A 56034-nucleotide genomic window follows, 5' to 3' on the forward strand; every position below is an offset into this window, starting at 1 on the left:
TCGCCTTCCTCGCGGAGGTCAGGTCATGACCCGCGTCCTCGTTGTCGACGATGAGCCCCAGATCGTCCGGGCGCTGACCATCAATCTGCGCGCCCGGCGCTACGACGTGGACGCCGCGCCCGACGGTGCCTCGGCGCTGCGGCTGGCCGGCGACCGGCACCCCGACCTCGTGGTCCTCGACCTCGGCCTGCCCGACATGGCGGGCACCGACGTGATCCGGGGCCTGCGCGGCTGGACCGGCGTTCCCATCATCGTGCTCTCCGGCCGCGTGGAGAGCCACGACAAGGTCGGCGCGCTCGACGCCGGCGCCGACGACTACGTCACCAAGCCCTTCAGCATCGACGAATTGCTGGCCCGCATCCGAGCCGTCACCCGCCGTGCCCACGCCCCCGGCGATGCCCTGCCCACCGTCACCATCGGCGCCACCACCGTCGACCTGGGCGCCCGCCGGGTCACCCGCGGCCCCGGCGAGGTGCGTTTGACGCCCACCGAGTGGCAGCTGCTCGAACACCTGCTGCGCCACCCCGGCAAGCTGCTCAGCCAGCGCACCCTCCTGCACGACGTCTGGGGCCCGCAATACTCGACGGAGACCAACTATCTGCGCCAGTACATGGCCCGCCTGCGCCGCAAACTCGAGGACGACCCCTCACGCCCGGCGCACCTGATCACCGAGCCGGGCATGGGCTACCGCTTCCGGCCGTGAAGGCCATGGAGGCCGTGAAGGCCATGGAGGCCGTGAAGGCCGTGAAGGCCATGACGGTTACGCACCGGGCGATCGAAGTGACACGCGGAACTCGCGCGGTGGCATCCCGACGACGCGCCGGAAGGCGGTGCTGAAGGCACTCTCGGACTGGTAGCCGATGGCCGTGGCGATGGCGGCGAGGGAGTCCTCGGTGCGCAGGGCCGCCCGGGCGAGCTGCATGCGCCACTCGATGAGGTAGTCCAGGGGAGGTCGCCCCACCCGGGCCCGGAAGGTCGCGGCGAAGGCCGACCTCGACATCGTCGCGATCCGGGCCAGCTCCTCGAGCGTCCAGCGGCGACCCGGGTCGGCGTGGACCGCGCGCAACGCCGCCCCGATCCCGTCGTCGGCCACCGAGGCCAGCCAGCCCAGGGGCTCCGGGGACGAGCCGGCGTGCGACCTCAGCATCTGCACCAGCAGGATGTGGGCCAGATGCTCGAGAACCAGCGACCGGCCGACCTTGTGCGTCCCCATCTCGTGGACGAGCAGGGTGGCGATGGTCCAGAGCAGCTTCTCGCCGGCCTCGCCCGCCCGGACGATCATGGCCGGAGGAAGCGAGGAGAACAGCGCCGACCCGTCGGAGTCCTGGAACTCGAAGTCGACGCTGCACATGTACGCCGTCTGTGTGGGCCCGCCCGCGTCCGACAGGCCCGCGCGCGCCGCTTCGACCGAGCTCCCGAGGCCGTAGGGCGGCGGATTCCCGAGCAGATAGAAGTCGCCTTCGGTCAGGAGGAGCGGCTCCAGCCCGTCGATGCACAGCCAGGACTCGCCTTCCACCACCACGCCGAGCTTGACGTGCGGGAAGGGCGAGAACCGGACTCCCCACGGCGCCGCCGCGCGCAGGGGGACGGGAGCGACCGTCCGCGGCCGGGCCAGCGCCAGCACGTCCCGGATCGGGTCCTGCCCATCGAGGGCGATCCCGGCGCTGGACGATCCGTAAACACCGGTGGACTCCACGTTATGGAATATACGCGCGGCGGGAGAAACGATGGATGCCGGGCGGCGGACGCCGCGGATCAACGCGAGGAGTCATGAAAGTCATGCGATACCGATTTCTCGGGAGATCAGGGCTGCGGGTGTCGGAGCTGTCGCTGGGGACCGGCAACTTCGGCCTGGGCTGGGGGCACGGCGCGGACGCGGCCGAGTCCAAGGCGATGTACGACACCTATCGGGAGGCGGGCGGCAACTTCATCGACACCGCGTCCAACTATCAGGCCGGCGACGCCGAGCAATATCTGGCGGACATCATCGCCTCGGACCGTGAGGACATCGTCCTGTCGACGAAGTACACCATGGGGTCCGACGCGGCCAGCGGTCTGCAGTTCACCGGGAACGGCCGGAAGGCGATGGTCCAGTCGCTGGAGCTGAGCCTGCGCCGGCTGCGTACCGACCGGGTGGACGTCTTCTGGGCCCACGTGGCCGACGAGTCCACCCCCGTCGAGGAGATCCTGCGGACCTTCGACGACCTCACGGCCGCCGGCAAGATCCTGTACGCCGGACTGTGCAACTTCCCGGCCTGGCGAGTGGCGACGGCAGTCACCCTGGCGGAGCAACGGGGCTGGGCTGCTCCCGTGGCCATCCAGTCCGAGTACAGCCTGGTCGAGCGCAGTGCCGACCGGGAGTTGCTGCCCATGGCCGACGCCTTCGGCCTGGGCGTGCTCGGGTTCACGCCGCTCGGTGGTGGTCTCTTGACGGGCAAGTACCGGCGCGGGGAGACGGGACGCGCCCAGAGTTCGATCAGCCAGTTCCTGCACCGGGAGGAGGACGCCGGCAAGGCGAAGATCCTGGACGCCGCCGAGAGCGTCGCCCGGGATCTCGGCACGACTCCCGACCGGGTGGCCGTCAAGTGGTCGATGGCGAAGGGCGTGATTCCTATCATCGGGCCGCGGAGCGTGGATCAGCTCATGTCGACCCTCGCGGCCGGCGCTCTAAACATCCCGGCGGATCAGCTGGAACGGCTGGACGAGGCGAGCGCGCTCCGGCTGGGCTATCCGCACGGGCTGTGGGCGCCCTTCGAACGGGCGGAGCGCAGGCCCTGAGATCTTCGACGGATATCACTTTACGTCGATCTTACCGGTGACCCGGCACGGTCCTTCCCAGATCCAGACCAGGGAGGACAGTCGACAGTGGGTTCGTACAGAAAATGGGGGTGGGGTCTCGGCATCGCGACCGTCACCGCCGTGAGCGCCTTCGGGATCGCGTCATGGCAGGCGAACGCGGCGCCGGGCGACCCCAGTCCGGGAGTCGGCGGCATGCTGCCGAAGGTGTCGGATCCCGATCCGGTGCCCGAGGCGGCCGCCGGGACCGGCAGCGACGCGCTGACCTCGACCGAGGTGGACAAGGCGCGCGCTGCCGCGCTCACCCCGCAGCTCGCCGCCGACGCGCGCGGCGTGACCGGCGAGGCCGGCCCGGAGTATCTGTCAGCCGATCTGGGGCTCGACGGCAGTGGCCGGGAGGCGGAGCTCTACTTCTACGACTACAAGACCGACAAGCTCGTCAAGCAGGTCGTCGACGCGAGCACGGGCAAGCTCGTGCACAGCTACTCCGCCACGGGCATGCAGCCGCCGGCCTCGCCGCGGGAGGCGACGGTCGCGCTGGATCTGCTGCTGGCCGATCCGCTCAGCGCCGGCTTCAAGGCCGCGTACGCCGACGCCACCGGCCAGGCCTTCGCGGGCAAGGAGGGGCTGAACGTCACCGCGCACATCTACAAGGCCAAGCCCGCCGACACCGGGGCGAGCCAGTGCGGCAAGAAGCGCTGCGTTCAGCTCATCGTGCAGACCGGCGACGGTCAGTTCATCAACGTGACCGACGTCGTTGTCGACCTGTCCGGGCGCAAGGTCGCCCGCCTTTCATGAACGAGGGCCGCATGAAGTTCCGTACGATCGCCGCCACTCTGCTGGCCACCGGGTCGCTGGCCCTGGTCGCGCCCGGCCGGGCCGAGGCCGCGCCGGAGCCGTCGCCCTGCGGTGCGGCCGCCACGGTCAAGGAGACGCTGCCCAACGGCACGACGTGGCAGCTCTGCTGGCGCATCAACGACCGGGCCGGCCTGGTCCTGAACAACGTCTTCCTCTCCTCGCCGCGCCAGCCCGAGCCCGTGCAGGTGCTCAACTCCATCCGGCTCGCGCAGCTCAACGTGCCCTACGACTCCGGTGACACCGAGTACAACGACCTCACCGAGTACGGCCTGGGCAGCTACAACATGGAGACGCTCACGGGCGAGGACTGCAAGGGCGGCTCCGCGCGTACGGGCTCCGACGGCGGCGCCGACCCGCAACAGCGCGAGCTGCTCTGCGTCAGCGCGGAGCCGGCGGGCCTGGCCAACCGCCTGCACGACTACGAGTACGACGAGGAGACGGGCGAGGGCACCGAGAAGGTCTACTCGCGTCAGGGTCACGAGCTCGTGCTCCGGGCGATCAGCAAGGTCGGCTGGTACGAGTACGTGACCGAGTACCGCCTCGGCGACACCGGCCAGATCTCGGCCCGCCTCGGCGCGACCGGCGACCTGGCCCCCGGCGAGTACTCGCAGGCGGACCGGGGCTGGCCGATCGGCAAGGAGGCCCGCGACTACGCGACCATGCACTATCACAGCGCGTTCTGGCGGGTCGACTTCAACATCGGTGGCAAGGGCGGCGAGACCGTCGAGCAGTACGACACCAAGCTCGACGGCGAGGGCGCGATGACCGCCAAGCTCACCACGACCAGGAAGACCATCGCCAAGGAGGGCAGCTTCAACAAGGCCGACCGCCGCTGGTGGCGCGTCGCCAGCCCCACGAGTACGAACGCCGACGGGCACAAGCGCTCGTACGAGCTGATCACCGGGGCCGACGACCCGTACGAGGGGCACCCGGAGACGCAGCCGGACGTCACCTTCACGCAGGCGAACCTGTGCGAGAAGTGGGCGTCGGACAACATCTCGGACCCCGAGTGCCCGCTGGGCATCAAGACGATCCTCGACTTCGCCGCCGACAAGCAGAAGATGACCGACCCGGTGATGTGGGTGCGGGTGGGCTTCCACCACGTGCCGCGGGACGAGGACCAGAGCCCGATGCCGATGCACTGGCAGGGCTTCGATCTGGCGCCGCGCGACTTCACGGCGATCAACCCGATCGCGCCGGACGGGCGGGAGAACGTCAACGGGAACCCGTACCCGGAGGAGGAGCCCTCGACTCCTTCTGAGCCGCCGGCTTCGTCGGCCGCGCGGAACTGAGCCTTGTTCCGTCGTCTCGCCGCCGCGCTGGTCCTTGCTGTGACCGGCGTGGCGGTGTTCTTCGGGGTGAGTCGCGCCGATGAGCCTGTTCCGCGCGACAAACCGGCCCCGCAAGCGGCCGCCGTCACCGTGGCGGTGCCTTCCGGCGCTGACGTGCACTACGCGCAGATGATGGCGGACCATCACGGGCAGGCCGTCCGGATGAGCCGGGCGCTGCTCGCCAAGCCGGGCGTCCCGGAGCGGATCGCGGCGATCGCCGACTTCATCGCGCACGACCAGCAGCGCGAGATCGACGAGTCGAACGCGTGGCTGGCGGCGTGGAACGCGCCTCCGGCCCGGGCGGGTGGCGCCATGCCCGGCATGCTGACCGAGGCGCAGCTGATGTCGCTCGACCGTGCGAAAACCGGTGCGGCCCCGGGACTGTTCCTGCGGCTGATGATCGAGCATCACGAGGGGGCCATCGTCATGTCCCGCGAGCTGCTGGCGGGCGGCGGGACCAATGTTTACGTCCACGGGCTGGCCAAGCATGTGATCAATGAGCAGTCCGCGGAGATCGACGCGATGCGCGCGCTGCTGTAGACAGGAATTGGAACGAGCCGCCCCGGCACCGGTCACTTCCGGCGGTCGGGGCGGCCCGGGCTCAGCTGACTGACGCCGAGAAGGAGTTGACGGCCAGTCCGGCCCCGCCGATCCAGGGCTCGAAGCCGGCCTGGATGCTGGTGAGGTACCACGAGTTCGTGATGGCGCCCCGGTTGCGCACGTCGTTGACGAAGTCCAGGACGCTGAAGCTCCAGCTGGAGATGGGCGCCGGGGCCACGTACGAGATGACCTGGTTGGCGCCGTTGCTGCCGCGCCAGACCTGCCAGGTCCGGCCGCCGACGGTCGCGTTGCCCACGACCGAGCCGATGGGCTGGATGCTGCCCTGGCGGTTGAACCAGATCATGATCTCCTGCTGGTTGACGCCGTTGGTCCGGGGCGTCGGGTCCAGCCAGATGTCGAACGCGGCGTCATAGGTCGCCCCGCCCACGTACGTGTAACTGACGCTGCTCGTGGCGCTGCGGATGTCGCTCACCCGTCGCGGCAGCACCGATCCCGGCGAGCAGTTGCCGTAGTGGCAGCCGTAGTAGACGGCCGGGTAGGAGACGGGGGCGCCGCTGGTGTTGCCCGTGCCCTGCTGGCTGACGATGCTGAAGCCGGTGCTCGTCACATTGATGCACTGCTCGGCGGAGGTGCCCCACCGGTTGTTCATCACCGTGTAGCGGCCGCCGATGGTCGTGCTGCCGTACTGGTCGCAGATGCGGGTGTCCGCCTGCGCTTCTCCGGCCACGGCCACGGCTCCGACGCTAGCGGCGAAGACCAGGCAGGCGGCGAGGAATCTCTTCATCAGGCTCTCCTCGAGGGGGGTTGGGAGCGCTCCCACAAGGCTAGGCCAAAGACATCGAAGTTTGAAGATGTTTCGGCAACATTTCCGGGCGGTCAGGTCAGCAGGCCCGGCGTCGGGTTCGTGACCTGCTGAAAGATGACGGAGGTGCGGAAGCCGGTGACCTCGCGGCGCTTGCTCAGCCGGTCGGTGAGCAGCGCGTGCAGGGCGTCGAGGTCGGGTACGCCGACGTGCAGCAGGAAGTCGTCGCCGCCGGCCAGGACGAAGACGCTGAGCACCTCGGGCATCTGGGCCGCCGCGGCCTTGAAGGCGTCGATGACGGTCCGGCTCAGCGGACGGACCTGCACGGAGACGAGGGCCTGCACGCCGCGGTTGAGGGCGGCGGGGTCGATGTCGGCGTGGTAGCCCCGGATCACGCCGCGGCGGGTCAGGGCGCGCACCCGTTCGAGACAGGTGGACGGGGAGACGCCGACCAGACGGGCGAGCTCACGGTTGGACAACCGTGCATCTGACTGGAGCTGGGCGACAATGCGCGCGTCGAGTTCGTCCACGGGCCTATGATGCCAGCGATTTCGATCAAACGTTCGGTGGTGGCCGCCAAGATCCGCACATCTGCCTACCGTCGCGGGATGACGGAGCATCGTTTGGGGATCTGGCAGGGCACGGCCACCGTGCTCGGCGGCGTACTGGGGCCGGGCATGCTGGTGCTGCCCCACCTGGCGGCGCGGGCGGCGGGCCCGGGCTCGGTGCTGGCGTGGGCGGGGCTGATCCTGGTCAGCGTCCCCGTCGCGTTCACGTTCGCGCTGCTCGGGCTGCGGCATCCCGACGGCGGCGGGGTGGCGCACTTCGCCGGGACGGCGCTGGGCCGCCGGGCGTACGCCATCGTGGGCTGGTGGTTCTTCGCGGCCGTGCCGGTCGGCATCCTCGCCGGGGCGCTGGCCGGTGGCCTCTATGCGGCGGAGGCGTTCGGCGGGGGCGGCCGGATGGCCCTGGTGATCGCGGGCGCGCTGCTGGTGGCGGCGTTCGCGGCGAACGCGGCGGGGCTGCGGACCAGCGGGCGCATGCAGGTCGTGATGGTGGCCCTGCTGGTCGTGGTGCTGACCGCCGCCATCGCCGTGAGCCTGCCGGAGGTCCGCGCCGAGCGGTTCGAGCCGTTCCTGCCGCACGGGTTCGCCGGGGTCGGCAGCGCCGTCGGCGTGCTGGTCTTCGCATTCGTGGGCTGGGAGGCCGCCAGCCACCTGTCGGCGGACTTCGCGGGCCGGCGCCTGCTGACAGCGACCGGCCTCACGCTGGCGGCGATCACCGTGATCTATCTCGGGGTGGCGATCACGGTCGTCGGCTCCGGCGCGGCGGCGTCGCCCGTGCCGCTGACCGCCATGCTGGCCGGGATCGGCCCGGCCGCCGAGCCGCTGACCGGGGCGGCGGCGCTCGTGCTGACGTTCGGCGCGGTCAACACCTATGTCGCGGGCGCCACGCGGCTCGGGCGGGGGCTGCTGCCGCGCCGGGTCTCCTCGCCGCAGCGCGGCCTGCTCGTGCTGGGGGCGGCGACGGCGGCCGCCGGTGTGGCCGCGCTGGTAGGGCACGTCGGGCTGGATGCCCTGCTGCGCACCACGTCCGCCTGCCTGGCCGCCGTCACCTTCGTCGGCACGCTGGCCGCCGTACGGCTGCTGCCGGCGGGCCGGATGCGGGCGGTCGCGCTGCTCGGAACCACGCTCACCGGGTCGATGGTGCTGCTCAGCGGCGTCTACCTGGTCGCGCCCGCCCTCATCGCCGGCCTCGTTCTCGCCACAAGCCGGATCAGGCCTCAGCGGGCGCTGACGAACGCGGCGATGCCCATGTCGGCGGTCACGGCGACGGCGGCGGAGTCGGCCACCCGGTTCAGCGCCTCGACCGCCTCGAACTGAGCCGCCGGCGCGACCACCGTCCGCCGGGGCCGCTTGCCCTCCGGCGCCTCGACCAGCCGCACGACAGCCTCGGCGACCACGGCCGGGTCGCCGGGGTTCGCCTGCTGGGGACTGGTGATCGCCGCCATGAAGCCGCCCAGGGCCTCGCCGTAGGCGCCCATCCGCTCCTGGTCGGCCGGCAGCGTGGCGTTGGCGCCGATGTTGGTCGGATAGGGGGCCGCGTCGAGGATGACGGACTCCACCCCGTGCGGGGCCAGCTCGTCGTGCCACGCCTCGGTGAGGCTCGCCAGCGCCGCCTTGCTCGCCGCGTAGAGACCGCTGAACGGCACAGTCACCCGGCTCGACAGGGAGCCGATCTGCAGGAGCAGCCCGGCGCCCTGCCGGCGCAGGTGGGGCAGGGCGGCCCGGTTGACCCGCAGCGCCCCGAACACGTTGAGGTCGAACTGGCGCTGCGCCTCCTCCGCGGTGAAGGGCTCGACCGGCCCCACGAAGATGCCGCCGGCGTTGTTGACGACGACGTCGAGGCGCCCCGCCGCGCCGATCACCTCGGTCACCGCCCGGTCCGCGGAGGCCTGATCGGTGACGTCGATCTCGACCACGCGCAGGTCGGCGCCCTCGAGCGCGGCCAGCTCGGCGGCGGCGCGCTGGTTGCGGCCGCGTACGTCCCGCAGGCCCGCGAAAACCCGGTGCCCGCGCCGGGCCAGCGCCTCGGCCGTCAACCGGCCGAAGCCCGTGCTCGCCCCGGTGACCAGCACCACGCGTTGGTCGCTCATCGTTTCCTCTCCCGGTCCTCAAAACGGGGTGGCACCCCGATTTCCGTCTCCACGGTAACCGGAGTGCCACCCCGTTTGTCAACCGGGCTCTTGTCAACCGGCGGTGCAGGCGACGCGGTTGAGCTTGACCGGGCTTTTGTCAAGCGGCGGTGCAGGCGACGCCGTTGAGCTTGACCGTGGCCGGGGCGGTGGCGGGGCCGGTGGCCGTGAAGCCGACGGTCACCGCCGAGCCGGGCGCCAGGGCGGTGCCGGTCGCCGTGACGGTGGTGCCGGACTGGGCGACGGTGGCGTTCCAGCCGTTCGACAGCGTCACGCCGCTGGGCCAGGTCCAGGTGGCCGCGGCCGGGCTCACCGCGGCCGAGCCGGTGTTGGTCACGGTCAGGGTGCCCTGGAAGCCGCCGTTCCAGGCGTTGTCCTGCCGGTACGCCGTCGTGCACGCGCCCGCCGGGGGAGTGCCCGGATCGGTGCCGCCGCCCGAGCCCACCGGCGGGATCAGGTAGGGCTGGATGATGGCCTGCTTCGCGGTGTTGACCGTGGTCCAGTCGTCGTTGGCGATGCCGCCGGTGTCGCCGGAGTTGGGGTTCCACGACCAGTAAGTGAACGACATCCCGGTCGCCCCGGTGCCCGTGTAGGCGAGCAGGCTCTGCAACCACACCCGGTCGACGTCGTTCTGCAACGTGGTGCCGAACTCACCGATCATGATGGGCGCGATGTTCTGCTTGTAGAGGTAACCCCAGTACCGGTCCCAGATGGCGGGCATGTTCGCCGGGTACGCCGGATCGTCGAACCAGGCCTGGTGGTAGACCGAGGTGGCGTACTCGTGGGGGGAGTAGACGAGCCGGTTCGCCACGCTGAGGCGTACGGGGAACTGTCCTGCCTGGGAAAGGTTGCCGCCCCACCACCCGCAGTCCTCGTCGTTGCTGGGGTCGTTGTCCCAGACGTTGGAGAGGCCCCCGCTCGGGCAGCTGACGCCCTCGACGAAGATGAGCCAGTTGGGCTGGACCGCGAGAATGGCGTTGCCGGCGCGCTCGGCCGCCAGCCGCCAGTCGCGGGCGGTGTCGCCGCAGCCCCAGCACGATCCCGTGGCGGCCGGGTTGGTGCCCTCGGCGTGCGGCTCGTTGTGCAGGTCGGCGCCGATCACGGTGGGATTGCCGGCATAGCGGCGCGCCAGCGCCTGCCAGTTGGCGATCCAGGTCGATTCCGGTACGCCCGCCGTGTACCACAACGCCGTCTGCCCGGCCGCCGTCGGGCGGTGCCGGTCCAGGATGATCCGCATGCCCTTGCTTCCGGCGTACGCGACCACCTTGTCGAGAATCTGCAACGGCGACAGCCCCACGAGGTCCGGGTTGACGTAGTCGTTGACGCCGGTCGCGGTCGCCCCCGCCTTGAGCGCGTCGTCGGAGAAGGGCACCCGCAGCGTGTTGTAGCCGAGCCGCGCCATCGTGTCCAGCTGCGACCGCCACGGGTTGTTCGCCCACAGCCCGTGGAACGTCTTGTTGTCGGTCTCCATGCCGAACCAGTTGATGCCGGTCAGCCGCACGGTGGCGCCGGTGCTGTCGAGGATCTGATTGCCGCTGGTGTGCAGGTAGCCGGTGCCGGTGCCGACGGCGGGGGCCGCGGCCGCGGGCGTCGCGCCGACGGCGGCGAGCAGGCAGCCGGCGGCGGTCACGAGGGCGGCGGTGGCGGCCGCCAAGGTTGATCGGAAGCGCGGATAAGACACGGGACGACTCCGTTCGTCGATGTGTCAGGGACGTTACGGGAGCGCTCCCACGCATTCAAGAACGTAAATAGCTTCCTGCTCGAGCAGCCCTCAGCGGGCGGGCCAGACCGCCAGGTCGCCGCCGGGGAGGCTCACGACCAGCAGGCCGCCCGGCCCGGTCGCGGTCCAGGATGATCCGCTCAGGACTGTAGGCCAGCGTGGCCGGGCCGGCGATGCTCACGTGGCCCCCGTCGCCGAGCAGCAGGCCGAACGCGAAGTCCACCTCGACGCGCGTGACGGTGAGCCCCGAGAACGGCAACGTCCAGCGGTCCTCCGAGGCTTCAGCCACGCCGCTGCGCCTTCTTCCAGACAGCCTGCTGCACCAGAAGCGTGAGAACCCCGGCCAGCACGATCGCCGCCGCGTTGATGAGCAGCTGGAGGGCCGAGCCCAACGCTTCCTCGCGTACCCCGTAGGCCAGGGCGACCGCCGCGTTGGCTGCCGCCGGGATCGTGGTGACCGAGATGAGGACGCCGACCAGGGTGCCCGCCTTGGCCGACGTCAGCGACAGGATGCCCGCGACCCCGCCCAGGAAGCCGATGACCCAGGACAGGGCGTCCGGGCGCCAGATGAAGTCGGTCAGGGGACGGTCGTCGAGCAGCATCGACTTGTCGACCAGGCCGGCCGCGGTCAGCAGCCAGACGGCGGCGACGGTCAGGAGCATGCCGATCGGGAAGCCGGCGCCGAGGGCGAGCGCGGAGCGGCGTACCAGCTGGGCTTTGCGTTGCACGAGGCCGACGCAGAGCGCGGCGAGCGGGCCGAACTCGGGGCCGACGACCATCGAGCCGACGATGAGGATGGGCTGGTCGAGGAGCACGCCGACGGCCGCGATGATCATGGCGACGGTCATGAAGGCCAGGAAGGAGGCCGACAGCGCGGTCTCCTCGCCGGTCTGGTGCTCGATCTCGTGCCAGACGACGGCGTCGACGCCCAGGCCGGGGACGCGCTTCTCGGCCCGGTCGGCGGCGGCGGACATGGTGGTGTCGACGCGTTCCATGACGATGGCGCCGTCACGGTCGAGGCCGAGCCCGCGCAGCTGGTCGAGGACGGCGCTGGCCCCCTCGCGGACCACGTCGAACTCGATCAGGTCGCCCGGCGGGGACAGGGCCGCGCCGGGCAGCACGACGACATGCGTGACGGCGTCGTCGGCCTTCAGCAGCTCCAGGACCCGCGCGGACACCGGGGCGGGCGCGATCGCCCGGACGTGCAGCATGGCCGCACAATACCTACCGGGGGTCGTCGAAGCCCTCGTCGGCGCGCTCGCGGCGGAGGTGGGCCTCGGCGCGCCGGGCGAGCTGCCCCTTCTCGGCGGCCAGCCCGGCGTACATGGCCTTCACCTGCTTGTAGGGGCGGCCCGGCGGCAGCAGCGGCACGGCCGGGTCGACCTCCGCCTCGATGAGCACCGGCCGGTCGGCGCGGAGGGCCTCGTCCCAGGCGGCGTCCAGCTCCTCCGGCGACGTGACGCGCAAGCCGCGCAGGCCGAGGAGCTCGGCATACTTGGCGTACGGGACATCGGGCAGCTGTTGCGACGTCGCGAAGCGCGGCTCGCCCTCCGCCTCGCGCTGCTCCCAGCTGACCTCGGCCAGGTCACGGTTGTCGAGCACGCACACCACGAACCGCGGATCCGCCCAGTCGCGCCATCGGGCCGCCACGGTCACCAGCTCCGCCAGCCCGGTCATCTGCATCGCGCCGTCGCCGGTCAGCACGATCTGCGGGCGGTCCGGGGCGGCGAGCTTGGCGGCGATCCCGTACGGCAGCCCGCAGCCCATCGACGCGAGCGTGCTCGACAGGTGGGCGGGGACGCCGGCCGGCAGGCGCAGATGCCGGGCGTACCAGTAGACGACCGACCCGACGTCGACCGCGACCTGCGCGTCGGCGCTCAGCCGCCCGCTCAGCGAGCGCACCACGTGCTGTGGGTTCAAGGGCTCGGCCGGCGCGGCGGCGCGGCGGGTGGAGACCTCTTCCCAGGTACGCACCCAGCCCTCCACCTGCTCCCGCCACGCGCTGTTGTCCCGGGGCTTCACCGCGCCCAGCAGCGCCCGCACAGTCTCCGTGGCGTCGCCGACCAGCGGCACCTCCACGGGATAGCGGATGCCCAGCTGGCGCCCGTCGATGTCGATCTGCACCGCCCGGGCCTGCCCCGGCACCGGATAGAACTCCGTCCACGGGTCGTTGGTGCCCACGAGCAGCAGGGTGTCGCAGTTCTGCAGCAGCTGGTTGCTCGCCGTGGTTCCCAGGTGCCCCATGACGCCGGTGTGGAACGGCAGGCCCTCGTCGAGCACGGGCTTGCCGAGCAGCGAGGCGGTCACCCCGGCCCCGAGCCGGTCGGCCAGCTCGGCGATCTCGCCCGCCGCCCCGTACGCCCCCTGGCCCACCATGATCGCGACCCGCTCGCCCGCCTCGAGCACCTCCGCGGCCGCGCGCACGTCCGCGTCGTGCGGCACCACCCGCGCCCGCCGCAGCCCCGGGCTGGTCACCATGACGCCGTGCTCCTGGGCCGTGGGGTCCGGGGCCGGCATCGTCTGCACGTCGTGCGGCAGGATCAGGCACGTGGGGCTGCGGGTGGCGAGCGCCGTCCGAAAGGCCCGGTCGATCAGCATCGGCAGCTGCTCCGCGGTGTGCGCCGTCTGCACGAACTGCGCGCACACGTCGCCGAAGAGCCGCCCGAGATCGATCTCCTGCTGATAGGCGCTGCCCAGCACGGTCGACGCCTGCTGCCCGACGATCGCCACGACCGGCTTGGAGTCGAGCTTGGCGTCGTAGAGCCCGTTGAGCAGGTGCACCGCGCCCGGGCCCTGGGTCGACAGGCACACCCCGGCGTCCCCGGTGTACTTGGCGTGGGCGACGGCCATGAACGCGGCCGCCTCCTCGTGCCGCGCCTGCACGAACGCCGGCTTCCCGGCCCGCCGCAACGCGCCCATCACCCCGTCGATGCCGTCGCCGGAGTAGCCGAAGACCCGCGGCACACCCCACTCGGCCAGCCGCTCGACCAGCAGATCGGAAACCGTACGCTCACCCATGGCCGTCGCTTGCCCGGTGGCGACCGCCTCAAACGACGCGGCCCGGCGGGGCCTGCCGCCGTCGTGAGGTGAAGCGGAACCCGGGTATGCGGGCCCGATGAGACTGGACTTCCTTCGCCCTCTTTTCGACCAGCCGGGCCCCTGGGTGTCGGTCTACCTCGACGCCACGCGGGCCGGGGAGAACGCCGGCCACGAGGTGGAGCTGCGCTGGCGGGCCCTGCGGCAGAGCCTGATCGACCAGGGCGCCGACGAGGCCACGGTCGAGGCCGTGGCGGAGGCGATCGGCTCGCATCCGTACCGGCCGGGCCGCTACGGGCTCGCGGTCTTCGCCCGGGCCGGGGCGGTCGCCCGGCTGGAGACGCTGTCCGCGCCGCCGCCGTCCGACGTGGCGCACGTCGGCGCGCTGCCGCACGCCATGCCGCTGGTGGTGCAGCGCGGGGAGGAGGTCCCGTACGTGCGGGTGCTCGCCGACCGGACCGGCGGTGACCTGGACGCGATCGCCGCCGGCGGGGTGCCGCGGCACCGGCAGGTGACCGGCGGCGAGACGTTCCCTCTGCGCAAGGTGCACGCGGGCGGCTGGTCGGACCGGCGCTACGACCAGGCGGCCGAGGAGACGTGGAAACGCAACGCCGGCGCCGTGGCCACCGCGGCGGCCGAGCTGGCCGAGAGCATCGACGCCGAGGTCATCGTGGTGGGCGGTGACGTGCGGGCGGTGGAGAAGTTCGAGGGCGAGCTGCCCGGGCGCTGGCGGAGCCGGCTGGTGCGCACCGACGCGGGTTCGCGGCACGCCGGCGCCGACGAGGGCGCGCTCGACGACGTGACCGTGCAGGCGATCGCCGAGACGGCCGACCGGCACGTCCAGGAGGCGATCGACCGCTACCGGACGCAGCGCGGCGACGGCACGGCCGGCGCCGGGCTCACCGACGTGGCGACCCGGTTGCAGCGCGGCCAGGTCGACACCGTGCTGCTCGCCGACGATCCGTCCTCGACGGACACGCTGTGGATCGACCCGGACGACGTCACGCTGGTCTCCGTCGACGACCACGTGCTGCGCGAGGCGGGGGTGCGCGACCCCCGGAAGGTACGCGCGGACGCCGCTCTCCTGCGCACGATCGCCGGCACCGGCGCCTCCCTCGTCCTGGTCGCCCCGGACGAGGTCGAGTTGGAGCACGGGATCGGCGCCGTGCTGCGCTACGCCGACGCCGGCTCCGCGTAGACGACCACGTTGTGGCTGTAGACGCCGTTGTGGAAGGTGCCGCCACAGGTGACCAGGGCCAGCCGGGGCGCGCCGCCCGCGGCGAAGAGGTCCGCGGGGAGCCGCTCTTTGGCGTAGCTGCGCCGGGCGACGGTCCGATAGGTGACCACGCGGTCGCCGGCGCGCACCTGAACGGTCGCGCCCAGGGGCAGGGTTTCCAGGCGGAAAAGGGCACCCGGCCCGTCCGCGGCCGTGTCGACGTGGCCGGCGACGACCACGGTGCCGCGCGGGGAGCCGGGGGTGGCCGAGCCGATCCACCAGCCGAGCCGGGCCGGGTTCTCCGGCACCACCAGGGCGCCGCCGGGCTCGACCCCGACGGCGTCCACCGGGGCGTCGACCTTCAGCGCGCCGATCGTCACCCGGGTCGGTGGCGCCCAGGGCTGGGGAGCGGCGTCCACCAAAGGCGCCGACGGGGACGCGACGGCGGCCACCGGCACCGAGCCCTCGTCCGCCGGCGGGCGCCCCGGCTGGAGCAGCAGCGCCACGCCGGCGACCGACGCCGACAGGCCGGCGGCCAGAGCCGCCCAGCCCGCCGTGCGACGCCGGGTCATGCCCGGACAGTCCGGCGCCGCATGAGCAGCACGGCCGCGGCCGCCAGGAGCAGGGCGCCGAGGGAGAACAGCCCGATCACGGGCGCCGTGAACGGGCGCGCGGCCGCCTCGCCGCCGGTGCCCGTACCGATGCTGCTGGGCACACCGAGCGAGCGCGCGGCGTCGTCGAGCAGCTCGTGGTGCGACGCGATGACGGGAGCGGCGTCGCGCGCGGCCTTCTGCGCCGCGTCGTCGCTGCCCTGCGAGATCTCCTTCTGACCCAGGGCCATGGCCTTCATGTGCGCGTCCATCTGGGTCGACACGAACAAGGCGTCGAAGTCGTCGCCGGACGCCCCCTCGTACCGCGTGGCCAGCGCCTGCTGCTCGGCGTTCGGCGCCGCGGCAGGTCGACGCCGAGCTGGTCGGCGGTCTGCCGGAGCGCCGCGTCCAGCTTGGTGTGGTCGGTCACGAAGCGGGCGCCCAGATCCTTGACGTCCTGGCTCTGCCCCTTCTGCTGCGCCACCTTGCCGCCGGCGATCTCGGCCAGGTTGGACTGGTGCGCCGCCCGCAGATAGGCGGCGTCCTGGTCGGAGGGTGCCGCCTGGGCCGCGGTGGCCGGGACGAGCAGCAAGCCGGCACAGCCCAGGGCAAGTGCGATTCTTCTCAACATGTCTCAGGTCCTCTCGAGTGCGGTCGAGGGGCCGAGTACCCGGCGCTTCCGGTCCCATGTGTCCGATCGACGCAAAGTTCGACGCAACTCGAAGCGGGTCGAGCCGACACAATAGTGAGGAAGCTCGCTTGACTCTCATCGCCGGACGTATCTAACCTCGTCACCGTCCCGGACTGTCGATCTTTCCGGGCGGAAGGGGAGGCGACCTGTGGGCACGCCCGGATATCGGGACCACCCGGTCGCCGAATGGGACGCGGACGCCCCGGCCGACGCCGGCGAGGCCGAGGACTTCCTGTTCCAGTTTCACGCGGAGAACCCGGACACCGGCCCGGTCGGCCCCCGGCTGGCGGCGGTGCGGGCGGCGATCGACGCCACGGGCACCTATGTGCACACGTCGGAGGAGCTGGCGTACGGGGCCAAGCTGGCCTGGCGCAACGCCAGCCGGTGCATCGGCCGGCTCTACTGGCGCAGCCTCGTGGTGCAGGACCGGCGCGACTGCCACTCGTCCCCCGACATCTACGCGGCGCTGGTCCGGCATCTGGAGATCGCGAGCGGCGCCGAGGCGCGGCCGGGTGGCCGGCACGCGCGCCGGGGCGGCGCCATCCGGCCGGTGATCAGCGTCTTCCCGCAGGCCGTGCCCGGCCGCCCCTACCCGCGGCTGTGGAACGACCAGCTCATCCGTTACGCCGGGCATCGCGCCTTCGACGGGGCGGTCGTCGGCGACCCGGCGCTGACCGGCTTCACCGCGGCCATGGAGGCGCGGGGCTGGAAGGGCGCGGGCACCCCGTTCGACGTGCTCCCGCTGGCGATCGAGACCCCCGACGAGGGCGTACGCCTCTACGACCTGCCGCCCAGCGCGGTGCTCGAGGTGCCCCTGGTCCACCCGGAGCACCCGTGGTTCGCCCGGCTCGGCCTCCGGTGGTACGCGGTGCCTGCCGTCAGCAACATGCGGCTGACGATCGGCGGCGTCCACTATCCCTTCGCCCCCTTCAACGGCTGGTACATGGGCACCGAGATCGGCGCGCGCAACCTCGCCGACAAGGACCGTTACAACCTGCTGCCCCTGATCGCCCAGCAGCTGGGCCTCGACACGAGCAGCGAGCGGACACTGTGGCGCGACCGGGCGCTCGTCGAGCTCAACCGGGCGGTGCTCCACTCCTACGACATCGCCGGCGTCAAGATGACCGACCACCACACCGAGTCGGCGCGCTTCCTCGACCACGTCGCCCGCGAGCAGAAGGCCGGCCGGCTGGTGCCCGCCGACTGGAGCTGGATCGTGCCGCCCATCTCCGGCGCCGCGACACCGGTCTTCCACCGCTACTTCCACGAGGCCGACCTCAAGCCCAACTTCTATCTGGACGAGGGCGCCCGGCTGCTCTCCCGCGGCATCGAGCCCGCGGCGCCCGTGGCCGCCGGATGCCCCTTTCACGGGGCCGACACCGGCGAACTGCCGTTGCCCTACCGGCCGGACCTCCACCGTGGAGACCCGGCCTGAGACGGGCTCACGGGGCGGCGTCACCGAGCATGTGGGCGCTCATCCAGTCGTAGACCCAGATCCAGGCGGAGCTGGTCGCCACGCTCCAGTCACCGGTCAGGTCGCGCACCGCACGGACCAGGGCGTGCCCGACGTACGGATAATGCTCGGGCTGGACGCCGTAGTAGCGCGCGTGGTGCGCGCCCAGCATGCCGAGCATGCGCTCCATGTCGTGCGCGTAGCGGTCGGGCTCGGTCAGCGCCCGGATCCCGTCGAGCAGCGCGCGGCACAGCTTCTCGTTCTGCGCCGTCATGTCCGGCGGGAACATGCTCCGGGTCTCCGGCACCAGCTCGAACAGGTGCCGGTAGAACGCCTCGGCCAGCACGACCGGCCGATCGGCGACCGCGCCCGCGGTGCTCTGCACGATGCGCATCGCCTCGGCGGAGGGACGGCGGTGCGGACCGTGTCGCCGGGGCGCCCCGGGCACGGCCCCCGACGCGTAACGTGAATCGCGGGGTCCAGACTCGATCATCGGACCAACCTAACGTGCCCGGTTTGCACCCGCAGCATCGGTACCGGCCTATTTGGTGGACTACCGGCGGAGTCGTTATTGTTTCGGTCGCCTGCGCCCACCATCGGTCACAGGCCGCACAGACGACCCCGGCCGACCGTCCCCTGTGGCCGCTCCATTCGTCGCGACAGCACGGCCGCCCGCTTCACGAAATGTTCGACCACCGGACGGTTTTCTGACCGGCGAGCTGATGCCGCAGCCCGGCGAGGTCGACGAGGAACGTCATAGCCGTCAGCCGCCCGTCCCGGAGCTCGTAAACGGCGGTCTCCGCGAACGAGACGGCCGCGCCGGTCGGCTCCAGCCCGAGCCACGACGCGATCGGAGTGCCCGAGTCGATCAGCCGGACGGCCGCCCGATCGCCGTCGACCAGGAGCTCCTGGATGTCCCACGTCAGGTCGGGCACCGCCTCCTTGGATGCGAGGTCGCCTCCGCGTGTGATGGCTGCGACTGCGCCTTGCCGGCCGGGGTCGCGGGCCCGCCGGGCGGTGCCTAGGCTGCGCGGGTGCCGGATGCTGCGGGAACGGGAAGCCAGACCACCAAGAGTCTCCTCGTGGCGGTGTCGCACGCGATCGAGCGGGCGGCCCTCGCGGCCGCCGAGGACGGGCCGATGGCCGTGGTGGCGCTCTTCCAGCGGGTGCCCTATCTGAGCCATGAACGCCGGGTCTACGAGCGGATCGCCGAGCGGGCCGCGGTCACGGTCGTGGCGGCCGTCGGCGGGGATCCGGCGGTGGATCGGCCCGCGGGCACCGTGCTCGTGCCGCTGGACCAGCGGGAGCCGCTCGCGCGGGAGTGGACGGTCGTCGTGCTCACCCCGCGGTTCGGGGCCACGCTCGTCGCGCACGACCGGGAGACCGTCGACGCGGGCGCGGAGACGCTGGAGGCGGGCCGGTTGTTCGACGGGCGGTGGAGCATCCGCCGGGACGATGCCTTGCACGAGTTCCTGCGGTTGCGGCGGGCCCTCGGTGACCGGCTGCCGCCGGCGACTGCCGCGACGATGGACGCCGTGGTGGCTCGGGTGCGCGAGGTGCCGGCGACACCGGGCGAGAGCCGGGCCGACGCGATGTTCCGGCACATGGCCGGGCGCTCGGGGCGGAGCCGGCCGCCGGCGCGGGAGGCCGAGGCGCGGTTCGCCACGAGCGAGGAGGTGCGGGACTGGTCGGGCGAGTCGGGGGTGACCGCGTCGGGAGTTCTGCCCGTGGCGATGCTCGGGGTGCGCGTACCGGCGGCGCATCGGCTGCCCGCGCAGGCCGGGCGGCGGACGGCGGCGATGCGCGACGAGAGCATGCTGACGATGCTCGGCGAGCTGGCCGGGGCGGCGGGGCGGGTGACGCGGGTGGACGAGGACGAGTTCCTGGTGCTGATCCCGGGTCTCTCCGGCGACGACGCCGTGCAGCTGGCCCAGCGGGTCAATGTTCAGCTGGCGGAGGCCGCGGCCCACAACGCGTTCCTGCCCGCCACGGCGACGGTGGCGGTCGCGGTGACCCGGCGGCGGCCGTTGCCGGGGGAGGACGTGCGGCAGGCGCTGCGGTGGGCGGTCGCGGAGGGCGTCCCGGTGGCGAAGGTGACCGAGCCCGGCCCGGAGTGACCGCGGCCGGGCGTCCGGGACCGGGCGGCTCGCGGGCCGCGCGTCAGTGACCGCCGGGCCGCGCGTCAGTGACCGCCGGGCCGGGCCGGCGCCAGGAAGTCGGCGAGCGCTTCGCCCGGCATCGGCCGCGCGAAGTGGTAGCCCTGGCCGTAGACGCAGCCCATCTCGACCAGGCACCGGGCCTGCCCGGCGGTCTCGATGCCCTCGGCGACCACCTTGAGCCGGTACGCGTGGGCGAGCCGCACCACGGCGTCCGCGATCGCGTACGCGTCGGGGTCGGTGTCGATGGCCGAGACGAAGGAGCGGTCCATCTTCAGCACGCTGACCGGCAGGGTCCGCAGGTAGTTGAGCGCGGCGTAGCCGGTGCCGAAGTCGTCGATCGAGATGCCGATGCCGCGGTCGCGCAGCTCGCTCAGGCGGGCCACGGTCTGCTCGTCGGGCTGCAGCACCACGCTCTCGGTCAGCTCCAGCACCAGGCGCTCGGCCGGGAAGCCGGTCTCGTCCAAAATGCCGCCGATCGTCTCGACCAGCCCGGGCTGGACGACCTGCTTGGCGGAGAGGTTGACGCTCAGCTTGACGGGCCACGGGGCCGCCTGGCGGCAGGCCTCGCGCAGCACCCACTCGCCGATCGGGATGACCGCGCCGGTCTCCTCGGCCAGCTCGATGAAGGCGCCGGGGTAGAGCAGGCCGCGCTCCGGGTGGTTCCAGCGGACGAGGGCCTCGACCGCGACGCAGTCGCCGCCGGACAGGTCGACCACGGGCTGGAAGTGCACGACCAGCTCGTTGTTCTCGACGGCCCGCCACAGCTCGGCGTCGCGGGCGCGGGTGTCGAGGTCCGGGGTGTAGACGCGGTAGTGCCCGCGGCCGGCCCGCTTGGCCGCGTACATGGCGACGTCGGCGTGCGCCAGCAACTGTTCCGCGTCCAGGACGCCCTCCTCGTGGAAGGCGACGCCGACGCTGGCCTCGACGTGGAGCAGCTGGTTGCCGAAGACGACCGGCGTGCGCAGGGCGTCGACCAGCCGCTGGGCGATGCCCTCGGCGGCCGCCCGGTTCGGCAGCGCGGGCAGCACGACGGCGAACTCGTCGCCGCCGAGGCGCCCGGCGGTGTCGCCCGACCGGATCACGGCCCGCAGCGCCGCCGCCACGCCCAGGAGGACGGCGTCGCCGGCGTCGTGCCCGTACGCGTCGTTGATCGGCTTGAACCGGTCGAGGTCGATGAGCAGGACGGCGCCGTGCCGGCCGTCGCGCACCGGCTGGCGGGTCAGCCCGGCCAGGCTCTCGGTGATGAGCGCCCGGTTGGACAGCCCGGTGAGCGGGTCGGTGACGGCCAGGCGGCGGTTCTCGCGCTGGGCGAACACCTGCCGGGCGATCACGAGCGCGGTCAGCACCACGGCGCCCAGGATCATCCCGCCGAGGGGATAGAGCGACTGCTCCCGGGCCACGAACGCCAGCAGCGCGTACGCGAACGCGATCGCCCCGTACGGCAGCCAGCTGACCCGCCCCCGGCGCCCGCGCCCCTCCTGCGCCGAAGCGCCCGGGACCATGCGGCGGTACACGGCGAGCAGCGAGAAGAAGGTGCCCGCCGCCCACAGCAGGAACGGCCAGTCGCCGGGGCCGAAGAACACCCCGAACTGCACCAGGGCGATGGTGTAGCTGCTGTCGGCGACCACCTTGAGGCCCATGGACGCGCCCAGCAGCCCGACCGCCGCCCCCGCCTCGGGACGGCGCAGGACCAGCGTGATCAGGGCGAAGACCAGCAGCAGGTCGAGCACCGGCACGCCGGCCGAGAAGGCGATCACCACCGGGTCGACGCCGGGCACCTCGAGCAGCGGGCCGATCTCCACGTACCAGAGGGCCATGCAGGCGCCCGCCACGACGATCAGCGCGTCGATCAGCAGCTTGAGGCGGTCGGTGCGGCTCCGGCGCTCGGCCGGCAGGAGCAGCAGCCCGGCGACCACGAACGGGATCGCCAGGAGGAACATGTGATCGGGCACGCTGGGGAAGCTGATCGGGCCGCCGCCGAGGTGCTGGATCAGCGAGGCGCCGTTCCCGGCGACCTGCAGCAGGAAGGACACCTCCAGCAGCAGCCAGGCCCGGCGCTCCCGGGAGTCCAGCCCGCCGCGCAGCACCAGCCTCAGCCCGAGCGCCGCGGTCAGCGCGGTGACCGGCAGCTGCGCCGAGTTGTTGAGCAGTTGCGCGAGGGCGTCGCCGCCCCAGCCGGTGACGGATTGCACAAGAATCGAGCTGAGCAGGACTCCCGCGCCCCACACGGCCGCCGTCAGCCACCGGGAGGGGCGCTTGTGCACGTCTGCCATGTCTGTCTGTTCGGCATCGGGGGCCGGGAGCAAAGAACTCAGAGCGGGTCGAGCGCGACCTCCGACAGCGGGCTGCTCACGCAGGTCCGCACCTGGTCGTCCGGGGCGGGCGGCGTCACCCGGCCGCTGCGCAGGCGCATGACGCACTCCCCGCAGCTTCCGACCGTGCAGGAGAAGGGCATCTCCAGCCCGGCGTCGAGCCCGGCGTCGAGCAGCGTCTGCCCGGGCTCGACCACCACCGGGCCGAGGGCGCCGACAGTCATCTTCTGCGGCTCGGTCGTCGCTTCCGCGCTGGCGGCACCGAGGAAACGCTCGCTGTGCACCAGCTCGTCCGGGACCCCGAGCTCGCCCAGCACGCCCTGGACCGTGTCCGTCAGCGCGTCCGGGCCGCAGACGTAATAGTGCGTCTCCGGCTTCGTCGTCAGGCTCGCGACCCACCGGCGTACGCCCTCCGCGCCGAGCCGCCCGTCGCGCGCGCTGAGCACGTGGGTGACCGACAGCCGTCCCGGGCGCTCGCGAGCCAGCCGGGCCAGTTCGTCCGCGAAGATGATCTCGTCCTCGGTGCGGCTGCTGTAGAGCAGGGCGATCCGGCCGGTCGTCGCGGCCCGGATCATGCTCATCATCGGGGTGATGCCGCTGCCCGCCGCGACGAGCACGAGATCGTCGGCGGCGGGGTGGAAGGTGCCGGACGGGCCCAGCACCGCGACCCGGTCCCCGGGGCGGAGCGCGGTGTGGACGTGACCCGAGAAGCGCCCGTCCGCCACCCGCTTGACGGTCAGTTCGAGCCGGGGTGAGCCGGGCGCCGACGAGGCCGAGTACGCGCGCCGCACCGGCCGGCCGTCGATGTCGGTGACGAGCGTGAAGTACTGGCCGGGGCGGAAGTCGAAGGGGCGGTCGTCCTCGAGCACGAGGGTGACGGTGCTCGGCGTCTCCCGGCGCACCTCGGTGAGGCGTACCTCCCGCAGGGGATCTGGCACCGCGGGGCCGGTGCGGGCGGTCGGCAGGGTGACCGCGTCGTAGCCCTCCTTGCGCAGCCCCGAGCGGTAGGCCCTGTTCATGGCCAGGCGCATGAGCCGGGACACGCCCGGAACGGCGAGGAGCTTCTTCACGAGGGGCCGCGCCGACCCGATCGCGAGGTGGTCGCCGCCCATCGCCAGCAGGTCCGGCGCCGGGCCGAGCCCGAGGTGCGCGCCGGGGCTCCACAACCGGGCCCGGGACACGGCGTCGCTGGCGGTCACCTCCGCGTGCTCGACGTCGACGAGCAGGGCCAGGTGCGGGGGCAGGCCCCGCAGGGCCAGCGTCGCCAGCAGCGCCGGGTCGTCGGTGACGGCGGCCCGCCCGCGTACGTGCAGCACGCCGCTGCGCCCCGGAACCAGCGCCGCGAGCGACAGCCGGTCGTCCCGCACGAGGTTGTGCAGCGTGTCGGTGCGCTTGTTGCCCCGGCGGTCGGGGATGACGAGCGTGCGGCCGTCGAGGATCCGCGCCACCGCCCCCTGGTCGCCGCGCGGGCTGGTGTCCGAGCCACCCTCGGTGTCCCAGGTGGAGAGGGCGAGGAAGGGCGCCGCCGCCAGGAAGCCGGCCACCCCGGGCGCCCGGAGCGGCCCGTCGCCCGCGATCTCCGCCGCCGGTGGTGCCCCGGCGGGCGGCTCCCACAGGCCGGCCCGCAGGACGGCTTGCGCGCAGTGGACGTACGCCTCCTGGATCTGGACCGTCGTCCCGCTCATCGTGCCGTTGACCCGCAGGACCTCGCCCACGCCGGGCAGCAGGAAGAAGAACGACACCGGACCGTACGCGTCGCCGGCCCCCGGAACCGACATGCGCGTGGGCGACAGCACCCGCGCGAAGCCCGGCGCGCCGCCGATGAAGGTGGTGTGGCTCGTGCCGCCGGCGTCGCGGTAGCCGAACGCGGCGACCGGGCTCCGGGCGAGAACCGCGCGGCAGCCGTCGTCGAGGAACGTGATGGTCTTGAGCATGATCATGGCGGCCGGCTTGCCGACGACCGACTCGATCTGATCAGCGGAGGTGAGCCGCACGGGTTCTCCTCACGGCCGGGGGCGGACCGGCCGAGGCGCCAGTAGCCGATGAACGAGCTGCCGCGCCGGGGCACGCGCTCTTGTTCTCGCAGTTCATGGCACTATTGTGAGTAATAGCTCAGGTCTTTGGCTACTCGCTTTTGCCCGCCCCGGAGGAGCGCCGCATGCCCGCTGACGATCGCCGTCTTCAGCCACGTCGCAAGCCCTCGCAGGTGCGCGCCGAGCTCACCCGCGAGCGGATCCTCACCGCGGCTGCTCACGTTTTCGCCGAGCACGGCTACGCCGCCGGCACCACGAATCGCATCGCCGAGCGGGCCCGCATCTCCATCGGCTCGCTCTACCAGTACTTCCCGAACAAGGACGCCATCCTCGCCGCGCTGCTCATCCAGCACATCGATCGCGGCGCCTGGGCCCAGGCGGACCGGCTCGACCTGTCCCCGGGCAGCCTCAAGGCCACCGTCCGCGCCCTGGTCCGCGACGCGATCGACCACCACCGCGACGATCCCCGCCTGCTCCGCATCATGATCGAGGAGGCGCCGCTCTCCCAGGAGCTCCTCGACACGATCGACAGCCACCAGAAGCTCCGCGTGGCCCAGGTCCGCGACCTGCTCGCCCGCCACCCGGACGTCCGCGTCCGCGACCTCGACACCGCCGCCAACCTCATCAACTTCACGGTCGAGATCAACACCCACCGTCTCATGGCCGACCCGCACGCGCCCGCGGTCGAGACCTTCGAGAGCGAGCTGATCGACATGGTGACCCGTTACCTCGCCGGCTCCGAGTGAACCCCGGGCCCTCCGCACCGCGCCGCGAGGCGGAAGCTGGGCCCGGCGGCGGCCGCCTTGATCCGCGGGACGGACCCTAGCGGCGGTTGGCCACGGCCGGCGGGATCGGCCGGTCGGTGTCGTGGGCTGCCCGGGCCGCCCGGATGTCGCCGGCGTGGCGGCGGACCCAGAGGGCGAGCTCCACCACCTGCGGGGTCACTTCGGCGCCGAGCTCCGTCAGAGCGTACGTGGTCTGCATCGGCACGGTGCCGGTCACCGACCGCCGCACGAAGCCGTCGCGGGTCAAGGTGCGCAGCGTCTGGGCGAGCATCTTCTCGCTGACGCCCTGGATGCCGCCCGCCAGCTCCGCGAACCGGTGCGGCCGGACCCGCAGGGCGCCCAGCACCAGGACCGCCCACCGGCTGGTGAGGGAGTCGAAAACCGGCCGCCCCTCGCAGTCGGCGGCGAAGACCTCGGGCGGCAGGGCCGGCCCACGCATCGGACGACCTTACCTCGAAGTGCGTTCTTCCCGCCCCTGACCTGCGTGGATAGCGTCGTCCCAGCGATCGGGAGGAGAGACGCGATGACCACGTACGTACTGGTGGCCGGGGCCGGGCTGGGCGGATGGGTGTGGCGGAAGGTGCGCCGGCTGCTGGAGGCCGAGGGGCACTCCGTCCACACCCCGAGCCTGACCGGCGAGGGTGACCGGGTGCATCTGCTGACCGCGGACGTCGACCTGGAGACGCACGTGCGCGACGTCAGCAACATCCTGACGTACGACGATCTGACCGAGGTGGTGCTCGTCGGGCACAGCTACGGCGGGGGCGTCGTGACGGGAGTGGCGGATCGGGTCCCCGGCCGGATCGCGCGGCTGGAGAGCGGGTGGCGGGTCGATACTTCGAGATCGACGGGCCGCACGCGCTCATGGTCGTCGCTCCCGAGGCCGTCGCGGCCCTGCTGACCCAGGCGTGAGTCAGCCTGCGGCGATGAGGGCGCCGAGGGCTGAGGCCTGGGTGCGCCAGTCGCGGGGGTTGGGGGTGGTGCCGGTCCAGCGCTGGCCCAGCCGGTTGAGGGGGTCGCGGCCGGCGGACCAGACGGCGTCGGCCTGGGTGCGGGCGAAGGTGCGGTAGGTGGCCTGGCCGGTGACATCGGCGAGGTCGAGGAGGTGGCGCATGAAGATGCCCTTGAACTCCTTGGCGTTGTCGTCGCAGGTGCTGGTGCCCGTGTCGCACGACTCGGTGAGGATGCCGTTGGTGGTCAGGCGGGCGATCGCGGCGTCGGCCAGGGCTCGGGCGCGGGCCAGGACGGTGGTGCTGCCGGTGGCGCGGTAGAGCTCGACCGCCGCGCCGACGGCCAGACCCTGGTTGTACGAGTAGACCGTGCCGTTGTTGTTCGCGCACGAGCCGGTCAGGCCGTCGTTAACCAGGTTGGATGAGTTGATCATGCCGCTCGCGGTGTACCAGTTCCAGCCCGCCACGGCGCGGTTCAGCCACGTGGTGTCGCCGGCGATCCGGTTGTGCAGGCTCGCGGTCAGGCGCACGTACAGGCCGATGGTGACCGCGTTCTTGTACGTCCGCTCGCGGTCCCACCACACGCCCCCGCCGCACGTCGACGTGTCCCAGAAGCCGTGCACGTAGGTCGCGATGGTGACCGCTTCGTCGAGGTAGCGCCGGTCGCCCGTCAGGTCGTACGCCTGGGTCCAGGCCAGGCCCCACCAGGCCGCGTCGTCGACCGCGCGGCTGATGAAGTGGCCCTCGATGGCGTCGCTGCTCTTCACGCCGGCCGGGAAGGCGGCCTGGTTGACGGTGAACGTGCGGTCGACGATCCAGCGGTAGTCGGTGCGCCCGGTGCGCTGCATCCAGGCCATGACCGCGGTGACGGCATCGGCGGAGTTCCACCAGCTCGACGGCCACCACGCGGTGTCCGGCTGGTACGCCCACATGAGCGCGTCGGCAGCCGCGGCGGCCCGGTCACCGGCCGGACGCGCCCACGCCGTGCAACTGCCGTTGTTCCCGGTCACCGCTCGGCCGCAGGCGCGCAGGGCTCCGCCGTACAGAAGCAGCTTGGGGTCGCGGGCCGCGAACAGCGCCGTCCGGGTGCCGGTCGTGCGGCCCTTCATCTCCCAGGTGGCGCCCTCGTCCCACGTGCGGTCCAGCCAGACCTCGTCCCCGGCCGCGCCGCCGGCGATGGTGGCCCACATCATGCCGCGCGTGTCGGCGTGCAGCGCGATCGTGCGCCCGCTGAGCGTCGTGGCGGGCACCGGCTGCGTGTCGCCGGTCACGGGGGCGGCGCCGTCGCAGGCCACATCGCACGCCTGGGGCCGGAACCAGTCGGTGCACTGCACGCCGCCCGCGTCCCCGCAGGCCCGCAGCAGCCCGCGGCGGTGGTGCGCCGGGTCGGCCAGGTTGTACATGAGCGTGCGCGTGCCGGTCCACGTGCCCGGGATCGATGCCTGGCCAAGCAGGCCTTCCCACGTGGCGCCGCCGTCCCAGCTGCGGTCGAGCCACACCGCGTCGTCCGCCGTGCCGTTGTCGATGCTGGCCCACGCCATGACGTCGGCCTCGGACACGTGCAGCGCGATCCGGCGGCCGTTCTGCACCTTGTCGGGAACGGGGAACGTGTCCTGCTGCGCCCGGGCGGGATCCAGCGTGTCGCAGTGGAGGGAGCACACGGCCGGGGTCGCGGCCGAGGCGGTGACCGGGCCGATGACCGGGCCGGTGAGCGCGGCGACGAGAACGGGGATCAGCAATCGAAGCATGTGCATGGGGGTGCTCCTTCGACGTGATCGTGAAGCTACGCCCTTAATCGAAATATGACAATGTTTACCGGTTCAAAGCCTACCGTAGGGGTATGGAATACCTGTGGTACATCCCGAATCAGAACCGGCCCGGACACCGGGGCGACGACGTCGCCGCCGACCACAACAGCCTGCACACCCTGACGACCCAGGCGCTGGCGCTCGAGGAGCACGGCTGGGGCGGCGCCCTGCTCGGCACCGGCTGGGGCCGGCCCGACACCTTCACCGTGGCGACCGCCCTCGCCGCGCGCACCACGACCTTCAAGCCGCTGATCGCGATCCGGCCCGGCTACTGGCAACCGGCCCACTTCGCGTCGGCCGCGGCGACCCTGCAGCACTTGTCCGAGGGCCGGGTGCTGATCAACATCGTGTCGGGGCAGGACAATCTGGCGGCGTACGGGGACAGCGAGGGCGACCAGGCCCACCGCTACGCCCGGACCAAGGAGTTCCTGCAGCTCACCAGGAGACTGTGGACGCAGGAGAACGTCACCTACGAGGGCGAGCACTTCCGGGTCCGCGACTCGACGGTGGTGCCCCGGCCCTTCAAGCAACCGCGGCTCTACTTCGGCGGGGCGTCGGAGGCCGCCGAGCGGGTGGCCGCGACCGAGGCCGACGTGCAGCTCTTCTGGGGCGAGCCGCTGGCCGGCGTACGGGAAAGAATCGAACGCCTGCGGGCGCTGGAGCGTGAGCTCGGCCGTGAGCACGCGCCGCTGGAATTCGGCCTGCGGGTGACCACCTTCGTGCGGGACACCACCGAGCAGGCCTGGACCGACGCGGAGGCCAAGGTGGCCGATCTGGCCGGCGCGCACGAGAACGCGTTCCGCGCGGTCGGCCAGCAGCGCCTCCTCGACCTGAACCGGCGCGGCGACGTGCTGGACGACAACCTCTACACGGCGCCGGGGCGAGCCGGGGGCAGGGGAGCGGGCACGACCTGGCTGGTCGGCTCGGCCGAGGACGTGGCCCGCTCCCTGCGGAGGTACGCCGAGCTGGGGATCACGCACTTCGTGCTCTCCGACACGCCGTACCTGCCCGAGATCAAGCGCCAGGGCGACCAGTTGCTGCCACTGCTGCGCTGAGCCCCGGCAGCCCGTAGTGGTCCCGCAACGTCGTGCCGGTGTACTCCGTGCGGAACAGCCCCCGCCGCTGGAGGATCGGCACGACGTGGTCGACGAAGGCTTCCAGCCCGGAGGGCAGCACCGGCGGCATGATGTTGAAGCCGTCGGCCGCGCCGAGCCGGTGCCACTCCTCGATCGCGTCGGCGACCTGCTCGGGCGTGCCGGCGAAGGTCCGATGCCCGCGCCCGCCGCCGAGGCGCCCGATGAGCTGCCGTACGGTCAGCCGCTCGCGCCGGGCCAGCGTCACGATGAGCGTGTAACGGCTCTTCGCGCCCTCGATCTCGTCCTCGGGCGGCAAGTCCTCCGGCAGCTCCCGGTCCAGCCGCAGCTCGGCCGGGTCGACCTTCAGCGTGGTGGCGAGCTGCCGCAGCGCGTACTCCGGTTTGATCAGCCGGTCCAGCTCCTCCTCCAGCGCGAGCGCCTCGGCCTCGGTGGCGCCGATGGCGGGCACGATGCCGGGCAGGATCTTCACGGTGTCCGGGTCGCGGCCCAGCTCGGCCGCCCGCCGCTTGAGGTCGCGGGAGAAGTCCTGCGCCTCGGCGAGAGTCTGCTGCGCCGTGAACACCGCCTCGGCGTAGCGCGCGGCGAGGTGCCGCCCGTCCTGCGAGGATCCGGCCTGCACGAGCAGCGGCCGGCCCTGCGGCGAGCGGGGGACGGTCAACGGCCCTTCGACCCGGAAGTACGGGCCCTCGTGGCGCGGCGGGCGAAGCAGGCTCTCGTCGCCCCACGTGCCGGACTCCTTGTCGCCGAGCGGGGCGTGCTCGTCCCAGCTGTCCCAGAGCTTGAGCGACACGTCGACGAACTCGGCGGCCCGGGCGTACCTGTCGCTGTGAGCCGGCAGCTCGGTCAGGTTGAAGTTGCGGGCGGCATCGACCCCGGCCGTGGTGACGATGTTCCAGCCGGCCCGGCCGCCGCTCACGTGGTCGAGCGACGCGAACCGCCGGGCCAGGTTGTAGGGCTCGTTGTAGGTCGTCGACGCGGTCGCGATCAGCCCGATCCGCTCGGTCGCCCCGGCGATCGCGGTCAGCAGCACGGTCGGCTCGAGGGTGCCCGCGGGTCGCCGCCCGATGTTGGTGAACAGCACGGGACTGTCGGCCAGGAAAATCGAGTCGAGCTTGCCGCGCTCGGCGATTTGCGCCAGCCGCTGGAAATGCCCCACATCGGTGATCGCGAACGGGTCGCTCTCGGGCAGCCGCCACGCCGCCTCGTGATGCCCGACTCCCATGAGGAACGCGTTGAGGTGCAACGTACTCATGCGACAACCCCCAGCTGCTTTCTCACGCGGCCACCCCCAGCGCGTTTCTCACGCGGCCACCCCCAGCGCGTTTCTCATGCGGCCACCCCCAGCGCGGCGAGCAGCGACTCCCGATGGGCCGTCGCCGACTGCCCCCGGTCGATGCGCTGGTCGATCGCGATCCGGCCGTCGTCGAGGACGAGCACCCGGTCGGCGAGCGTGACGGCCTCGTCCACGTCGTGCGTGACCAGCAGCACCGCCGGCCGGTGCCGTGCGCACAGCTCGCGCAGCAGCCCGTGCATCCTGATCCGGGTCAGCGCGTCGAGCGCCCCGAACGGCTCGTCGGCCAGCAGCAGTTGCGGCTCGGACACCAGCGACCGGGCCAGGGCCACCCGCTGCTGCTCGCCGCCGGAGAGCTCGTTGGGCCACGCCTGCTCACGGCCCTCCAGGCCCACCTCGGCCAGCGCCGCCCGGCCCCGCAGCGCGGCGTCCGCCCCGCGCAGGCCCAGCACGACGTTGGTGAGCACGCGCTGCCAGGGGAGCAGGCGGGCGTCCTGGAAGACCACGGACAGGCTGCGTGGCACCCGGACGGCGCCCGAGCCGGTGACGTCGCGGTCCAGCCCGGCCAGCGCGCGCAGCAGCGTGCTCTTGCCCGACCCGCTGCGCCCGAGCAGGGCGACGAACTCACCCTGGCCGATCGTCAGATCCAGATCGTCGAGTACGGTCCGGGCGCCGAAGCCCCGCGACAGCCCCTCGACCCGGACCGCCGGGTCCGTCATCAATCCGCCGGCGTGCGCCGCCATGTCGGGGCCATCCTCCGCGTCAGCCTTCAGTCCGCCAGCGTGCGCCGCCATGTCAGGGCCCTCCTCTGCACCAGCCGGACGGCGCCGTCGGAGAGCAGCCCGAGGACGCCGTAGAGCACCAGGCCGACCACGATGATGTCGGTCTGGCCGTACTCGCGGGCCAGCTCCATCATGTATCCGATCCCGCTCGTGGAATTGATCTGCTCGACGACCACCAGCGCCAGCCACGCGTTGACGACCGCGAAGCGCAGCCCGAGCAGGAAGCCGGGCAGGGCCCCGGGCAGCACGATGCGCCGCAGGAACGTGCCCGTACGCAACCGCAGGCTCTCGCCCAGCTCCACGTACCGGCTGTCGATGCCGCGCAGCCCGTTGTGCGTGTGGATGTAGACGGGCACGAAGACGCCGAGCGTGATCGTGGTGACCTTCATGCCCTCGCCGATGCCCAGCCACAGGATCAGCAGCGGGATCAGTGCCAGCGACGGGATGGCCCGCTTGATCTGGATCGGGCCGTCGAGGATCGCCTCGCCCCAGCGGCTCAGCCCCGAGATCAGCGCGAGGACCGTGCCGATGGCCACCCCGAAGAGCAGCCCGAGACCGGCCCGCTGCGACGAGATGGCCAGGTTGTCCTGCAGCCGGCCGTCCGCGATCAGGTCGCCGGTGGTGGTGACCACCGTCCACGGCGCCGACAAGGTGCGCGGGTCGAGCCAGCCCAGCGCCGAGGCCACCGACCAGATCGCGAGCAGCAGGACCGGGCCCAGCGCGGCGCCGAGCGGGATCGGCCGGCCGGGACCGAGGCGGCGCCGGTGCGGGCTCAGCAGGCTCACGACACACCCGCGGCGGCGAGGGCGTCGGCGGCGATGCGCTCGTAGCGGCGGTCGTACAGGTCCTCGGCCTTGAGGGGTTTGTTGTTCGTCTCCTGGGCCAGCAGGTCGATCGTCTCCTGGTGGCGGCCGATCGCCTCGGTCCAGCTCGCCGGGATGTCCGCGACCCCGGCGTTGTCCACGATCCATCGGCCGTCGGCGGCGGTCAGCCCCTGGTCCTTGACGTAGTAGCGCTCGATCCACTCGTCCGGGTTCGCCTCGCGCCACCGCCACGCCCGGGCCCACGCCTGCACGTACTGACGGATGGCCGCCGCCTTGCCCGCGTCCAGCAGCACGGTCTCCGGGGCGTACAGGTGGCCGGGGTCGTCCCGCAGGCCGTGCGCGATCGTGGTGGCGCCGTCCCGGGCGTACTTGGTCTCGTAGCGTTTGATCTGCACCCCGCCGATGGGCGCCACCTCGACCTGCCGGCTCGCCAGCGCCGTGACGTAGACGTCGTTGGTGCTGGACAGCTCGACCAGCTGCACGTCCTGCTTGGTCAGCCCGGCCTTGTGCAGCGCGCGCAGGACCAGTGCGCCCTGCGCCTGCCCGGGGCTGTAGGCGACCTTCTTGCCGCGGAAGTCCTTCAGCTCCCGCACGGCCACTCCGGGGGCGATGCCGAACCGATAGATCGCGTGGCGGAGCGGGTCCTGGCGGAACTTCGCCGCCACGATCTTCGTCGGGATGCCGGTCCAGTGCGAGTGGATCGGCGGGATGTCGGCGACGGACCCGAGGTCCAGCGCCTGGGCCCGGAAGGCCTCGATGGTCTGCGGGCCGCCGCTGATGTTGGCCCACTGCACCTCGAAGTCGAACTTGTCCGCCTCGCCGGAGAACTCGAGCGCCTTCTGATGCTCCTTGTCCCCGACGACCAGCTTGGTGCCGCCCGGCACCTTGTCGGGCAGGGCCGCGGTCACGGCCAGGGTCGCGGCGGGGCCGTCGCCGCCACAGCCGGTCAGGCTCAGGAAGGCCGCGCCGGCGCCGGCGGCCAGGAGTGCTCTGCGGTTCAGGGAAAGAGTCACGTCAATACCTCCGTGCCTCCAGGCTCAGCCTCCATCTCCTATAGGTCAACTATGCTTTAACGGATTGAGACACTCGTGAAGAGGAAGGAGATCAGCAGCAGCACCGGCACGCAGGCGATCGTCGAGGCGAAGACGGCGTCGCGGACCAGGATCAGCGCGACGCCCGAGCGCTGGGCGAGCAGGAAGACGTTCTGGGCGGCCGGGAGCGCGGCCAGCACCGTCACCGCGTACACCTGGTCGTGGGTCAGGCCGAGCGCGACGCCCAGCAGGAAGGCCAGCGCGGGCATGACGGTGACCTTGAGGGCGACCGAGGCGAGCGCCGGGCGGCGGTCCGGGCCGGCGTCGAGCACCCGGCGGCCCGACAGGGACATGCCGAAGGCGATGAGGACCACGGGCACGGCGGCGGCGCCGATCGTGGAGACCAGATCGGCGAGTACGCCCGGCAGCGTCACCCCCGTGAGATTGGCCACCAGCCCCAGCAGCACCGCGATCGTCATCGGATTGCGCAACGGCGCGGTGAGCACCGCCCGCCACTCGGCCCGGCCGGTGAGACTCATCTCCAGCAGGATGATCGTCAGCGGCATGAGGATCAGCGTCTGCAGCACGATGACCGGCACGACGAGCGTGGGGTCGCCCAGCACATAGGTCGCCACCGGGATGCCGATGTTGCCCGCGTTGGTGTAGCCGCCCGCCATGGCGCCCAGCACCCGCGCCGGCCGCTCGAGCCGCCGGAAGGTCACGGCGAAGAGCGCGAAGCAGAGCAGCGCCGCCGCCGTCGAGACCAGCAGCGGCTCGCTGAAGAGCAGGCCCAGGTCGGCGCCGGCCACGCCCGCGAAGAGCAGGCACGGCGCGAGGGCCAGATAACTCACCCGGCCCAGGACCGCCTCGCTGTGCTCGGGCAGCCGGCCCCAGCGGCGCAGGATCCAGCCCACCAGCACGATCCCGCCGATGAGCGCGAAGCCGGTGAAAGCGGAGATCACCTCTCGCACACTAATCTTCCGGGCATGGCGCTCCTTCACAAGGCTCAGATCAATCCCGGCAAGCTCGACCTGGTCGCCGCCTGGCTGCCCGGCCGGCCCTGGTACGACGGGCCCGCCGCCCCGGCCCTGGTCCGGGTCGCGGCGGCCCGCTTCGACGATCCGGCCGGCGAGGTCGGCCTCGAGACCATGCTCGTGGGTACGGGCGACGGGCTCGTCTGGCACGTCCCGCTCACCTATCGCGGCGCGCCGCTCGAGGGCGCCGAGGAATGGCTGGTCGGCACCACCGAACACTCCGTGCTGGGCACCCGCTGGGTCTACGACGCGGCGGGCGACCCGGTCTACGCCGCCCAGCTGGCCGCGATCATCCGGGCGGCCGGGCACCAGGCGGTCGAGGAGTTCGAGATCGACGGCGAGCGGGTGCCCCGCGAGACCGACACCAAGCTGACCGGCAGCGGCGCCGACGTGGCCGCGCCCACCGCGGTGACCGGGGTCGAGGACGGCGAGCCCACCGTCATCACCACCGACACGGTGACGATCAGCCTCAACCGGGTGCCCACGACCGCGGTCGACCCGGCCGACGCCGGCGTGCTGACCGCCTGCTGGTCCGGACAGGAAGTGCCGGTCGTCCTTGCCCGCCTCCGATAAGACCGAGTTCCGGCTCCGCTCGGTCGCGGTCCCGGCGTACGGTCCCTCGCTGCTCTACGGGATCTCGTCCGGGGCCGTCGCGCCGGTGGTCGCGCTCAGCGCCGTGCAGCGCGGGGCGTCGGTCGCCGTCGCCGGGCTGGTCGTGGCGCTCATGGGGATCGGCTCGATCGTGGCCAACATCCCCGCCGGCGTGCTGACGACCCGCCACGGCGAGCGGCGGGTGATGATCGGCGCCACCGGGCTCACGGTCGCCGGGCTCGGGCTGTGCCTGCTCGACGCGGGGCTGTGGCTGTTCGCCGCCGGGGTGCTGGTGCTGGGCATGTCCGGGGCGGTGTTCCAGCTGGCCCGCCAGTCGTACCTGACCGAGATCGTGCCCTTCGGCAAGCGCGCGCGGGCGATGTCCACCCTCGGCGGCGTGGTGCGGATCGGCGCCTTCGCGGGCGCGTTCGCCGGGGCGGGGGCCATCGCGCTGGGCGGCCTCGCCGGCGCGTACCTGCTCGCCCTGGTCGCGATCGCCGGCTGCGGCGCCATCGTGTACGCGCTGCCCGACCTCGCGGCCCGCGCGGCCGCCCCGAGCCCGGTCTCCACCGTGGCGATCGTGCGCGACCACTGGCGGACGCTGGCCACGCTCGGTCTCGGGGTGCTCCTGCTCTCCGCGATCCGGCAGACCCGGCAGGTCGTGGTGCCGCTCTGGGCCGAGCACCTGCACCTCGACCCCGGCACGGCGTCGCTGCTCTTCGGCATCTCCGGAGTCGTCGAGGCCCTGGTGTTCTACCCGGCCGGACTGGTCATGGACCGCTGGGGCCGGCGCGCCGTCGCGGTCCCGTGCACGCTGATCATGGGCCTGGGCTTCCTGGCCCTGCCCCTGACCGGCTCGGCACTCACCCTCGGTGTCGTCGCCGTGGTGATCGGCCTGGGCAACGGCTTCGGCTCCGGCATCAACAACACGCTGGGGGCGGACAGCGCACCCGCGATCGGCCGCCCCACCTTCCTCGGCGTGTGGCGCGAACTGTCCGACGGCGGCGCCTCCCTCGGCCCGGTGATCCTCGCCGCGGTGACCGGCCTCGCGGGCCTGGCCGGCGGCATCGTCGTCTCCGGCCTGGTCGGCCTCCTGGCGGCCGCGGTGCTCCTCCGGTACGTGCCGGGGACACCACTTCTGGCAGACTCCCAACGATGAACGGCGATGGATCTCTCGGGCCGGGCGCCCTGCTCGGTGGCCGCTACCGCCTGGCCGGGCCGGTCGGTGCGGGTGGCATGGCCGTCGTGTGGGAGGCCCGGGACGACGTGCTCGGCCGGGCCGTCGCCGTGAAGATCCTCGCCGGGCACTACGCCGGCGACCCCGAGTCGCGGTTGCGCGTGCGTCAGGAGGCGCGCACCGCGGCGGCTCTTTCCCACCCCAACATCGCCCAGGTGTACGACTACGGCGAGACGGTCATCGGCGGCGTGACCGTGCCCTTCGTCGTCATGGAGCTGATCCGGGGCCGGACCCTGCACCAGCGGCTCAACGAGGGCCCGGTGCTGCCCCGGTTCGCCCTGCGGGTGTGCGCGGAGGTGGCGGCCGCCCTCGCCGCGGCGCACGCCGAGGGCCTGGCCCACCGCGACATCAAGCCGGCCAACGTGATGCTGGCCGAGACCGGCGCCAAGGTGGTCGACTTCGGCATCGCCGCCGCGGTCCGCCCGCCGGAGCCCGGTGCCGCGGACTTCGAGGTGCTCGGCACGCCCGCCTATCTGGCGCCCGAGCGGCTCCTGCACGACGCGGTCGAGCCGGCCTCCGACGTGTACGCGCTCGGTGTGCTCCTCTACCGCCTCCTCGCCGGCCACTCCCCGTGGACCACCGAGACGACGACGCAGATGCTGACCGCGCACGTGTACGTGGAGCCGGCGCCGCTGCTGCCGATCTACCAGGTGCCGCAGCTCGTGACCGACCTGTGCAACCGGTGCCTGGCCAAGGACCCGGCGGACCGGCCGAGCGCGCGGGAAGCGGCGGCGCTGCTCGCGCACGGCGCCGGCCTGCCGGTGGCGACGGCCGAGCCGCCCGCCGCGCCTGTGCCTGTCGCCCCTCGACGGGGGCGGGCAGCGGTCTACGTCGCCGCCGCCCTCGCCCTCGCGGGAGCGGCCGCGGCGACGGCCTGGTTCCTGCGCCCGGACGACGAGGCGGCGACCGCCACGGCGCCCAGCCGGATCGTGGCCCCGGCGGAAAGCAGCGTCGCCGAGCCGTCGTCCACCCGCGCCGCCAGGACGCAGCCGGCCCGGCGCGACGCTGACCCGAAAGACGCCGTGACGCGCAAGCCGGCGCCCGCCGCCCCGAAGACCACCGCACCGACGCCGAGGGCGACCACTGCGCCGACACCGGTGGAACGCACACTGTCGTCGGAGGCCGGCGAGGTGCGGGCCGTCTGCCCGGCGCGCGAGACGGCACAGATCCTCTCGTGGACGGCCGTCAAGCCGTACAAGGTGATCGACGGTGACAAAGCCGCCGGCCCGGCGCCGGCGGTGTCCTTCAAGCACGGCAACACGCGCCTCACCATGACGGTGACCTGCGCCGCCGGCGTCCCCTCGGCCACCAGCGGCTGACCTCCGCCGCGCCGGGTGTCCACTTTCCACCGACGGACAGAGAGTGCGTGATCGCGCAGGCCCCGGTCTTAGAGTCTTTCTCATGTCAGTCGTCGAACGGCACGCGCTGCAGGTCTCCGGACGCCCGGACGGGCAGCCGATGATGTTCGCGCACGGCTACGGCTGCGACCAGAACATGTGGCGGTTCGTGGCGCCGGACTTCGCGGACACGTACCGGCTGGTGCTTTTCGATCATGTCGGGGTGGGCCGTTCGGACCTCGGCGCCTATGACAGCGTCCGCTACGCGCGGCTCGACGGGTACGCCTCCGACGTGCTCGAGATCATCCACGAGCTCGACCTGCACGATGTCGTCTTCGTCGGCCACTCGGTCAGCGCGATGATCGGCATGCTGGCGGCGATCCGCGAGCCCGAGCGCTTCGCCGACCTGATCCTCGTCGGCCCCTCGCCGTCCTACATCGACGACGGCGACTACATCGGCGGGTTCAGCCGCACCGACATCGACGAGATGATGGTGTCGCTGGACAGCAACTACCTGGGCTGGTCGAGCGTCATCGCCCCGATCATCATGGCCAACCCCCAGCAGCCGGAGCTGGCCCTGGAGCTGGTCAACAGCTTCTGCGCCACGGACCCGGAGATCGCCAAGAAGTTCGCGCACGTGACCTTCCTGTCGGACAACCGGCAAGACCTTCCCCAGGTACGCACCCCCGCGCTGATCCTGCAGTGCACCGACGACGTGATCGCCCCGGAGGCGGTCGGGCGCTACGTCCACGCGCAACTGCCGGAGAGCACCCTGGTCATCATGAACGCGACCGGCCACTGTCCGAATCTCAGCGCGCCCGCCGAGACCGTGGCGGCCATCAAGGCGTACCTGAAAGGGCGGCATGCAGGGCCGCCGGTGACAGGTCGCTGAGCGGACGGGCGGCCAGCCAGGCGGCTCCGGCGGCGGGGTCACGAGCGGTCCGGGGCCGGCAGCCGCGCGCGTGCAGGGTGGAGAGGACGCCGTCGCGCACGGGGGTGTCGCCGGTGAGGAGGCCGCCGGCGAGCACCACGGGACCGTCGGCGTGCAGGTCGTCGAGGGTTCTCACCAAACGACCGACGGCCGCCGCGACGAGGGTCGTGGCGTGCGGATCACCGGCCCGGGCGGCGGCGCAGACCAGGGGGGCGAGGGCGCCGATGCTGTCCCAGGGCAGGGCCTGCGCCCAGTAGACCATGGCGTCGGCGGTCGGCACGCCCGCGTGCGCCGCCACCCGCGCGGCGAAGGGCGTGTCCCAGGCGCGGACGGCGGTGCGGACAGCGTGCAGGCCGAGCCAGCGGCCGGAGCCCTCGTCGCCGAGGAGCCAGCCCAGCCCGTCGGACGTCCGCACCACGGTGTGGTCGCTGATGGTGGCGGCGATGGCGCCCGTACCCGCGATCAGGACTGTCCCCGACGCCGCGGAGCTGCCCGCGGCGAAGGCGGTCACCACGTCGCCGACGACCGTGATCGGGGCGGTGATGCCGAGGGCGGACAGCGCCGGGGCGAACATGGCGGCCGGGCCGGCGATGCCGAGCGTCGCCGCGCGTACCGCTGCGGGGTCGTGTCCTTGCAGGGCAGTGCGCACGGCGGTGGCGACCGCCGCCGCGGCCTGATCGGGGCCCGCGGTGAGCGGGTTGCCGGGGCCCGCCTGTCCACGCCCGACTATCGTGCCGGCGCTGGTCGCCACGACGGCGCGGGACGCGGTGCCACCGGCGTCGACTCCCACCACCAAGGCCATGGGGCAGATCGAAGCATAGAAAGAAGTTGTTGACTAGTTCACGCGTTGGTCGTAATTTTCATCGGCAACGGAGATTGATGAAAAGGATGACCGACGTGACGGGTGAGAGCGGCGGGCTGCTCGGGCGGCTGCGGATCGAGGGGCCGGGCATGCCGGAGGCCCTGGCCAGGATCGCCGAGACCATTCTGGCCGATCCCGAGGCGGCGGCCAACGCCAGCATCGTCGACCTGGCCGAGCGCTCGGGGACCTCGACGGCGACCGTGACCCGGTTCAGCCGCACGCTCGGTTTCCGGGGCTACGCCAACCTGCGCGTGGCCGTGGCGACCGAGACCGGCCGGGCCGTGCAGGCGCGGTGGGAGACCGACATCAGCGGCGACATCGCCCCGGGCGATCCGCTGACCGACGTGCTGGGCGTGGTCACCAACGCCGACACCCGCGCGATCCACGACACCGCCGCCGCCCTCGACCCGGCGGCCGTGGACCGGGTCGCCGCCGCGATCGCCGGCGCCGCCCGGGTCGAGCTCTTCGGACTGGGCAGCAGCGGCACCTCGGCGCGCGAGATGGCCTTCCGGCTCGAGCGCATCCGCGTGCCCGTCTGGCACCGGACCGACAGCCACACCGCGCTCACCAACGCGGCCCTGCTGCTGCCCGGCGACGTCGCGATCGGGCTGTCGCACTCCGGGCGTACGCGGGAAGTCATCGAGACCCTCGCCGAGGCCGCCGATCACGGGGCCCTCACCGTCGCCGTCACCAGTTACAGCCGCTCCCCGCTGGCCGAGGTCGCCGACGTGGTGTTCACGACCGCCGTGCAGGAGACCACCTTCCGGCTGGCGGCCCTCTCCGCCCTCCACTCCCAGCTGCTGGTCCTCGACATGATCTATGTCGCCGTGGCTCAGCGCACCTACGAGCGCACGGCCGAGGCCCTCGAGCTGACCGTGCGCGCGGTCGACGCCCACCGGCTCCCCGAGAAGAACCCGACCCGCCACCGCGGCCGGAGCAAGCCCTGATCCGACCTTTCCCCCAGGAGTCCCCATGCGCCGTGCGGTCATTGCCCTGTCCACCGCCGCCCTTCTGACGACCCTGACCGCCTGCAGCAGTGGTGGCTCCGGCGCCACCGGCAGCGGCGAGCCCGCCACCGTCCCGACGACCCGCGGCGAGGGCAAGACCCTGACCGTCTGGGTCATGGACGGCGACTACACCGAGCCCACCCTCAAGGCCGTCAACGACGCGTTCACCCAGGCCACCGGCGCGCAGGTCGACCTGCAGATCCAGCAGTGGGAGGGCATCACCACCAAGATCAGTACGGCGCTGTCGACCACCGGCACGCCGGACGTGCTCGATCTCGGCAACACCCAGGTGCCGGGGTACGCGGCGAACGGCGGACTGCTCGACCTGACGCCGTACCAGGCCGATCTCCAGCAGGGCCGCACGTGGCTCGCGGGTCTCGCGGAGCCGGCGACCGTGGACGGTGCCCTCTACGCGGTGCCGGGCTTCGCGGGCGCCCGGGCGGTCATCTACAACAAGAAGACGTGGGCGGCGGCCGGAGTCACTCAGGCACCCTCCTCCTACGCCGAGCTGACTTCCGCTCTCGACAAGGTGAAGGGCGCCAATCCGGCTGCCGACTTCGCGCCGTTCTATCTGCCCGGCCAGTACTGGTACGCCGGACTGCAGTTCGTCTGGGACGCCGGTGGTGCCATCGCTGCGCAGAGCGGGACCTCGTGGAAGGGCAGCTTCTCCAGCCCTGAGGCGCAGAAGGGCCTGGCCGACTTCAAGACGTTCCAGAACGCCTACTCCACGGCGGCCTCGCGCACCCTGGACACGCTGTCGCCGGATCAGACGCAGCTCTTCGCCGACGGAAAGACGTCCGCGATCCTGGCCACGGCCGGCTCGATCGGCCTCATCCAGAAGGCCAACCCCCAGATCAAGACCGAGGACATCGGTACGTTCCCCCTGCCCGGCACGTCCGGGAAGAACCAGCCCGTGATGCTCGGCGGATCCGACTGGGGCATCGCCACCAAGAGTGACGACCACGACCTCGCCCTCCAGTGGACGAAGATCGCCGCGAGCCCCGCGATGCAGGACAAGTACGTCTTCGGCACCGACGGCTGGATCCCGAACAGCACCGAGGGCATCCAGGCGGCGCAGCCTTCGCTCTCGGAGCAGCAGAAGGGCTTCTTCACCGCCGCGTTGACCTCGAAGGCGACGCCGGCCGCCGCGCAGTGGCCGACAGTCGAGGGCGACAAGAGCGTGAACCAGCTGTTCTCGTCCGTCGCCTCCGGCGCCAAGTCCCCGGCGGCGGCCGCCGCGGAGTTCGACGCGCACCTCACCTCGACCCTCGCCGGCTGATCGTGGCTCTTCTCCCCGCGCGGCCTCGGCGGCGGAACCTGGCTCCGCTCTGGCTGCTCAGCCCGGCCGGGCTCGTGCTCGCCCTGGTCACGCTGGTTCCGATCGGGTTCCTCGTCTTCACGTCGTTCACCGACTACAACCAGCGCAGCTTGTTCACGGGTGCGTACAGCAGCGTGGGCGTCGCGCAGTACAGCCAGCTGCTCGCGAGCGGTGCCTTCTGGGCCTCGCTGGTCCGCACGGTGCTGTTCACCGCGGCGATGGTGGCCGGCAGTGTCGTGCTCGGCATGGGCGTGTCGCACCTGCTCACCCGGCTGGGACGGGCCTGGCGGTACGCGGTCACCGTGGTGCTCATCGTGGCGTGGGCCATGCCGAACGTGGCGTCGTCGCTGGTGTGGAACTGGCTCTTCCAGCCCGGCTACGGCGTCGTCAACTGGGCGCTCGACCAGCTCCGGATCTTCGGCGACACGACGAGCCTGAACTGGACGCAGGATCCCGCCCGGGCGTACGTGGTCATCTGGCTGCTGATCGTCTGGCAGGCCGTGCCGTTCATCGCGCTGACCCTCAACGCCGCCGAGACGCAGGTGCCGCACGAGCACCTGGAGGCGGCGCGGATGGACGGCGCCTCGGAAGTGACCGTCTATCGCCGCATCACGTTGCAGCACCTGCGGCCGACGCTGCTGCTCGTCACCATCCTGTCGGTCATCTGGGACTACAACGTCTTCAACCAGATCTGGCTGGTGTCACGGGGCGGCCCGGGCGACGCGACCAGCACGCTGGGCGTGTTCACCTACAAGACAGCGTTCGTCGGCTTCCGCGTCGGCCAGGGCGCGGCGATCTCGGTGGTGACCACGCTGCTGCTGCTCGCCCTGACCGCCGTCTACATCCGCAACCTGCTGCGGTCGGGGGAGGACCTGTGACCTCATCATCCGTGCGGGGCGGTCGTGCTTCCGTGCGCGGTGGGCGCGTTTCCGCTTCCACTTCTTCTTCCACTTCTTCCTTCGCTTCTTCTCCGGCGCGCCGTGGGCGGATTTCCTCGCGCCGCCGCCGGGGAGCGAACCTTCTCGCCGCCCTCTTCTGCGCGGTGTGGATCTTCCCGGTCTACTGGATGGTCAACACCGCCTTCAAGCCGCGGCCGGAGGTCATGACGCCGACGCCGCACTTCGTGCCCGCGCACCCGACGCTCGCCAACTTCGTCAAGGCGGTGACGCAGGAGCAGTTCCTCACCAACCTGGTGAACAGCGTCATCGTGGTCGCCGCGACCGTCGTGGTGTCGATCGTGCTCGGCATCTTCGCCGCCGCCGCGCTGTCCCGGTTCCGCTTCCGCGGCCGGCGCACGATCATGGTGGTCATCCTCGCGGTGCAGATGCTGCCCGGCACGGCGCTGCTGATCCCGATGTTCGTGATGTTCAACAATCTCGACCTGCTGGGCACCTATGCGGCGCTGGTCCTCGCGTACGTGGCCAACGTCCTCCCGTTCTCGATCTGGGTGATGCGCGGCTTCTTCGTCACCATCCCGCGCGAGATCGAGGAGGCGGCGCAGCTCGACGGGGCGAGCACGTGGCGCACGCTCGTCAGCGTGCTCTTCCCGCTCGTGGCGCCCGGCGTCATCGCCACGAGCATCTTCGCCTTCATCGCGGCGTGGAACGACTACCTCTTCGCGTACACGTTCATGCAGGACCAGAGCCGGTACACGCTGCCGGTGTGGCTCGCGTCGTTCACCAATCCCTACACGGGCACCGATTTCGGCGGCCAGATGGCGGCGTCGGTTCTCTTCTCGCTGCCCGTCGTCGTGTTCTTCCTGATCATCCAGCGCAATCTGGTCTCCGGCATGTCGGCCGGGGCCGTGAAGGGCTGAAGCCTTGCTGATTCCCCGCCCCCTCTCGCTCGTTCCTGGAACCGGTTCCCTCACACTGACAGCTGATTCCAGTGTGTCGGCTCCCGCCGCGCTCGGCGGTGTTCTGGCGTGGCTGCAACAGATGCTGCGACCCGCCACCGGGTTGCCCTTCCCTGCGGTGGCGCACGGCACGATCGCTCTGGGAACAGATGCTGGAATCGGTTCCGAGGCGTTCCAGCTCGACGTCACCGTGGACGGTGTCACCATCGTCGGCGGCGACGCGGCCGGGGTTTTCTACGGCTGTCAGGCGTTGCTGCAGCTGTTGCCGCCCGCGATCTACCGGCGCGCCGCGGTGGCGGGAGTCTCGTGGACCGTGCCCGTCTGCCGGGTCGACGACGCGCCCCGCTTCGCCTGGCGCGGGGCGATGCTCGACGTGGCCCGGCACTTCCTGCCCAAGCACGACGTGCTGCGCTTCCTCGACCTCATGGCGGCGCACCGGCTCAACACGTTGCACTGGCACCTGACCGACGACCAGGGGTGGCGACTGGAGATCAAGCGCTATCCCCGGCTGACGGAGATCGGGGCGTGGCGGCGGGAAAGTCAGGTCGGGGCGGCGCGCGACGCCCCGGGGGACGGGCGGCCGCACGGGGGCTTCTACACCCAGGACGACGTACGGGAAATCGTCGCCTATGCCGCCGAGCGGTTCATCACCGTGGTCCCCGAGATCGAGTCGCCGGGACACGTGCAGGCGGCGCTGGCGGCGTACCCGGAACTCGGGGTGACCCGGCAGCCGCAGGAAGTCTGGACGCGCTGGGGCATCAGCAGCAACGTCCTGGACATCAGCTCGTCCACCGTGGACTTTTTCCGCAACGTCCTCGACGAAGTGCTGGAACTTTTCCCGTCACGCTGGATCGGCGTCGGCGGCGACGAGTGCCCCCAAGACCAGTGGCGGGCCGACCCGCTGATCGGGGAGCGCCTGGCCGGCCTCGGGCTGACGAGCGTGGAGGAGCTGCCGTCCTGGTTCGTCCGCCGGCTCGACGACCACCTGACCGCCGCCGGCCGCCGCGTCTTCGGCTGGGACGAGATCCTCGAGGGCGACCTCGCCCCGGGCACCACCGTCGCCTCCTGGCGCGGCATGGCCGGAGCCGTCGCCGCCGCCCGCCGCGGCTACGACGTGGTGGCGTGCCCGGACGACCTCGTCTACCTGGACTACCGCCAGTCCGAGTCGCCCGAGGAACCGATTCCCGTCGCGATCCCGCTGACCGTGCGCGACGTGTACGCCTTCGACCCCGTACCCCCGTCATTGACCGCGGCCGAGGCCCGTCACGTCCTCGGCGGCCAGGCCAACATCTGGACCGAGCACGCCGACTCCCCGCGCACGATCGACTATCTCGTCTTCCCGCGCCTGTGCGCGGTCGCGGAAGCGTTGTGGAGCACCGCCGATCGCGACTTCGACAACTTCTGGAACCGGTTGCAGACGCACCTGGCCCGGCTCGACGCGCTGGGCGTCGAGTACCGCCGCAGCGACGGCCCCCAGCCCTGGCAACGCCGCCCGGGCGTCCCCGGCCGCCCCGACACCCGCGAACAACGCGCCGCCCACATCGCCCGCCTGGTGGCCAACATTCAGGTCTAGCTCGGCTGCCGCATTGCCCCTTTGGTGGCAACATTCAGGCTCGGTCCGGCTGCCGCATCGTGGACGTTCGAGCTTCCGCCTCGCGGCGCGGTGCGAAAGGCCCGATACAACCCCGGTATCGGACCTTCCGCCCCACTTGCGAGACGAAACCTGGACCACGCCGGCGACTCGCCTGATCCTCGGGACAGACCCTATTCAGGATCGTCGCGCAGGTACAGGTACCAGTAGGACGTGGCGACGAAGACCACCGCGCCCACCAGGTTGCCGGCGAAGGCGAAAGCCCAGTTGCGCAGAGTGTCGTCCCAGCCGAGGCCCGGCACCCCGGCGAAGATGGCGGCCGGCAGGAAGAACATGTTGGCGATCAGGTGGTCGAAGCCCATCGCGACGAACGCCATGATGGGGAAGAAGATGCCGAGGATCTTGCCGGCCACCGAATCGGTGGCCAGCGAGATCCACACGGCCAGGCACACCAGCCAGTTGCAGCCGACCGCGCGCAGGAAGACCTGCCAGTTCGTCTCGTGCAGCCCCTTGGCCTCGGCGATCACGGCCAGCCGCTCGTAGGCCAGGGCGCCCGGGGTGCCCGCCTCGCTGCCGAGGCCGCCGACGACGCCGGTCTGCACGGCGAGGAAATAGGCGACGAAGACCGCGCCGGCCAGGTTGCCGACGAGCACCAGCGGGAAGTTGCGGAGCACGTCGCGCCAGGACAGCCGCCCGCGCATGGCGCCGATGGGCACCAGCAGCATGTTGCCGGTGAGCAGGTGGGAGCCGGCGATCAGCACGAGCACCAGGCCGAGCGTGAAGGCCGCCCCGGTGAACAGCGTCGGCAGGCTACCCCAGATCGCGGGGGCGAGCCCGGCGGAGACGGTGATCGCCACCAGAGCGCCGAAGGCGATGTACGCCCCGGCGAGAAACGAGCCCACCAGCGTCTTGTCCCAGCGCAAGGCGGCCTTCTCGACGCCGCTGTCCACGGCGGCGCGGGCGATCTCCGGTGGTTTCCGGACCATCCGGGGTGCCTACCCGGCGCCGGATCGGCCACGCCGGCGGCGCTGTGCACATGGTGCGCGTTCCTCCGAAGAGTGACACGGCCCCCTGGGGTCATTGTCCGGGTGTGACCGATTTCGGTCGGGGGTAGATCACCTGGCATCGGACGAACGCCCCCTGAGAGGAACACAACGATGGCTACCGCAACCCACACCCCCGCCGCCCGCACCGCCGACGTGCCGGTCCGGCGCGCCCACGGCGAGGAGACCAAGCCGTCCTGGAAGACCACCGAGCTGATCGTCTACGTGCTCGCCGTGATCGGCGTGCTCGTGGCCTCCAACGTGGTGGGCGACGGCGCGGCGGAGAACGGCGCCGACTACTTCGCCGCCGACAAGGCCTGGTGGTACATCACCCTGCTCACCATCGGTTACATGGTCAGCCGGGGCCTGGCGAAGGCCGGCAGCCGCAGCTCGGACCACGACTCGCGCACCCACTGACCGCCGGGGCCCCGGCAGGATCGGGCGATTAGCCGCGATCCTGCCGGGTAGCCGGTCTCCCATCAACCGGCGGCAGATGTGGAGGCACGACGTGCGAGCGATGGTGTACCGGGGCCCTTACCGGGTCCGGGCCGAGGAGAAGGACCGCCCGGCCATCGAGCACCCCAACGACGCGATCGTCCGGGTGACCCGGGCGGCGATCTGCGGCTCCGACCTGCATCTTTATCACGGGCTCATGCCGGACACCCGGATCGGCACGACCTTCGGGCACGAGTTCGTCGGCGTCGTCGACGAGGTCGGGCCGTCGGTGCGCAATCTTCAGGTCGGCGACCGCGTCATGGTGCCGTTCAACATCTTCTGCGGTACGTGCTACTTCTGCGCCCGCGGCCTCTACTCCAACTGTCACAACGTCAACCCCAACGCCACGGCGGTCGGCGGCATCTACGGCTACTCGCACACGAGCGGCGGCTACGACGGCGGGCAGGCGGAGTACGTCCGCGTGCCCCTGGCCGACGCGGGGCCGAGCCTGATCCCCGACTGGCTGGACGAGGACGACGCCGTCCTGCTCACCGACGCGCTGGCCACCGGCTATTTCGGGGCGCAGCTGGGCGACATCGCCGAGGGTGACGTCGTCGTGGTCCTGGGCGCCGGTCCGGTCGGGCTCTACGCGGCGAAGTCGGCCTGGCTCATGGGCGCCGGCCGCGTCATCGTCGTCGACCACCTGGACTATCGCCTGCGGAAGGCGGCCGAATTCGCCCATGCGGAGACCTGCAACTTCGCCGAGTACGACGACATCGTGGTGCACCTGAAGAAGATCACCGGCCATCTCGGGGCCGACGTCGTGATCGACGCGGTCGGCGCCGAGGCCGACGGGAACCTGACTCAGCACGTCACGTCGGCCAAGCTGAAACTGCAGGGCGGCTCGCCCGTCGCGCTCAACTGGGCGATCGACTCCGTACGCAAGGGCGGCACCATCTCGGTGATGGGCGCCTACGGCCCGCTCTTCAGCGCGGTCAAGTTCGGTGATGCCATGAACAAGGGCCTCACGCTGCGGATGAACCAGTGCCCGGTCAAGCGGCAGTGGCCCCGGCTCTTCGAGCACATCAAGAACGGCTACCTCAAGCCGAGCGACATCGTGACGCACCGCATCCCCCTCGAACACATCGCCGAGGGCTACCACATCTTCTCGTCGAAGCTCGACGGCTGCATCAAGCCCCTGATCGTCTTCTAGGAGTGCGTCGTGCCCTACACCTCTGACAAGCCGGAGAACGCCGAGACCAGCGAGCAGCTCCGGGCCCGCATCCCCGGCTGGGGCGCCGATCTCGACCCCGCCGACCGCCCGGCGGTGCCGCGTGAGCGCTTCGACCCGTCCGCCACCGGCGCCTGGTGGGACATCCCGGAGCAGCAGCCCGAGAAGTTCCCCCGGGAGCGCTCGATCGAGCACGCGCGGCTCACGCCGGTCTTCGGCACCGCCGCGCCGCCGAAGGGCGTTTCCGGCGCCATCCGCCGCTTCGCCTACAAGCGCTACAGCGAGGGCCGCGCCGCTCACTGGCTCCTGCTCGTCGCCGCCGACCGCGTCGACTCCGCGGGCAGCCGGCTGAGCGGCAAAATGCTGCTGCCGACAGTACGGGAGAAGCACCCGATCGCGTCCCGTCGCGGCAACCGCGTGGACGTACGCCATCAGGCCCTCGACCCGATCGTCGTCGCCGCGCCGTGGATGCTGGCGGGCGGCCTCGCGTACGTGCTGGCGCGCAGCATCGTGCGGCACCGCGCGTCCTGATCCTCTCACCATGGCCGTCCCTCGCCCGCCTCTCGGAGGCGGCGACGGACGGTCATGGTCTTTTTTGACGAAGTCGAGAACGGATATCGATCGGGGTAGCTGGATGGCGGTCCGCGTCGTAAGGTGACCAACCGGCGCCGGTGACCTCTCGGTTACTGCCCGTTGTCGGCGGATTCTGCCCTGAGTGTCCATTGTGTACTGACGTGCGGAGGGATCCGGATGACGACCCCCGGGCGGCTGCCCGTGGCCGACGAGCTCTGGCTGGCCGCGCACGACAACCTGCCGCGCCGGTCCGTCGTCCGGCCCGAGACCCTGGCTCTGGGCCTGGCCGGGGCACTGCTCGCGGAGCTCGCCGGGCTGAGCCGGATCGCGATCGAGCCGCAGACCGCCGACGAGGGCGCCCGGGTGCGGCTGCGGGCACCGGGCGACTGCGGGCACCTCGGCGCCGAACAGGGGTGTGCGACGTGCGCGCGGGTGCAGTGGCGGCTCGACCCCGCGCAGCACGCCGTGTTCGCGGGGCTCGGGGCGCGGCTGGAGCACGTACGCCGCAGCGGGGTGGACCGCAACCGGGTGCCCAGCCAGGACCTGTCGACCTGGTTGCGCCACCTGCAGGAGCCCGCCGACCGGCAGTACCTGGGCGGGCCGGTCACCACTTTGGTCGAGCACCGCCTCGCCGCCGGCGGGCTCGTGGAGCAGGTCGAGCGCGGCCTCGTCCGCAAGCGCCTCGGCTGGCAGCCGCGCGACATGGTGCTCACCGGGAGCGCCGTCAAGACGATCAGCCAGCGGTTCCGGGCCGGCGCCGGCCTCACCCCGGAGGACCTGCTGCTCGCCGGGCTCGTCTTCGCCATCGGCCTGGACGCCCGGGCCTTCGACCTGCTCCGGGGCGGTCAGCGCGACGAGCTGCGCCGCCGGGCCCTGCTCGGGCTGCCCCCGCCGGTCCAGGCGCTGCTGCTCACCACCCAGAACCTGCACCACAAAACCATCCTGATCCGCTGATCCCCCTCAAGGAGTCCCGTGCCTCCCGTCACCACCGACATGGCGCTCGCCCCCGGGCGCATGGGCGCGCCCGGCATAGGCCTGGCCATCGCCTCGTCCGTCGCCCCGCTGACCGTCGTCGCCGGCGTCGTCACGACCGGCCTGGCCGTCACCGGTCTCACCGCCGTGTCCGCCGCGATGATCGCCCTGGCCGCCAGCCTGATCGTCTTCTCGATCGGCTACCTCGCGATGGCCCGGCACATCCCCAACGCGGGCGCCTTCTACGCCTACATCGCCAAGGGCATCGGCCGCCCGGTCGGCGTCGGATCGTCACTGATCGCCCTGCTGGCGTACAACTGCTTCCAGATCGCCTCGTACGGGGGCCTGGGCGCGATCGCCGCGCCCCTGGTCTCCGAGTGGGTGGGCGCCGAGGTCCCGTGGTGGGCGCTGGCGCTGCTGGTCTGGGCCGTCGTCACCTGGCTCGGCCGGCGCGACGTCAAGGTCTCCGAGCGGGTCCTCGCCGTGCTGGTGATCTCCGAGACGCTGCTGGTCGTCGTCTACTGCCTGGCCATCGTGGCCGCCGGCGACTTCACCTTCTCCGCCGCGCCGTTCTCCGCCTCCGCCCTCTTCCACTCCGGCGGCGGCGCGCTGCTGGCGATCGGGGCCACCGCCTTCGCCGGCGTCGAGCAGGGCGCCGTCTATGTGGAGGAGGCCCGCGACCCGAAGCGCTCGGTGCCCCGGGCGACGATCGCCACCATCGTGATCATCGGCGTGCTCTACGCGCTGGCCAGCTGGATCCAGATCTCCGCCGCCGGCGACCAGGTCGTCGACCGGGCGGCCGCCGAGGGCCCCAACCTCTTCTTCAACCTGGCCGCCGTCACCATCGGCGACAACGCCGTGGACATCGGCACCATCCTCTTCGCGACCTCGCTGGCCGCGGCCATGATCGCTTTCCACAACATCATCGCCCGGTACGCCTTCGCGCTGGGCCGCGAGGGTGTGCTGCCGCGCGCCTTCGCCCGTACGGTCGGTGGCGCCCCGCGCGTCGCCTCGCACGCGCAGTCGGCCCTCGCCCTGGCCGTCATCGTGCTCTTCGCGGTCGCCGGCTGGGACCCGCTCGTGCAGCTCTTCTTCTGGGGCGGCACCACAGGCGGCGTCGGCGTCCTGCTGCTCATCACCATGACCGGCCTCGCCGTCCTCGGCTACTTCGGCCGCGACCGCCACGGCGAATCCCTGTGGACCGCCCGCGTCGCCCCGGCCGTCGCCGTCGTCCTGACCATGGCCATCAGCGTCTTCGTCGTCGACAACCTCAGCACCCTGTACGGCGTCGAGCCCGGCACCGGTCCCGCCTTCTGGATGCCCCTGGTCGCCGTGGTCCTGTTCGTCGCCGGCCTGGCCCGGGCCTGGTACCTCCGCGCCCGCCGCCCCGCCCTCTACCTCGGCATCGGCCTGGGCCCGGACAGCGCGGCCGCCGTGGCCCGCGACGGCGACTTCGCCGACATCCTCGCCGACCAGTCCGCCGGCCGCCACGGCGAGGAGGTCCGCTGATGTTCCGCACCCTGCCCGGCGACGCCGAGGCCCGCCCGGTCGCCGAGCTCCTCGGCGTGGTCTTCGACGACTCCGAGATCAACCACTGGCTCGTCGACGGCCCCGCCCCCGAGCGCCTCGACCGCATGACCGCCTGGTTCGAGATCCTCGTCCGCCACGCCCTCACCGGCGCCGGCCAGGTGGTCGTCGCCGACAGCGCGGGCGGTGACTCCCCGTACGCCGCCGCCGCGGTCTGGTTCGACCGCACCGGCGAAGCCACCGAGCCGGAGAACTACGCCGAGCTCACCGCCAAGGCCGCGGGCCCCCACCTCGCCCGCTTCCAGGCACTCGACGAGGTCTTCGACGAGCACCACCCCACGGAGCCCCACCAGCACCTGGCCTTCCTGGTCGCCCAGCCGCAGCGGACCGGCCTGGGCAGCAAGCTGCTGCACCACACGACCAGCCGCCTCACCGTCCCGGTCTACCTCGAGGCCACCAGCGAGGACAGCCGCCGCCTCTACGAAACCCGCCACGGCTTCGACCGCATGAACCCACCCGAGATCCGCCCCGCCGGCAACGGACCCGCCTTCCACCGCATGTGGCGCCCGTAGGTCGTGGACCGGCACCAGGGCCGGCCGGCTCGTGCCCGGCCCGGCCGGCCCTGGCCGCCACCGCGACATCGGCTCGCCGCCTCAGAGGTTGTAGCCGCCCGACACCTCGATGTCCTGAGCGGTGATCCAGGCGAGGTCGTCGCTCAGCAGGGCCGCGATCACCCGGCCGACGTCGTCGGGTTCGCCGAGGCGGCCGAGGGCGGTGCGGGCGGCCAGCGCCGGGATCACCTCCGGGTGGTGCTCGAAGGCGTTGCCGGCGATGCGGGTGCGGGTGGAGCCGGGGGAGACGGCGTTGACGCGGATGCCGCGGGGGCTCAGCTCCTTGGCGAGGTAGCGGGTGAGCACCGCCAGTCCGCCCTTCATCGTGCCGTACGCGGAATAGCCCGCCTCCAGCCCGGCGAAGGTTGCCGCGTTGCTCGTCACGTTGACGACGGCGCCGCCATCGGTCAGCAGCGGGAGCAGGGTCTGAGTGAGGAAGTACGGGCCCTTGAGCAGCACCCGCATCAGGGAGTCGAAGAGCTCCTCGGACGTGTCGGCGAAGGGCGCCATTCCGCTGGCGCCGGCGTTGTTGACGAGGTAGTCCACGGTGTCCCGGTCCCAGACTCGTAGTGCCGACAGCACCTCGTCGCGGAAGGCCGGGAAGAGCGACGACTCGCCCACGTCCACCGGCAGCGCGACGGCCTTGCCGCCCTCGCGCTCGATCGTGGCGACCGTGTCGAGGGCGCCCGCGCGATTGCCTTGATAGGTGAGGATGACGCCCGTGCCGCGCCGGGCGATCTGGACGGCGGCGCTCTGCCCGATGCCGGAGCTGGCCCCGGTGACGACGGCGACCCTCACGATTGACCCTCCAGGACGTGCGTCGGAAAGACGGTGACGACGGCGACTTTCATGAGAGACCTCCGAGGACGCGCGCCAGCCAGTCCGAGCGGGTACGCCGGGCCGCCACCGAGACCGCCGCCTGCGGGAACATGGCGTCGAAGCCGTGGCTGCCGCCGGCCCACACGTGCAGCTCGGCCTGGCCGCCGGCGGCCCAGATGCCGGTGGCGTACGCGACGTCCTCGTCCCGGAACACCTCGGCCGACCCGGCGTCGATGTAGGTGGCCGGCAGGCCGGAGAGGTCGGCGGCGAGCGCGGGCGAGACGTAGGGCGACACCGTGCCCCCGGCGAGCACCGACTGCCAGCCGAACTCGTTGGCTTCACGCGGCCACACGCCCGGGACCCCCGCGAACTGCCGGCTCGACGTGCTGTCGTTGCGGTGGTCGAGCATGGGACCGATCAGCAGCTGTGCCGCCACGGCCGGACCACCCCGGTCCCGCGCCAGCAGCGCCACTCCGGCCGCCAGCCCCCCACCGGCGCTCGCCCCGGCCACCACGATGCGGTCCGGGTCCACGCCCAGCTCCGCAGCATGGTCGGCCACCCAGAGCAGACCCGCATAGCAATCCTCGACCAGCGCGGCGCCCCCGGCCTCGGGCGCCAGCCGGTACTCCACGGTGACCACGACGACGCCGAGCTGCTCCAGCCACTCGAGGGGGATGTCGATCTGCGAGAAGCGGTCGCCCATCACCATGCCGCCGCCGTGGATCCAGTAGACGCACGGCGCCGCGGTCACGCCCGGCGGGCTCAGGACCGTCAGAGCCGGGTCGGCGACGTCACGCCGGTCGATCGGTCGCCCGGCCAAGACCCGATCAACGGCCGTCGACGCGTACGGCCGGAGCTGCGCAAGCGTCCCCGGGCCGAGCGCGGGCAGGGGCGGCAGGGCGGCGAGCAGCGTGTCGAGCTCGAGATCGAGCGGGGGTCGCGTACTCATCGGGCCTTGCCTCCGACCGGAACCTCGTCGGTGTAGACGGCCTCGCCGGCCAGCAGCGGTTCGATCGCGGCGACCAGGGCCCGGGCCGGCGCCGTGGCGAAGAAGGCCTGGTGGGCCTCCGCGCTGGTCCACCCCTCGGTGACGTGCACGACGTCGGGATCGGACGCGGACCGGCCGACCAGGAAGACGAGGCAGTCCTCGAGCGACAGGGCCGGCGCGCCGAGCAGCAGCGCGACGAGCTCGTCGCCGCGGCCGGGCCGGGCGGTCATGGTGGCGTGGAAGCCGTGGTGCGCGACCATGGTGATTCCTCTCAGCGGTCGGGATGTCGACCACTTCAGGTAATCACCGTGACCAGGGTGGACGTGAGAACGATGGTGGCGATCACTTGCCTGATTCTGCTTGACTGACGCGGTGAGTCTTGCTGAGTTGCGCGGCCTGCTCGCCCGGCACGCGCGTCCCGACCAGCGCACCGCCCTCGACGACGTGCTGATCTCGCGGGTCAGCCGCTCGGTGCCGGACGCCCCGTCGATGACCGGCACCGTGCTGGCGGTCATCGCCCAGGGCGCGAAGCGGATCGCGCTGGGCGACCGGGTGTACGAGTACCGTGCCGGCCAGTACCTCGTGACCTCCGTCGATCTCCCCGTCACCGGCCACTTCCTCGCGGCGACGGAGGAGCGGCCCGCGCTCGGATTCGGCCTGGTCCTGCGGCCCGCCGTCGTCGCCGAGCTCCTGCTGCAGGCCACTCCCGGGAGCCTCCCGCCGTTGCCGGCCGCCGCACCTTCCGGCATGGCCGTCAGCGACGCGCCTGAGGAGCTGCTCGACGCGGTGCTCCGCCTCGTCCGCCTGCTCGACCGTCCCCGCGACGCGGCGGTGCTGGCGCCGCTGGTCAAGCGCGAGATCCTGTGGCGGCTCATCGCCGGTGAGCAGGGCGCCCTCGTCCGCCAGCTCGGCCTCGCCGACAGCACGCTCACCCACGTCGCGCGGTCGATTCGCTGGATCCGCGACCACTACGCGACCTCGTTCCGCGTCGAGGAGCTGGCCCGGCTGGCCGGCATGAGCGTCTCCGCCTTCCACCGCAACTTCCAGGCGGTGACGGCGCTGAGCCCGATCCAGTTCCAGAAGCAGATTCGCCTCCAGGAGGCGCGCCTGCTGCTGGCCACCCGCCCCCACGACGTCACCGGCATCGGCCGCCACGTCGGCTACGAGAGCCCGTCCCAGTTCAGCCGCGAATACCGCCGCCAGTTCGGCGTCCCACCCAGCCGCGATGCGGCCACGCTCACCGGCGCCGGTCGCTGAGCCGCTGAAGTTTCCCGCTCGACCGGGCCAGCGTCCCGGGGGCCACCACCTCCGCCTCGATGCTGACGCCGACGGTGTCCTTCACGGTCCGGCTCAGCTCGGCGCCGGCGTGCTCGCGGCGCTCGGCGGGGCAGTCCGGGCGGGCCTCCACCCCTGGCGCGGCGTCATCCCGCCCGACACCGGGACGACCGTGCAGCCCAGGCGCTCGGCTCCGTAGTGCGCGCCGAGCCCGCCGGTGAAGAGCCCGTACCCGTACGCGTTGTGCAGCCGGTCGCCGGCCCGCCCGCCGGCCGCGCGGATCGACCGGGCCATGACGGTCGCCCAGGTCTCCAGGTCACGGGCGGTGTAGCCGACCACGGTGGGCCGCCCGGTCGTCCCCGACGAGGCGTGGAGGCGCCGCACGTCGCCCTCCGGCACCGCGAACATGCCGAACGGGTAGTTGTCGCGCAGGTCCGCCTTGCTCGTGGTCGGAAACGCCGCGAGGTCGCCCGGCTCGCGGAGGTCGCCGGGGTGGACCCCGGCCGCGTCGAACGCGCGCCGACAGTGGGGCACGTTCTCGTACGCGTGGCGCAGTGTCCACCGCAGCCGCTCGGCCTGCAGCTCGCGGATCCGCCCGGCGTCGAAGTGCTCGGCGTCGCCGAGCGGGTCGGGGGGCATGGTTCCCATCCTGCCACAAATCGAAGCGCTTCGATTGACAGGACCGTGGGAGCGTGCCCACACTCGTCGCCACACCGGACGAGAGGACCCCTCCCATGATCAAGACGGCACGGGCCGGGCTGGCCTGCCTCGCCGCCGCCCTGGCCTTCGCCGGGGTGACGACGGCCGCGACGGCGGATGTGTCGCCCCGGCTCACCGCGACGCAGCTGGTCGCCGACATGGGCGCCGGCTGGAACCTGGGCAACCAGCTCGAGGCCAGCACCAACGGCATCCCGAGCGAGACGGCCTGGGGCAACCCGGTCATCACCCAGGCGCTGATCGACCGGGTGAAGGCGTCGGGCTTCAAGACGATCCGCATCCCGGTGTCCTACCTGGGCAAGATCGGGGCCGGCCCGGGCTACCCGGTCGATGCCGCGTGGCTGAGCCGGATCGAGCAGGTCGTCCGGTACGCGTACGACCAGGGCCTCTACGTGCTGATCAACATGCACGGCGACGGCTACAAGACCGTCGCCGGCTCCTGGCTGATCTGCGACGCGGCCGACCAGACGACGATCAGGGACAAGTACCAGAAGGTGTGGCAGCAGGTCGCCACGCGGTTCGCCGCGTACAACGAGCACCTGATCTTCGAGTCGATGAACGAGAACTTCGACGGCCAGTACGGCACCCCGACCCAGCCGTGCTACTCGAACATCAACGCGTACAACCAGATCTTCGTCGACACGGTCCGCAAGACCGGCGGCACCAACGCCTCCCGGTGGCTGCTCGTCCCCGGCTGGAACACCAACATTGATTACACCGTCGGCAACTACGGCTTCGTGCTCCCGACTGATCAGTACCGGTCGTCCTCCATCCCGGCCGCCGAGCAGCGGCTCATGATCTCCGTCCACTACTACGACCCGTGGGACTTCACGGGCCAGGAGGACGGCGTCATCACCCAGTGGGGCCCGCGCGCGACCAACCCGGCGAAGACCTCGACCTGGGGCCAGGCCGACTATCTCGACGGCCAGCTCAAGAAGGTGCATGACACCTTTGTCGTACGCGGCTATCCCGTGCTCGTCGGCGAGTACGGCGCCATCGACAAGACGTCCGCCGACAGCGCGAACAACACGTACCGGGCCGACTACGCGCGTACCCTCGTGGCCGCCGCCAAGAAGTACGGCGCCGCCACCGCCTACTGGGACAACGGCTACAACGGGCAGTACGGCTTCGGCCTGTTCAACCGCAGCACGGCCACGGTGACCCAGCAGGGCATCATCGACGCCATCATCGGCGCGGTCACCGGCACCACCCCGCCCACCACGCCGCCGACCACTCCGGGCACCGGCGCCTGCCGCGTC

Annotated in this window: 55 protein-coding genes and 2 pseudogenes (1 of these 57 only partly in view); 29 read left to right on the forward strand and 28 right to left on the reverse strand. The window is 72.0% G+C overall.

All coding sequences use genetic code 11. The annotated features are described in order from the left end of the window. The first annotated feature begins 25 nt into the window (after positions 1-25). Positions 26-703 (forward strand): response regulator, encoded by a 678-nt coding sequence (locus RAN62_RS23735; protein WP_305786945.1) that lies wholly within the window; start codon positions 26-28, stop codon positions 701-703. A 57-nt stretch (positions 704-760) separates the two neighbouring features. On the opposite strand, the gene RAN62_RS23740 is transcribed toward RAN62_RS23735, so the two are convergent. After that, positions 761-1696, reverse strand: a complete 936-nt coding sequence (locus tag RAN62_RS23740) for an AraC family transcriptional regulator (protein ID WP_305786946.1) — start codon at positions 1694-1696, stop codon at positions 761-763. Between the two features lie 83 nt (positions 1697-1779). On the opposite strand from RAN62_RS23740, the gene RAN62_RS23745 reads away from it, so the two are divergent. The 4 genes from RAN62_RS23745 to RAN62_RS23760 all read left to right on the forward strand — a co-directional run bounded on the left by RAN62_RS23745 (position 1780) and on the right by RAN62_RS23760 (position 5525). Continuing rightward, positions 1780-2778 carry an aldo/keto reductase gene (locus RAN62_RS23745; protein ID WP_305786947.1) on the forward strand — a complete coding sequence of 333 codons (999 nt, stop codon included), beginning with the start codon at positions 1780-1782 and terminating at the stop codon, positions 2776-2778. An 87-nt stretch (positions 2779-2865) separates the two neighbouring features. Beyond that, positions 2866-3594, forward strand: a complete 729-nt coding sequence (locus RAN62_RS23750) for a hypothetical protein (RefSeq protein WP_305786948.1) — start codon at positions 2866-2868, stop codon at positions 3592-3594. Positions 3595-3605: 11 nt separating this feature from the next. Next, positions 3606-4946, forward strand: coding sequence for a copper amine oxidase (locus RAN62_RS23755; RefSeq protein ID WP_305786949.1), 1341 nt, complete (start codon positions 3606-3608; stop codon positions 4944-4946). A 3-nt stretch (positions 4947-4949) separates the two neighbouring features. Then, positions 4950-5525: a DUF305 domain-containing protein gene (locus RAN62_RS23760; protein ID WP_305786950.1), complete on the forward strand. Its 576-nt coding sequence runs from the start codon at positions 4950-4952 to the stop codon at positions 5523-5525. Positions 5526-5589: 64 nt separating this feature from the next. On the opposite strand, the pseudogene RAN62_RS23765 reads toward RAN62_RS23760, so the two are convergent. Continuing rightward, positions 5590-6330: pseudogene (locus RAN62_RS23765) on the reverse strand (GH12 family glycosyl hydrolase domain-containing protein); the annotation flags it as partial. Between the two features lie 92 nt (positions 6331-6422). Further along, positions 6423-6878, reverse strand: coding sequence for an Lrp/AsnC family transcriptional regulator (locus RAN62_RS23770; protein ID WP_305786951.1), 456 nt, complete (start codon positions 6876-6878; stop codon positions 6423-6425). A gap of 78 nt (positions 6879-6956) precedes the next feature. Between RAN62_RS23770 and RAN62_RS23775 the strand changes: the two genes are divergently transcribed. Beyond that, positions 6957-8231 (forward strand): APC family permease, encoded by a 1275-nt coding sequence (locus RAN62_RS23775; protein WP_305786952.1) that lies wholly within the window; start codon positions 6957-6959, stop codon positions 8229-8231. Here the strand turns inward: RAN62_RS23775 and RAN62_RS23780 are convergent. From RAN62_RS23780 to RAN62_RS23800, 5 genes are all read right to left on the reverse strand, one after another. Next, positions 8132-9004 (reverse strand): SDR family NAD(P)-dependent oxidoreductase, encoded by an 873-nt coding sequence (locus RAN62_RS23780; protein ID WP_305786953.1) that lies wholly within the window; start codon positions 9002-9004, stop codon positions 8132-8134. The genes RAN62_RS23775 and RAN62_RS23780 overlap by 100 nt on opposite strands. Positions 9005-9143: 139 nt before the next feature. Continuing rightward, a complete protein-coding gene (locus tag RAN62_RS23785) occupies positions 9144-10724 on the reverse strand; it encodes a cellulase family glycosylhydrolase (protein WP_305786954.1) in 1581 nt (526 codons plus the stop codon). A 55-nt stretch (positions 10725-10779) separates the two neighbouring features. Then, a complete protein-coding gene (locus RAN62_RS41405) occupies positions 10780-11052 on the reverse strand; it encodes a hypothetical protein (protein ID WP_305786955.1) in 273 nt (90 codons plus the stop codon). Then, positions 11045-11974, reverse strand: coding sequence for a DUF389 domain-containing protein (locus RAN62_RS23795; protein ID WP_305786956.1), 930 nt, complete (start codon positions 11972-11974; stop codon positions 11045-11047). Before RAN62_RS23795 ends, RAN62_RS41405 begins: the two co-directional genes overlap by 8 nt. 13 nt (positions 11975-11987) lie before the next feature. Further along, the gene (locus RAN62_RS23800; RefSeq protein ID WP_305786957.1) at positions 11988-13781 is read right to left on the reverse strand and encodes a thiamine pyrophosphate-requiring protein; all 1794 of its coding nucleotides are present in this window, start codon (positions 13779-13781) and stop codon (positions 11988-11990) included. Positions 13782-13878: 97 nt separating this feature from the next. Between RAN62_RS23800 and RAN62_RS23805 the strand changes: the two genes are divergently transcribed. Then, positions 13879-14997, forward strand: a complete 1119-nt coding sequence (locus RAN62_RS23805) for a baeRF2 domain-containing protein (protein ID WP_305786958.1) — start codon at positions 13879-13881, stop codon at positions 14995-14997. Here the strand turns inward: RAN62_RS23805 and RAN62_RS23810 are convergent. Together RAN62_RS23810 and RAN62_RS41215 are read right to left on the reverse strand one after the other, a co-directional pair. After that, complete coding sequence (locus RAN62_RS23810; RefSeq protein ID WP_305786959.1) at positions 14973-15587, reverse strand: class F sortase; 615 nt, start codon at positions 15585-15587, stop codon at positions 14973-14975. The two genes, RAN62_RS23805 and RAN62_RS23810, sit on opposite strands and share 25 nt — an antisense overlap. Then, positions 15584-16236, reverse strand: a pseudogene (locus RAN62_RS41215) (DUF4142 domain-containing protein). The gene RAN62_RS23810 and the pseudogene RAN62_RS41215 overlap by 4 nt, the downstream one beginning before the upstream one ends. Before the next feature lie 208 nt (positions 16237-16444). Here RAN62_RS41215 and RAN62_RS23825 point away from each other — a divergent pair. After that, the gene (locus RAN62_RS23825) at positions 16445-17731 is read left to right on the forward strand and encodes a nitric oxide synthase oxygenase (RefSeq protein WP_305786961.1); all 1287 of its coding nucleotides are present in this window, start codon (positions 16445-16447) and stop codon (positions 17729-17731) included. Between the two features lie 7 nt (positions 17732-17738). Here the strand turns inward: RAN62_RS23825 and RAN62_RS23830 are convergent, their stop codons facing one another. Further along, complete coding sequence (locus tag RAN62_RS23830; RefSeq protein WP_305786962.1) at positions 17739-18242, reverse strand: globin domain-containing protein; 504 nt, start codon at positions 18240-18242, stop codon at positions 17739-17741. 184 nt (positions 18243-18426) lie between these two features. Further along, a complete protein-coding gene (locus RAN62_RS23835) occupies positions 18427-18684 on the reverse strand; it encodes an ester cyclase (RefSeq protein ID WP_305786963.1) in 258 nt (85 codons plus the stop codon). A 99-nt stretch (positions 18685-18783) separates the two neighbouring features. Between RAN62_RS23835 and RAN62_RS23840 the strand changes: the two genes are divergently transcribed. Further along, complete coding sequence (locus RAN62_RS23840) at positions 18784-19866, forward strand: DICT sensory domain-containing protein (RefSeq protein WP_305786964.1); 1083 nt, start codon at positions 18784-18786, stop codon at positions 19864-19866. 65 nt (positions 19867-19931) lie between these two features. On the opposite strand, the gene RAN62_RS23845 is transcribed toward RAN62_RS23840, so the two are convergent. Then, complete coding sequence (locus tag RAN62_RS23845) at positions 19932-22181, reverse strand: putative bifunctional diguanylate cyclase/phosphodiesterase (RefSeq protein WP_305786965.1); 2250 nt, start codon at positions 22179-22181, stop codon at positions 19932-19934. A gap of 38 nt (positions 22182-22219) precedes the next feature. Then, entirely contained in the window at positions 22220-24214 is a 1995-nt protein-coding gene (locus RAN62_RS23850) for an FAD-binding oxidoreductase (RefSeq protein WP_305786966.1), read from the reverse strand. Positions 24215-24378: 164 nt separating this feature from the next. On the opposite strand from RAN62_RS23850, the gene RAN62_RS23855 reads away from it, so the two are divergent. Further along, positions 24379-24999, forward strand: coding sequence for a TetR/AcrR family transcriptional regulator (locus tag RAN62_RS23855; protein WP_305786967.1), 621 nt, complete (start codon positions 24379-24381; stop codon positions 24997-24999). Between the two features lie 76 nt (positions 25000-25075). On the opposite strand, the gene RAN62_RS23860 is transcribed toward RAN62_RS23855, so the two are convergent. Then, the gene (locus tag RAN62_RS23860) at positions 25076-25477 is read right to left on the reverse strand and encodes a winged helix-turn-helix transcriptional regulator (protein WP_305786968.1); all 402 of its coding nucleotides are present in this window, start codon (positions 25475-25477) and stop codon (positions 25076-25078) included. Positions 25478-25561: 84 nt separating this feature from the next. On the opposite strand from RAN62_RS23860, the gene RAN62_RS23865 reads away from it, so the two are divergent. Continuing rightward, positions 25562-25939, forward strand: a complete 378-nt coding sequence (locus RAN62_RS23865) for an alpha/beta fold hydrolase (RefSeq protein WP_305786969.1) — start codon at positions 25562-25564, stop codon at positions 25937-25939. A gap of 12 nt (positions 25940-25951) precedes the next feature. On the opposite strand, the gene RAN62_RS23870 is transcribed toward RAN62_RS23865, so the two are convergent. Next, entirely contained in the window at positions 25952-27742 is a 1791-nt protein-coding gene (locus RAN62_RS23870) for a glycoside hydrolase family 76 protein (protein WP_305786970.1), read from the reverse strand. An 86-nt stretch (positions 27743-27828) separates the two neighbouring features. On the opposite strand from RAN62_RS23870, the gene RAN62_RS23875 reads away from it, so the two are divergent. After that, the gene (locus RAN62_RS23875; RefSeq protein WP_305786971.1) at positions 27829-28851 is read left to right on the forward strand and encodes an LLM class flavin-dependent oxidoreductase; all 1023 of its coding nucleotides are present in this window, start codon (positions 27829-27831) and stop codon (positions 28849-28851) included. Here RAN62_RS23875 and RAN62_RS23880 read toward each other — a convergent pair. From RAN62_RS23880 to RAN62_RS23900, 5 genes are all read right to left on the reverse strand, one after another. Beyond that, positions 28811-30145: an LLM class flavin-dependent oxidoreductase gene (locus tag RAN62_RS23880; RefSeq protein ID WP_305786972.1), complete on the reverse strand. Its 1335-nt coding sequence runs from the start codon at positions 30143-30145 to the stop codon at positions 28811-28813. The genes RAN62_RS23875 and RAN62_RS23880 overlap by 41 nt on opposite strands. A gap of 74 nt (positions 30146-30219) precedes the next feature. Then, complete coding sequence (locus RAN62_RS23885) at positions 30220-30927, reverse strand: ABC transporter ATP-binding protein (protein WP_305786973.1); 708 nt, start codon at positions 30925-30927, stop codon at positions 30220-30222. Between the two features lie 26 nt (positions 30928-30953). Next, positions 30954-31751, reverse strand: a complete 798-nt coding sequence (locus RAN62_RS23890; RefSeq protein WP_305786974.1) for an ABC transporter permease — start codon at positions 31749-31751, stop codon at positions 30954-30956. Then, positions 31748-32803, reverse strand: a complete 1056-nt coding sequence (locus tag RAN62_RS23895) for an ABC transporter substrate-binding protein (protein ID WP_305786975.1) — start codon at positions 32801-32803, stop codon at positions 31748-31750. Before RAN62_RS23895 ends, RAN62_RS23890 begins: the two co-directional genes overlap by 4 nt. Positions 32804-32859: 56 nt before the next feature. Further along, complete coding sequence (locus RAN62_RS23900) at positions 32860-33783, reverse strand: AEC family transporter (protein WP_305786976.1); 924 nt, start codon at positions 33781-33783, stop codon at positions 32860-32862. A 24-nt stretch (positions 33784-33807) separates the two neighbouring features. Here RAN62_RS23900 and RAN62_RS23905 point away from each other — a divergent pair, with 24 nt between their 5' ends. The 4 genes from RAN62_RS23905 to RAN62_RS23920 all read left to right on the forward strand — a co-directional run bounded on the left by RAN62_RS23905 (position 33808) and on the right by RAN62_RS23920 (position 37912). Continuing rightward, entirely contained in the window at positions 33808-34428 is a 621-nt protein-coding gene (locus RAN62_RS23905) for a CG0192-related protein (RefSeq protein ID WP_305786977.1), read from the forward strand. Continuing rightward, positions 34412-35605: an MFS transporter gene (locus RAN62_RS23910; RefSeq protein ID WP_305786978.1), complete on the forward strand. Its 1194-nt coding sequence runs from the start codon at positions 34412-34414 to the stop codon at positions 35603-35605. The genes RAN62_RS23905 and RAN62_RS23910 overlap by 17 nt, the downstream gene beginning before the upstream one ends. Then, a complete protein-coding gene (locus RAN62_RS23915; RefSeq protein ID WP_305786979.1) occupies positions 35602-37002 on the forward strand; it encodes a serine/threonine-protein kinase in 1401 nt (466 codons plus the stop codon). The genes RAN62_RS23910 and RAN62_RS23915 overlap by 4 nt, the downstream gene beginning before the upstream one ends. A gap of 82 nt (positions 37003-37084) precedes the next feature. Beyond that, positions 37085-37912 carry an alpha/beta fold hydrolase gene (locus tag RAN62_RS23920; RefSeq protein WP_305786980.1) on the forward strand — a complete coding sequence of 276 codons (828 nt, stop codon included), beginning with the start codon at positions 37085-37087 and terminating at the stop codon, positions 37910-37912. Here RAN62_RS23920 and RAN62_RS23925 read toward each other — a convergent pair. After that, complete coding sequence (locus RAN62_RS23925; RefSeq protein WP_305786981.1) at positions 37860-38753, reverse strand: N-acetylglucosamine kinase; 894 nt, start codon at positions 38751-38753, stop codon at positions 37860-37862. The genes RAN62_RS23920 and RAN62_RS23925 overlap by 53 nt on opposite strands. 86 nt (positions 38754-38839) lie before the next feature. On the opposite strand from RAN62_RS23925, the gene RAN62_RS23930 reads away from it, so the two are divergent. The 5 genes from RAN62_RS23930 (at position 38840) to RAN62_RS23950 (ending at position 44566) form a co-directional block, all read left to right on the forward strand. Continuing rightward, positions 38840-39760 carry a MurR/RpiR family transcriptional regulator gene (locus tag RAN62_RS23930; RefSeq protein WP_305786982.1) on the forward strand — a complete coding sequence of 307 codons (921 nt, stop codon included), beginning with the start codon at positions 38840-38842 and terminating at the stop codon, positions 39758-39760. 25 nt (positions 39761-39785) lie between these two features. Beyond that, positions 39786-41099: a type 2 periplasmic-binding domain-containing protein gene (locus tag RAN62_RS23935; RefSeq protein ID WP_305786983.1), complete on the forward strand. Its 1314-nt coding sequence runs from the start codon at positions 39786-39788 to the stop codon at positions 41097-41099. A gap of 2 nt (positions 41100-41101) precedes the next feature. Next, positions 41102-42016, forward strand: coding sequence for a carbohydrate ABC transporter permease (locus RAN62_RS23940; RefSeq protein ID WP_305786984.1), 915 nt, complete (start codon positions 41102-41104; stop codon positions 42014-42016). Between the two features lie 164 nt (positions 42017-42180). Beyond that, a complete protein-coding gene (locus tag RAN62_RS23945) occupies positions 42181-42954 on the forward strand; it encodes a carbohydrate ABC transporter permease (protein WP_305786985.1) in 774 nt (257 codons plus the stop codon). Positions 42955-42958: 4 nt separating this feature from the next. Then, entirely contained in the window at positions 42959-44566 is a 1608-nt protein-coding gene (locus tag RAN62_RS23950; RefSeq protein WP_305786986.1) for a beta-N-acetylhexosaminidase, read from the forward strand. A 191-nt stretch (positions 44567-44757) separates the two neighbouring features. Here the strand turns inward: RAN62_RS23950 and RAN62_RS23955 are convergent, their stop codons facing one another. Next, on the reverse strand, positions 44758-45570 hold the full coding sequence (locus tag RAN62_RS23955) for a formate/nitrite transporter family protein (RefSeq protein ID WP_305786987.1): 813 nt from the start codon (positions 45568-45570) through the stop codon (positions 44758-44760). A 171-nt stretch (positions 45571-45741) separates the two neighbouring features. Between RAN62_RS23955 and RAN62_RS23960 the strand changes: the two genes are divergently transcribed. From RAN62_RS23960 to RAN62_RS23985, 6 genes are all read left to right on the forward strand, one after another. Beyond that, positions 45742-46044 carry a hypothetical protein gene (locus RAN62_RS23960; RefSeq protein ID WP_305786988.1) on the forward strand — a complete coding sequence of 101 codons (303 nt, stop codon included), beginning with the start codon at positions 45742-45744 and terminating at the stop codon, positions 46042-46044. A gap of 100 nt (positions 46045-46144) precedes the next feature. Beyond that, complete coding sequence (locus RAN62_RS23965; protein ID WP_305787280.1) at positions 46145-47275, forward strand: zinc-dependent alcohol dehydrogenase; 1131 nt, start codon at positions 46145-46147, stop codon at positions 47273-47275. Between the two features lie 9 nt (positions 47276-47284). After that, positions 47285-47824, forward strand: a complete 540-nt coding sequence (locus RAN62_RS23970) for a hypothetical protein (RefSeq protein ID WP_305786989.1) — start codon at positions 47285-47287, stop codon at positions 47822-47824. Between the two features lie 219 nt (positions 47825-48043). After that, positions 48044-48820, forward strand: a complete 777-nt coding sequence (locus RAN62_RS23975) for a GPP34 family phosphoprotein (protein ID WP_305786990.1) — start codon at positions 48044-48046, stop codon at positions 48818-48820. 18 nt (positions 48821-48838) lie between these two features. Continuing rightward, on the forward strand, positions 48839-50347 hold the full coding sequence (locus tag RAN62_RS23980) for an APC family permease (protein WP_305786991.1): 1509 nt from the start codon (positions 48839-48841) through the stop codon (positions 50345-50347). Continuing rightward, positions 50347-50937 (forward strand): N-acetyltransferase, encoded by a 591-nt coding sequence (locus RAN62_RS23985; protein ID WP_305786992.1) that lies wholly within the window; start codon positions 50347-50349, stop codon positions 50935-50937. Before RAN62_RS23980 ends, RAN62_RS23985 begins: the two co-directional genes overlap by 1 nt. A gap of 81 nt (positions 50938-51018) precedes the next feature. Here RAN62_RS23985 and RAN62_RS23990 read toward each other — a convergent pair whose 3' ends face one another. From RAN62_RS23990 to RAN62_RS24000, 3 genes are read right to left on the reverse strand one after another with little or no spacing between them, the layout of a single operon-like run. Beyond that, positions 51019-51774: an SDR family NAD(P)-dependent oxidoreductase gene (locus RAN62_RS23990; protein ID WP_305786993.1), complete on the reverse strand. Its 756-nt coding sequence runs from the start codon at positions 51772-51774 to the stop codon at positions 51019-51021. 49 nt (positions 51775-51823) lie between these two features. Beyond that, positions 51824-52744: an alpha/beta hydrolase gene (locus tag RAN62_RS23995; RefSeq protein ID WP_305786994.1), complete on the reverse strand. Its 921-nt coding sequence runs from the start codon at positions 52742-52744 to the stop codon at positions 51824-51826. Beyond that, on the reverse strand, positions 52741-53043 hold the full coding sequence (locus tag RAN62_RS24000; RefSeq protein ID WP_305786995.1) for a putative quinol monooxygenase: 303 nt from the start codon (positions 53041-53043) through the stop codon (positions 52741-52743). The genes RAN62_RS23995 and RAN62_RS24000 overlap by 4 nt, the downstream gene beginning before the upstream one ends. A gap of 112 nt (positions 53044-53155) precedes the next feature. On the opposite strand from RAN62_RS24000, the gene RAN62_RS24005 reads away from it, so the two are divergent. Then, positions 53156-54040: an AraC family transcriptional regulator gene (locus tag RAN62_RS24005; protein WP_305786996.1), complete on the forward strand. Its 885-nt coding sequence runs from the start codon at positions 53156-53158 to the stop codon at positions 54038-54040. Here RAN62_RS24005 and RAN62_RS24010 read toward each other — a convergent pair. Beyond that, complete coding sequence (locus tag RAN62_RS24010) at positions 54021-54191, reverse strand: acyl-CoA synthetase family protein (RefSeq protein WP_305786997.1); 171 nt, start codon at positions 54189-54191, stop codon at positions 54021-54023. The genes RAN62_RS24005 and RAN62_RS24010 overlap by 20 nt on opposite strands. Next, the gene (locus tag RAN62_RS24015) at positions 54134-54697 is read right to left on the reverse strand and encodes a phenylacetate--CoA ligase (protein WP_305786998.1); all 564 of its coding nucleotides are present in this window, start codon (positions 54695-54697) and stop codon (positions 54134-54136) included. The genes RAN62_RS24010 and RAN62_RS24015 overlap by 58 nt, the downstream gene beginning before the upstream one ends. A 95-nt stretch (positions 54698-54792) precedes the next feature. Between RAN62_RS24015 and RAN62_RS24020 the strand changes: the two genes are divergently transcribed. Beyond that, on the forward strand, positions 54793-56034 hold the 5' portion of the coding sequence (locus tag RAN62_RS24020; protein ID WP_305786999.1) for a cellulase family glycosylhydrolase. The gene runs 297 nt beyond the window's last position; the window shows 1242 of its 1539 coding nt (coding positions 1-1242); its start codon is at positions 54793-54795; its stop codon lies off the right edge, out of view.

It is taken from the genome of Symbioplanes lichenis (assembly GCF_030709675.1).
Taxonomy (GTDB): Bacteria; Actinomycetota; Actinomycetes; order Mycobacteriales; family Micromonosporaceae; genus Actinoplanes; species Actinoplanes lichenis.

Excerpts from the sequence above, each read along its gene's own strand:
- RAN62_RS23735 (WP_305786945.1), top strand. The coding sequence starts at position 26 with ATGACCCGCGTCCTCGTTGTCGACGATGAGCCCCAGATCGTCCGGGCG.
- RAN62_RS23745 (WP_305786947.1), top strand. The coding sequence starts at position 1,780 with ATGCGATACCGATTTCTCGGGAGATCAGGGCTGCGGGTGTCGGAGCTG.
- RAN62_RS23755 (WP_305786949.1), top strand. The coding sequence starts at position 3,606 with ATGAAGTTCCGTACGATCGCCGCCACTCTGCTGGCCACCGGGTCGCTG.
- RAN62_RS23775 (WP_305786952.1), top strand. The coding sequence starts at position 6,957 with ATGACGGAGCATCGTTTGGGGATCTGGCAGGGCACGGCCACCGTGCTC.
- RAN62_RS23780 (WP_305786953.1), bottom strand. The coding sequence starts at position 9,004 with ATGAGCGACCAACGCGTGGTGCTGGTCACCGGGGCGAGCACGGGCTTC.
- RAN62_RS23795 (WP_305786956.1), bottom strand. The coding sequence starts at position 11,974 with ATGCTGCACGTCCGGGCGATCGCGCCCGCCCCGGTGTCCGCGCGGGTC.
- RAN62_RS23800 (WP_305786957.1), bottom strand. The coding sequence starts at position 13,781 with ATGGGTGAGCGTACGGTTTCCGATCTGCTGGTCGAGCGGCTGGCCGAG.
- RAN62_RS23805 (WP_305786958.1), top strand. The coding sequence starts at position 13,879 with ATGAGACTGGACTTCCTTCGCCCTCTTTTCGACCAGCCGGGCCCCTGG.
- RAN62_RS23810 (WP_305786959.1), bottom strand. The coding sequence starts at position 15,587 with ATGACCCGGCGTCGCACGGCGGGCTGGGCGGCTCTGGCCGCCGGCCTG.
- RAN62_RS23830 (WP_305786962.1), bottom strand. The coding sequence starts at position 18,242 with ATGATCGAGTCTGGACCCCGCGATTCACGTTACGCGTCGGGGGCCGTG.
- RAN62_RS23845 (WP_305786965.1), bottom strand. The coding sequence starts at position 22,181 with ATGGCAGACGTGCACAAGCGCCCCTCCCGGTGGCTGACGGCGGCCGTG.
- RAN62_RS23855 (WP_305786967.1), top strand. The coding sequence starts at position 24,379 with ATGCCCGCTGACGATCGCCGTCTTCAGCCACGTCGCAAGCCCTCGCAG.
- RAN62_RS23860 (WP_305786968.1), bottom strand. The coding sequence starts at position 25,477 with ATGCGTGGGCCGGCCCTGCCGCCCGAGGTCTTCGCCGCCGACTGCGAG.
- RAN62_RS23865 (WP_305786969.1), top strand. The coding sequence starts at position 25,562 with ATGACCACGTACGTACTGGTGGCCGGGGCCGGGCTGGGCGGATGGGTG.
- RAN62_RS23870 (WP_305786970.1), bottom strand. The coding sequence starts at position 27,742 with ATGCACATGCTTCGATTGCTGATCCCCGTTCTCGTCGCCGCGCTCACC.
- RAN62_RS23875 (WP_305786971.1), top strand. The coding sequence starts at position 27,829 with ATGGAATACCTGTGGTACATCCCGAATCAGAACCGGCCCGGACACCGG.
- RAN62_RS23880 (WP_305786972.1), bottom strand. The coding sequence starts at position 30,145 with ATGAGTACGTTGCACCTCAACGCGTTCCTCATGGGAGTCGGGCATCAC.
- RAN62_RS23885 (WP_305786973.1), bottom strand. The coding sequence starts at position 30,927 with ATGGCGGCGCACGCCGGCGGATTGATGACGGACCCGGCGGTCCGGGTC.
- RAN62_RS23905 (WP_305786977.1), top strand. The coding sequence starts at position 33,808 with ATGGCGCTCCTTCACAAGGCTCAGATCAATCCCGGCAAGCTCGACCTG.
- RAN62_RS23915 (WP_305786979.1), top strand. The coding sequence starts at position 35,602 with ATGAACGGCGATGGATCTCTCGGGCCGGGCGCCCTGCTCGGTGGCCGC.
- RAN62_RS23920 (WP_305786980.1), top strand. The coding sequence starts at position 37,085 with ATGTCAGTCGTCGAACGGCACGCGCTGCAGGTCTCCGGACGCCCGGAC.
- RAN62_RS23925 (WP_305786981.1), bottom strand. The coding sequence starts at position 38,753 with ATGGCCTTGGTGGTGGGAGTCGACGCCGGTGGCACCGCGTCCCGCGCC.
- RAN62_RS23930 (WP_305786982.1), top strand. The coding sequence starts at position 38,840 with ATGACCGACGTGACGGGTGAGAGCGGCGGGCTGCTCGGGCGGCTGCGG.
- RAN62_RS23935 (WP_305786983.1), top strand. The coding sequence starts at position 39,786 with ATGCGCCGTGCGGTCATTGCCCTGTCCACCGCCGCCCTTCTGACGACC.
- RAN62_RS23955 (WP_305786987.1), bottom strand. The coding sequence starts at position 45,570 with ATGGTCCGGAAACCACCGGAGATCGCCCGCGCCGCCGTGGACAGCGGC.
- RAN62_RS23960 (WP_305786988.1), top strand. The coding sequence starts at position 45,742 with ATGGCTACCGCAACCCACACCCCCGCCGCCCGCACCGCCGACGTGCCG.
- RAN62_RS23965 (WP_305787280.1), top strand. The coding sequence starts at position 46,145 with ATGGTGTACCGGGGCCCTTACCGGGTCCGGGCCGAGGAGAAGGACCGC.
- RAN62_RS23975 (WP_305786990.1), top strand. The coding sequence starts at position 48,044 with ATGACGACCCCCGGGCGGCTGCCCGTGGCCGACGAGCTCTGGCTGGCC.
- RAN62_RS23985 (WP_305786992.1), top strand. The coding sequence starts at position 50,347 with ATGTTCCGCACCCTGCCCGGCGACGCCGAGGCCCGCCCGGTCGCCGAG.
- RAN62_RS23995 (WP_305786994.1), bottom strand. The coding sequence starts at position 52,744 with ATGAGTACGCGACCCCCGCTCGATCTCGAGCTCGACACGCTGCTCGCC.
- RAN62_RS24000 (WP_305786995.1), bottom strand. The coding sequence starts at position 53,043 with ATGGTCGCGCACCACGGCTTCCACGCCACCATGACCGCCCGGCCCGGC.
- RAN62_RS24015 (WP_305786998.1), bottom strand. The coding sequence starts at position 54,697 with ATGCCCCCCGACCCGCTCGGCGACGCCGAGCACTTCGACGCCGGGCGG.